Source organism: Streptomyces sp. NPDC006332, assembly GCF_040612855.1.
In the GTDB taxonomy this organism is placed as follows: Bacteria; Actinomycetota; Actinomycetes; order Streptomycetales; family Streptomycetaceae; genus Streptomyces.
Window position 1 is genome coordinate 57,672 of record NZ_JBEXRA010000036.1, and the last position, 42,079, is coordinate 99,750.

Annotated in this window: 29 protein-coding genes (1 of these 29 running past the window's edge); 24 read left to right on the forward strand and 5 right to left on the reverse strand. The window is 69.6% G+C overall.

Annotation, left to right across the window (positions count from 1 at the left end):
- The 3 genes from ABZ027_RS28325 to hflX all read left to right on the forward strand — a co-directional run.
- On the forward strand, positions 1-2,128 hold the 3' portion of the coding sequence (locus tag ABZ027_RS28325) for an HD domain-containing protein (protein WP_356773215.1). The gene continues 161 nt to the left of window position 1, outside the view; only the last 2,128 of its 2,289 coding nucleotides appear in the window; its start codon lies beyond the left edge, outside the window; it ends in the stop codon at positions 2,126-2,128.
- A gap of 108 nt (positions 2,129-2,236) precedes the next feature.
- Positions 2,237-3,733 (forward strand): M1 family metallopeptidase, encoded by a 1,497-nt coding sequence (locus ABZ027_RS28330; protein WP_356773217.1) that lies wholly within the window; start codon positions 2,237-2,239, stop codon positions 3,731-3,733.
- A 169-nt stretch (positions 3,734-3,902) separates the two neighbouring features.
- A complete protein-coding gene (hflX, locus tag ABZ027_RS28335) occupies positions 3,903-5,396 on the forward strand; it encodes a GTPase HflX (protein ID WP_356773219.1) in 1,494 nt (497 codons plus the stop codon).
- Positions 5,397-5,591: 195 nt separating this feature from the next.
- Here hflX and ABZ027_RS28340 read toward each other — a convergent pair whose 3' ends face one another.
- A complete protein-coding gene (locus ABZ027_RS28340) occupies positions 5,592-6,815 on the reverse strand; it encodes a hypothetical protein (RefSeq protein ID WP_356773221.1) in 1,224 nt (407 codons plus the stop codon).
- Positions 6,816-7,253: 438 nt separating this feature from the next.
- On the opposite strand from ABZ027_RS28340, the gene ABZ027_RS28345 reads away from it, so the two are divergent.
- The 4 genes from ABZ027_RS28345 to ABZ027_RS28360 all read left to right on the forward strand — a co-directional run bounded on the left by ABZ027_RS28345 (position 7,254) and on the right by ABZ027_RS28360 (position 14,145).
- Positions 7,254-8,750, forward strand: a complete 1,497-nt coding sequence (locus ABZ027_RS28345; RefSeq protein WP_356773223.1) for an aminotransferase class III-fold pyridoxal phosphate-dependent enzyme — start codon at positions 7,254-7,256, stop codon at positions 8,748-8,750.
- A gap of 414 nt (positions 8,751-9,164) precedes the next feature.
- Positions 9,165-10,997 (forward strand): IucA/IucC family protein, encoded by a 1,833-nt coding sequence (locus ABZ027_RS28350; RefSeq protein WP_356773266.1) that lies wholly within the window; start codon positions 9,165-9,167, stop codon positions 10,995-10,997.
- An 85-nt stretch (positions 10,998-11,082) separates the two neighbouring features.
- Positions 11,083-11,910 carry a GNAT family N-acetyltransferase gene (locus ABZ027_RS28355; protein WP_356773225.1) on the forward strand — a complete coding sequence of 276 codons (828 nt, stop codon included), beginning with the start codon at positions 11,083-11,085 and terminating at the stop codon, positions 11,908-11,910.
- Between the two features lie 225 nt (positions 11,911-12,135).
- Positions 12,136-14,145 (forward strand): ATP-dependent DNA helicase, encoded by a 2,010-nt coding sequence (locus tag ABZ027_RS28360; protein ID WP_356773226.1) that lies wholly within the window; start codon positions 12,136-12,138, stop codon positions 14,143-14,145.
- 143 nt (positions 14,146-14,288) lie between these two features.
- Here the strand turns inward: ABZ027_RS28360 and lexA are convergent, their stop codons facing one another.
- A complete protein-coding gene (lexA, locus tag ABZ027_RS28365; RefSeq protein WP_356773228.1) occupies positions 14,289-15,068 on the reverse strand; it encodes a transcriptional repressor LexA in 780 nt (259 codons plus the stop codon).
- A gap of 564 nt (positions 15,069-15,632) precedes the next feature.
- Here lexA and nrdR point away from each other — a divergent pair.
- Both nrdR and ABZ027_RS28375 read left to right on the forward strand, forming a co-directional pair.
- Entirely contained in the window at positions 15,633-16,205 is a 573-nt protein-coding gene (nrdR, locus tag ABZ027_RS28370) for a transcriptional regulator NrdR (RefSeq protein ID WP_356773230.1), read from the forward strand.
- Positions 16,206-16,370: 165 nt separating this feature from the next.
- Positions 16,371-19,271 carry a vitamin B12-dependent ribonucleotide reductase gene (locus ABZ027_RS28375; protein WP_356773232.1) on the forward strand — a complete coding sequence of 967 codons (2,901 nt, stop codon included), beginning with the start codon at positions 16,371-16,373 and terminating at the stop codon, positions 19,269-19,271.
- A gap of 153 nt (positions 19,272-19,424) precedes the next feature.
- Here ABZ027_RS28375 and ABZ027_RS28380 read toward each other — a convergent pair whose 3' ends face one another.
- Entirely contained in the window at positions 19,425-19,958 is a 534-nt protein-coding gene (locus ABZ027_RS28380) for a TerD family protein (protein WP_356773234.1), read from the reverse strand.
- Positions 19,959-20,107: 149 nt separating this feature from the next.
- Between ABZ027_RS28380 and ABZ027_RS28385 the strand changes: the two genes are divergently transcribed.
- The 3 genes from ABZ027_RS28385 to ABZ027_RS28395 all read left to right on the forward strand — a co-directional run bounded on the left by ABZ027_RS28385 (position 20,108) and on the right by ABZ027_RS28395 (position 22,405).
- Positions 20,108-20,713 (forward strand): YdbC family protein, encoded by a 606-nt coding sequence (locus ABZ027_RS28385; RefSeq protein ID WP_356773236.1) that lies wholly within the window; start codon positions 20,108-20,110, stop codon positions 20,711-20,713.
- A gap of 116 nt (positions 20,714-20,829) precedes the next feature.
- A complete protein-coding gene (locus ABZ027_RS28390) occupies positions 20,830-21,489 on the forward strand; it encodes a histidine phosphatase family protein (RefSeq protein WP_356773238.1) in 660 nt (219 codons plus the stop codon).
- Positions 21,490-21,499: 10 nt separating this feature from the next.
- Positions 21,500-22,405: an ADP-ribosylglycohydrolase family protein gene (locus ABZ027_RS28395; RefSeq protein ID WP_356773240.1), complete on the forward strand. Its 906-nt coding sequence runs from the start codon at positions 21,500-21,502 to the stop codon at positions 22,403-22,405.
- A 372-nt stretch (positions 22,406-22,777) separates the two neighbouring features.
- On the opposite strand, the gene ABZ027_RS28400 is transcribed toward ABZ027_RS28395, so the two are convergent.
- A complete protein-coding gene (locus ABZ027_RS28400; protein WP_356773242.1) occupies positions 22,778-24,325 on the reverse strand; it encodes an MFS transporter in 1,548 nt (515 codons plus the stop codon).
- A 184-nt stretch (positions 24,326-24,509) separates the two neighbouring features.
- On the opposite strand from ABZ027_RS28400, the gene ABZ027_RS28405 reads away from it, so the two are divergent.
- The 3 genes from ABZ027_RS28405 to ABZ027_RS28415 all read left to right on the forward strand — a co-directional run bounded on the left by ABZ027_RS28405 (position 24,510) and on the right by ABZ027_RS28415 (position 26,625).
- Positions 24,510-25,130, forward strand: coding sequence for a TetR/AcrR family transcriptional regulator (locus tag ABZ027_RS28405; protein ID WP_356773268.1), 621 nt, complete (start codon positions 24,510-24,512; stop codon positions 25,128-25,130).
- A gap of 83 nt (positions 25,131-25,213) precedes the next feature.
- Positions 25,214-25,915: a ribonuclease HII gene (locus ABZ027_RS28410; protein ID WP_356773244.1), complete on the forward strand. Its 702-nt coding sequence runs from the start codon at positions 25,214-25,216 to the stop codon at positions 25,913-25,915.
- Between the two features lie 68 nt (positions 25,916-25,983).
- Positions 25,984-26,625 carry a hypothetical protein gene (locus ABZ027_RS28415; RefSeq protein ID WP_356773246.1) on the forward strand — a complete coding sequence of 214 codons (642 nt, stop codon included), beginning with the start codon at positions 25,984-25,986 and terminating at the stop codon, positions 26,623-26,625.
- A 402-nt stretch (positions 26,626-27,027) separates the two neighbouring features.
- Here ABZ027_RS28415 and ABZ027_RS28420 read toward each other — a convergent pair whose 3' ends face one another.
- Positions 27,028-27,663, reverse strand: coding sequence for a hypothetical protein (locus tag ABZ027_RS28420; protein ID WP_356773248.1), 636 nt, complete (start codon positions 27,661-27,663; stop codon positions 27,028-27,030).
- Between the two features lie 421 nt (positions 27,664-28,084).
- On the opposite strand from ABZ027_RS28420, the gene ABZ027_RS28425 reads away from it, so the two are divergent.
- The 9 genes from ABZ027_RS28425 to ABZ027_RS28465 form a co-directional block, all read left to right on the forward strand.
- Positions 28,085-30,244, forward strand: a complete 2,160-nt coding sequence (locus ABZ027_RS28425; RefSeq protein WP_356773270.1) for a RecQ family ATP-dependent DNA helicase — start codon at positions 28,085-28,087, stop codon at positions 30,242-30,244.
- A gap of 397 nt (positions 30,245-30,641) precedes the next feature.
- Complete coding sequence (locus ABZ027_RS28430) at positions 30,642-32,324, forward strand: DUF4192 domain-containing protein (RefSeq protein WP_356773250.1); 1,683 nt, start codon at positions 30,642-30,644, stop codon at positions 32,322-32,324.
- Positions 32,325-33,070: 746 nt separating this feature from the next.
- Entirely contained in the window at positions 33,071-34,987 is a 1,917-nt protein-coding gene (locus ABZ027_RS28435) for a glycogen debranching N-terminal domain-containing protein (protein WP_356773272.1), read from the forward strand.
- 130 nt (positions 34,988-35,117) lie between these two features.
- Positions 35,118-35,876, forward strand: a complete 759-nt coding sequence (locus ABZ027_RS28440; RefSeq protein WP_356773252.1) for an NUDIX hydrolase — start codon at positions 35,118-35,120, stop codon at positions 35,874-35,876.
- 159 nt (positions 35,877-36,035) lie between these two features.
- Complete coding sequence (locus tag ABZ027_RS28445) at positions 36,036-37,922, forward strand: ABC transporter ATP-binding protein (RefSeq protein ID WP_356773254.1); 1,887 nt, start codon at positions 36,036-36,038, stop codon at positions 37,920-37,922.
- Between the two features lie 161 nt (positions 37,923-38,083).
- Entirely contained in the window at positions 38,084-38,971 is an 888-nt protein-coding gene (locus ABZ027_RS28450; RefSeq protein ID WP_356773256.1) for an FCD domain-containing protein, read from the forward strand.
- A gap of 426 nt (positions 38,972-39,397) precedes the next feature.
- Entirely contained in the window at positions 39,398-40,936 is a 1,539-nt protein-coding gene (locus ABZ027_RS28455) for an RNA polymerase sigma factor (protein ID WP_356773258.1), read from the forward strand.
- A gap of 146 nt (positions 40,937-41,082) precedes the next feature.
- Positions 41,083-41,949: a serine protease gene (locus ABZ027_RS28460; protein WP_356773260.1), complete on the forward strand. Its 867-nt coding sequence runs from the start codon at positions 41,083-41,085 to the stop codon at positions 41,947-41,949.
- 50 nt (positions 41,950-41,999) lie between these two features.
- Positions 42,000-42,079 (forward strand): beta-ketoacyl synthase N-terminal-like domain-containing protein (locus ABZ027_RS28465; protein ID WP_356773274.1); only part of this gene is annotated, 80 nt, incomplete at its 3' end.

The following is a 42,079-nucleotide window of genomic DNA, read 5'->3' on the forward strand; positions in this document are numbered from 1 at the left end:
TGACCGGCTGCCGGACGCCATCGGCCATGTGGCCGAGGTGCATCGCGCCCACCACCCCGACGCCGACCTCGAACTCCTGCGCCGCGCCTACGTCCTGGCCGAGTCCTCGCACCGTGGCCAGATGCGCAAGAGCGGTGAGCCCTACATCACGCACCCGCTCGCGGTGACCCTGATCCTTGCCGAACTCGGAGCCGAGACCACCACCCTGACGGCGTCACTCCTCCACGACACCGTCGAGGACACCGACGTGACGCTCGATCAGGTCCGCGAGCAATTCGGTGAGGAGGTCCGCTTCCTCGTCGACGGCGTGACCAAACTGGAGAAGGTCGACTACGGCGCCGCCGCCGAGCCCGAGACCTTCCGCAAGATGCTCGTCGCCACCGGCAACGACGTCCGCGTGATGTCGATCAAACTCGCCGACCGACTGCACAACATGCGCACCCTCGGTGTGATGCGTCCGGAGAAACAGGCCCGCATCGCCAAGGTCACCCGGGACGTCCTCATCCCGCTCGCCGAACGGCTCGGTGTGCAGGCGCTCAAGACCGAACTGGAAGACCTGGTCTTCGCGATCCTGCACCCCGAGGAGTACGCGCACACCCGGGAGTTGATCGTCGCCAACGCCTCCCGCGCGGACGACCCGCTCGCCGAGACGGCCGACGCGGTACGGACGGTTCTGCGCGACGCCGGCATCCAGGCCGAAGTCCTCATCCGGCCACGGCACTTCGTCTCGGTGCACCGCGTGGCCCGCAAACGCGGCCGGCTGCGTGGCGCCGACTTCGGCCGCCTGCTCGTGCTCGTGAACGAGGACGCCGACTGCTACGGCGTCCTGGGCGAACTGCACACCTGCCTGACGCCCGTGGTCTCGGAGTTCAAGGACTTCATCGCCGTACCGAAGTTCAACCTCTACCAGTCGCTGCACACCGCGGTGGCCCGCCCCCGCAGCGGTGCGGACACGTCCGGAAGCGCCCCCACGGGCGGGCAGATGATCGAAGTCCTCATCCGTACCCACCAGATGCACAAGGTCGCCGAGGCCGGCGTCATCGCGCTCGGCAACCCCTACGCCCTTCCTCCGGAGGAACAGGCCGTCGCCGGAGACGGTGAGCGCGTCGACCCGACCCGGCCCGGCTGGCTCTCCCGCCTCCTCGACTGGCAGGAGGCCGCCCCCGACCCGGACACCTTCTGGTCCACGCTCCGTGAGGACCTCGCGCAGGACCGTGAGATCACCGTCTTCCGCCCCGACGGCAAAACCCTGGGGCTGCCCGACGGCGCGACCTGTGTGGACGCCGCGTACGCGCAGTACGGCGAGGACGCGCACGCGTGCATCGGCGCCCGCGTGAACGGCCGCCTGGCGACCTTGAGCACGGTGCTGCGGGACGGCGACACCGTCCAGCTCCTCATGGGCCAGGACCCGGCCTCCGAGCCCTCCAGGGAGTGGCTGGAGCACGCGCACACCCCTGCCGCCCGGATCGCCATCCAGCGGTGGATCGCGACACATCCGGTGCCCGCCGCGGCACCGGAGGACGAGCAGACGCAGGTCCTCCAGGCCTCCGAGGCAGCCTTCAGGCCCGCCGCCGACAGCCTTGCCCCACGGAACACCGCCCGGAACGCCTCCCGCGCCCCCGCCGATCGTCTGGCTGCCGCGCAGGCCGACGAGGCGGGCCCGACAGCCCGCCTCGCCGCGAACGCCGTAGTCGACCAGCCCGGCGCGAGCGTTCGGCTCGCCGGCTGTTGTACGCCCGTGCCGCCCGACGAGGTGACCGGCTTCGCCGTGCGAGGGGGCGCGGTGACCGTCCACCGCGTGGAGTGCCCCGCGGTGGAGCGCATGAAGCTCGCGGGGCGCCCGGAGGTCGGCGTGCGCTGGGGGGACGCCACGGAGTGCCGGGTGACCCTGTTCGCTGAATCGTTCGGCCGCCCGCATCTGCTCGCGGACCTCACTGAAGCGATGGCCGTGGAGGGCGCGGAGATCGTCTCGGCGACCGTCGAACCCCCGAGCCGGCAGCGCGTCCGCCACACCTACACCGTCCAGCTCCCGGACGCGGCCCACCTGCCGGCCCTGATGCGGGCCATGCGCAACGTGCCCGGCGTCTACGACGTGAGCCGGGCACAGCCCCAGGCGCTGGAGGACTGACTGCTGCACGACCGGGCCGAGGGGGCCTGAGTCACCCGCCGCACCCGATCGGGTGGGGCGGTCGCGCGCCGCCGCCGTAGCGCACGTGCGCGCTGGTAGCGGTGGTGCATGCTGCTGACCCCCCGCACCCCGGCCCCCCGGGCCCGCCGCCGGAGCCTACGCCGCCTCAAGGCGGTGGCACTGATCGCCTCCGCCGTCGGCCTCGTGGCCGCGAGCGCCCCCGCCGCCCCGCTCGGCGTCGGCGACCGCCTCTTCCCGTACCTGGGCAACCCCGGGTACGACGTGGCGTCGTACGACCTGTCCTTCGCCTATCCCGGCACCAACCGCGAGCCGCTACAGGCGGTCACCACGATCGATGCGCGGACGACGACCTCACTGGACCGCGTGAACCTCGACTTCGCGCACGGCCAGGTCGAATCGGTCGACGTCGACGGACAGCCGGCGGCCTTCACGAGCGCCGGCGAGGACCTGGTCGTCACGCCCGAGACACCCCGGCCGGAGGGGAGCTGGATGCGCATCACCGTCCGGCACACCAGCGACCCGGTGTCGGCGGAGGGCCGCGACGGCGGCTGGCTGCGCACGGCGGACGGTCTCGCCATGGCCAACCAGGCCGATGCCGCCCACCTGGTGTTCCCCTGCAACGACCACCCCTCCGACAAGGCCATGTTCACCATCCGGGTCATCGTGCCCGAGGGCTACACAGCGGTGGCGAACGGCCTGGCCGCCGGTGTCGCACGGACCGGTCGGGCGACGACCTGGACGTACCGGACACGGCACCCCATGGCCACCGAGCTCGCACAGGTCTCCATCGGCCGTTCCACCGTGCTGAGCCGCGTCGGCCCGCACAACCTGCCGGTCCGCGACGTCGTGCCGACCAAGGACCGGACCGCACTCGAACCGTGGCTGAAGAAGACCCCCGACCAGATCGCGTGGATGGAGGGCAAGGTCGGGCCGTACCCCTTCGAGACATACGGCCTGCTCATGGCCAAGGCCGACACCGGTTTCGAGCTGGAGACGCAGACCCTCTCCCTCTTCGAGCGGGATCTGTTCACCGAACCCGGCTACCCCGAGTGGTACGTCGATTCGATCATGGTGCACGAGCTGGCCCACCAGTGGTTCGGCGACAGTGTCAGCCCGCGCACCTGGTCCGACCTGTGGCTCAACGAGGGGCACGCGACCTGGTACGAGGCTCTGTACGCGGAGGAGAAGGCGGGCCAGTCGTTGGAGGCCCGTATGAAGGACGCCTACCGCGCATCCGACCGCTGGCGCGCGGCCGGCGGGCCCCCGGCGGCCCCCGAGGCGCCCGAACCCGGCCAGAAGATCGGCATCTTCCGCCCGAACGTCTACGACGGTTCCGCACTCGTCCTGTACGCCCTGCGCCAGGAGATCGGCCGACCGGCCTTCGAACAACTGGAACGCCTCTGGGTGAGCGGCCACCAGGACGACGTGGCGAGCACCGAGGACTTCGTGCGCCTCGCCTCCCAGGTCTCCGGCCGGGACCTCGGCGCGTTCCTCCAGCCCTGGCTCTACGGCGAGAAGACCCCGCCCATGCCCGGCCACCCGGACTGGAAGTCGTCCGCGCCCCAGCGCGCGGACGCCAAATAAGCCAGTGACGAGACGGGCCGTGCCGTGCGACCATCGTCAGGTCGGCGCGGCACGGGGCACGGGAATCTCCCGGGGCACTCGTGCGTTGTGAGTGGTGACGCAGCAGCTCAGAAGCTCCGCTTCCGCTCTGCCGCCGCACTGTCGGAATCCCCAACGACGTAAGGACCCAATGACCTCCTCTTCATCTTCTTCCCAGGACAACCAGCGCCTCGCGGATGCCTATCACGAAGGTCTTCGGGCCGATGCCCTGATGGAAGAGGACGTCGCCTGGAGCCACGAGACCGACGGAGAGCGGGACGGCGACCAGTTCGACCGCTCCGAGCGCGCGGCACTGCGCCGCGTCGCGGGCCTCTCCACCGAACTCGAGGACGTCACCGAGGTCGAGTACCGACAGCTCCGCCTGGAGCGGGTCGTGCTCGTCGGCGTCTGGACCTCGGGGACCGCGCAGGAGGCGGACAACTCCCTCGCGGAGCTCGCCGCCCTCGCGGAGACAGCGGGCGCGCTGGTGCTCGACGGCGTGATCCAGCGCCGGGACAAGCCCGACGCGGCCACCTACATCGGTTCCGGCAAGGCACACGAGCTGCGCGACATCGTGCTCGAAACGGGCGCCGACACCGTCATCTGTGACGGTGAACTCAGCCCGGGCCAGCTCATCCACCTCGAAGACGTCGTCAAGGTCAAGGTCATCGACCGTACGGCCCTGATCCTCGACATCTTCGCCCAGCACGCCAAGTCCCGAGAGGGCAAGGCACAGGTCGCGCTCGCCCAGATGCAGTACATGCTGCCGAGGCTGCGAGGCTGGGGCCAGTCGCTGTCCCGTCAGATGGGCGGCGGCAAGGGCGGCGGCCTCGCCACCCGTGGTCCCGGTGAGACCAAGATCGAAACGGACCGGCGTCGGATCCGCGAGAAGATGGCGAAGATGCGCCGGGAGATCGCGGACATGAAGACCGGCCGCGAGATCAAGCGCCAGGAACGCAAGCGTCACAAGGTGCCGTCGGTCGCCATCGCGGGCTACACCAACGCCGGCAAGTCCTCGCTGCTCAACCGTCTCACGGGCGCGGGCGTCCTGGTCGAGAACGCTCTGTTCGCGACCCTCGACCCGACCGTGCGCCGGGCAGAGACCCCGAGCGGCCGGCTGTACACGCTGGCTGACACGGTCGGCTTTGTACGGCACCTGCCGCACCACCTGGTCGAGGCGTTCCGCTCCACCATGGAGGAGGTCGGCGAGTCCGACCTGATCCTGCACGTGGTGGACGGTTCGCACCCTGACCCGGAGGAGCAGCTGGCCGCCGTGCGTGAGGTGATCAGGGACGTCGGTGCCACCGGCGTGCCCGAGATCGTGGTGATCAACAAGGCGGACGCGGCCGATCCGCTGACGCTTCAGCGACTGATGCGGATCGAGAAGCGTTCCATCGCGGTCTCGGCCCGTACCGGCCGGGGCATCGACGAACTGCTCGCGCTGATCGACGTCGAACTGCCGCGACCGTCGGTCGAGGTCGAGGCGCTCGTGCCGTACACGCAGGGCAAGCTGGTCGCCCGCGCGCACGACGAGGGTGAGGTGATCTCCGCGGAGCACACCCCGGAGGGCACGCTGCTCAAGGCGCGGGTGCACGAGGAACTCGCGGCGGATCTCGCGCCGTATGTTCCGGCGCCGCTCGCCTGAGGGCGCAGCTGCGAAAAGGGCTCGTGGAAGCTCGGAAGGCCCGCTCCTGCTTGTCGCAGGGGCGGGCCTTCCCGTGCGCACCCGCACCGACCGCCGTAGCTCTTGCTCAGCTTTTCCGTGGCTCCCGGACCCCCGCCGCCGTACGAGGTCTGCCTCGAGATGGTGGACCGGCCCGCCGACCGGCCCACCCAGTGGTCACCGGCCCGCGAACTTCTTGCTGACCGAGTCGTACACGCCCTTGGCCACCTCACCCAGACGCGGACCGGCCAGCCAGCCGGCGGTCGCCGGGCCGATCGAGGTGTTGGAGACCAGCGCGGGCTTGCCGTCCGAGCCCGTCGCGACCCAGCCGCCGCCGGACGAACCGCCCGTCATGGTGCAGCCGATCCGGTACATCGTCGGGTCCGCCTTGCTGATCGACAACCGTCCCGGCTTGTCCTGGCACTGGTACAGGGTCTCCCCGTCGAACGGCGCAGCCGCCGGATAGCCCGTCGCCGTGATGCTGTCGACCTTGGTCACCGCCGGCGCGTCGAAGTCCACCGGAAGCGCCGAGCCGACCGTCTCCTCCAGGGACTTGCCGTTGCTGCCCGCTTCCGGGGTCACATGAATGACCGCGAAGTCGTACGAGGCGCCGTCACCGCCCGTAGCGCCACCCTGCTCGATCCACTGATCCGAGGTCTGCGCCCAGTCACCCCACCAGACCCCGTACGGAGCGACCTCCTTCTGCGTGGCGTTCCGCAGTTCCGCTCCCGACCTGGCCGAGTCGTTGTACGACGGCACGAACGCGATGTTGCGATACCAGCCGCCGTTCTTGCCGGCGTGCACACAGTGGCCCGCCGTCCACACCGTGTTGGACTTGCCGGGATGTGCCGGGTCCTCCACGACCGTCGCCGAGCAGACCATCGTGCCTTCGGGGGAGTCGAAGAACACCTTGCCCGCCTCGGGCGCGTTGGCATGGTACGTAGGCGATACGGCCTTCGCGTCCACCGGCGCGGGCGTCGGGTCGGTCACGCCCTGGTCACCGGAGAGATCGCCGGCGTCGACGGCCTTGTCCGGTTCATCGGCGTCCCGCATCCGATCCGGATTCCACAGGCCCTTGATGATCGGGTTGATGTATTCGTCGGCCTCGCGCAACCAGTCGTCCTTGTCCCAGTTCTTCCAGGCGCCGTTCTTCCACTTGTCGATGTCGATCCCGTGCTCTTTGAGCTTGTCCCTGATGTTGTCCGGGATGGTGATCTTGCCGTCGCCCTGGGACGCGGCGGAGGAGGTGGCCCCGCCGCCCGCTTCGGCATCGCCCGAGTCGCAGGCCGTGGCGGTGAGCGCGAGCGCCGACACGAGTGCGACGGCAGCCAGCACGGGGGAGGTGGTGCGGCGCCCGTTCCTCCTCCGCTGAGCGGTGACCGACGTTTTTATGGATCGCATGTCTGTACTTCCCCCTGAGTGGACGAACGTGGTGCTCTGGCCGTGAAGCGCGGGCTGGACTGCCGATCTCACACTGATCTCACAGCAAGTTCACGCCGGTCTCACGGACTTCAAGAACGGCCTCACACGATATGCGCTCGCTGTAGGTGACTTCCCCCGGAACAGCAACGGTTCCGTCACGGCAATGATCTTGAGGCAACCCGTAACCCCATCTGCGGCCCGGGGTTGGTAGCGGTGGGGGCTTGCGGCCGATTGGTGTCGGCTCGGTCCCTGCGCCCGATTCCCGGAGATTTCGAGTCGAGGCTCGCGGGGGGTTCGTATGTCGGGACGGGCGCGGACGTGAGGAAGCGCACGCCCCTGGACAGCGGGAGGACGGGGAGAACCGTGACCGAGACTGCGCCCGGGGAGACCACCGCGGAGACACGGACAACGGCCGCAATGACCGACAGCGGTGCCGCCGTGGCCTTCGGAGTTGCCACCGCCGATACGTACACAGGTGCCGTCAGGGATGGGCCGGGAAGCGGTCTCGTCGGACACGAGAGCATCCCGAGGCGTCAGTCGGCGCGCGAGTCGGCGGCCCGGACCTACGCGCGCGCCCTGCCCGTCGTCCCGGTACGGGCGCGCGGGCTGACCATCGAGGGCGCGGACGGCCACCGTTACCTGGACTGTCTCTCCGGCGGGGGGACCCTCGTCCTCGGGCACAACCATCCCGTTGTCCTGGAGGCGATCCGCAAGGTCCTCGACTCGGGCGCGCCCCTGCACGCCCACGACCTGGCGACCCCGGCCCAGGACGCCTTCACCGCCGAACTGTTCCGCACACTGCCGCCCGAACTCGCGCGCCGCGCGCGGGTGCGGTTCTGCGGGCCGGCCGAAACGAACGCGGTGGAAGCAGCCTTCGAGCTGGTCCGCGCCGCCACCGGCCGCGGCGGCCTGCTCGCCTTCACCGGTGCCTCGCACGGCGCGATGGCAGGCGCGGCGTTCGACACACTCGGGGGCGCCCGCGACGCATGGTCCGTGCCTCTGCCCTATCCGCAGGACTACCGGTGCCCCTTCGGTCTCGGCGGCACTCGCGGCGCCGAACTCGCAGCACGGTGGACCGAGTCCGCCCTGGGCGACCCCGAGTCACGCACACCGCTGCCGGCCGGGATGATCCTCGAACCCGTGCAGGACGAGGGCGGGGTGATCACCGCCCCCGATGAATGGATGCGCCGCATGCGGCAGATCACCGCCGCACGGTCTGTCCCTCTGATCGCCGACGAGATCCAGACCGGCGTCGGTCGCACCGGAGCCTTCTGGGCGGTGGAACACAGCGGTGTCACCCCCGATGTGCTGATCCTCGCCAAGGCCATCGGCGGCAGCCTGCCCCTGGCCGTCATGGTCTACCGCGACGATCTCGACGTCGTGGAACCCGGCGCCCGTACACACACGTTCCGCGGCAACCAACTCGCCATGGCCGCGGGAACGGCCACCTTGGCCTATGTCCGCGAACACCGCCTCGCCGAACGCGCGGCCACCCTGGGCTCTCACATGCTGACGCAACTCCGGGAGCTGGACCGGGATTTCGCGGTGATCGGTGAGGTGCGGGGACGAGGGCTGATGATCGGCGTGGAGATGGTGGACGTGGCAGGGGCGGTGGAGCAGTCGGAACTGGACAGGGTCGCGGCCACCGGTGGCGGGGCCTGGCTGGAGTCGGCGACGGATCCGGCTCGCGGGCCCAGGCCCGCCGCACCCGCACTCGCGAGCGCTGTCCAGCGGGAGTGCCTGCGGCGCGGTCTGATCGTCGGACTCGGCGGTCGCCACGGGAACGTCGTACGGCTGCTTCCCCCGCTGACCATCAGCGACGAACAGGCGACAGCGGTCCTGGACAGACTGGCCGACGCGGTGGAGGCGGTGGCCCGCGGTCACGCACTCGGCCACAAGCAACGCCAGGGGTGACGGGGCCGGTGCGCGGACAGTCCGCAGGTGCTGCCCAGCGGGCTCGTGCACCCACGTGTTCCGGGGCCTGAGCCTGCTGAGGCCCCTTCACGCCCGCACGATGTCGATTCGTCCTTGCCGCACGAGCCGGAACCCACAGAGGAACACGCCTTGAACGTCAGCTCCGCCCCCGAGGGCCGCTTCCCAGCCCCATCGCGAGAAACCTCCGATGCCGCCTGGCCCCAAGCCGGCGACGACCGGACCTCCCGCCGGACGCCTCTCGCGCCGACCGCCACCTCGGTCGAGCGACGACCAGGACCGCACTCGGCCCAAGGGGAAGAACCCTCATCGGTGCCCGAAGAGACCCCCGCACAGCGTAAGAACGCGCCGGCCCGGACGACGCCGGCTCAGAGAGGCGCTCCGGCGGCCGAGTCGTTGCCTGCGGCCGCCCTCGACCTCCTGGAGCATCCCGACCCGCATACGGCGGCCGGGGCTGCCGCGGCGGAGAACCTGCTGCGCTGCTGGGCACGCGAGGCCAACCTCACCGCCCCCGGCGACGGCGTCCTGCGCATCCCGCTCCGGGCCGGCGGCACAGCCCTCCTCGCCCCCGTCCGGTACTGGTCCCCGACGGGATGGCACCGCTTCGGTTCCCCGTACCTCGCCGACGCTCCTGAGGACGCCCCGCCGGCCGACGCGGTCACGATCGCGGCACTGCTCGCCAGGGAGACGCTGTACACGGCTTCCCCCACGACCGGCGCCACCGTTCCCGAGGCCGCTGCCCGGACCCGATCCCGTTCGGCCGTCGACGCCACCGACCTCGTCGGACGAGTGGCCGACTCCGTCCGCCGAACCGCCACCTTCCTCAGCGAGCGCCGTAAGCACCCGGCCGACGCGCCCCACCTGTTTCTCGCCGCCGAACAGGCGCTCACGCTCGGCCACCCCCTGCACCCGGCACCCAAGAGCCGCGAGGGCCTGTCCGAAGCCGAAGTCCATCTGTTCTCGCCCGAGTCGCGCGGCTCCTTCCCCCTGCACTGGTTGGCTGTCGATCCCTCCGTCATCGCCTCCGACTCCGCCTGGACCGAGCGCGGCCGCCCCGTCTCCGCGGCCCAGCTCACAGCACGCCTCGCGGGGGGAGGCCTGCCGCTGCCCGAAGGTCACACGGCCCTGCCGGTGCACCCCTGGCAACTACGTGAGATCACCCATCGCCCCGAGACGGCGGCCCTGTTCGAGGCCGGTCTCCTCCAGAACCTCGGCGCCCACGACGCTCCCTGGCACCCCACTTCCTCGCTACGAACGGTTCACCGCCCCGATGCCCCGGCCATGCTCAAGCTGTCGCTGGGACTGCGCATCACCAACTCGCGTCGGGAGAACCTCCGCAAGGAACTCCACCGAGGCGTCGAGGTCCACCGGCTGCTCCGCAGCGGCCTGTTCACGCAGTGGCAGGCCGCCCACCGGGGCTTCGACATCGTCCGTGACCCGGCCTGGCTGGCCGTCGACGCATCGGACGGCCCGGTGCCAGGGCTCGACGTGATGATCCGGCACAACCCCTTCCGCCCTGCCGACGACGTCTCCTGCATCGCCGGACTCGTCTCACCGCGCCCCCAAGCACCGCCGGCCGCAGGAGGCCGCGACGCCGACCGGCCGGTTCTGCGATCCCGCCTGGCCGAGGTCGTCACACGCCTCGTCGGCCGGACCGGACGTCCCCGAAGGACCGTGGCCGCCGAGTGGTTCCTGCGCTACCTCGAACAGGTGATCCGCCCGATCCTCTGGCTGGACGCGGAAGCGGGGATCGCCCTGGAGGCGCACCAGCAGAACACCCTGGTTCTCCTGGACCAGGAGGGCTGGCCCGCCGGGGGCCGCTACCGCGACAACCAGGGCTACTACTTCCGCGAGTCCCGCCGCTCGGAACTCGACGCACGGCTGCCCGGAATCGGCGAACACAGCGACACGTTCGTCTCCGACGAGGTCACCGACGAGCGATTCACGTACTACCTCGCGATCAACAACGTACTCGGTCTCATCGGCGCCTTCGGCTCCCAACGCCTGGCCGACGAGCAGCTTCTGCTCGCCGCCTTCCGCCACTTCCTCGCCGATGTCGCGCGCGGACCCGCCCGCCTGCGCGGCACCCTGCCCGCCCGCCTTCTCGACTCACCCGTCCTGCGCTGCAAGGCCAATCTGCTGACCCGTCTGCACGGCCTCGACGAACTGGTCGGCCCAGTGGACACCCAGTCCGTCTACGTCACCATCGCCAACCCCCTGCACTCCTGACCGGTACGTCTGACCAGCGCCAACCCTCTTCTCCTTTTCGCTCCGAGGAACCTGACCCACCCCGCCATCCGAGAGGAGCGTCGCCGTGCCTGCCACCGACGCCGACGCCCACGTCTGCAGCGGCCCCGTCACCGACGCCGGTGCCGGCGCGAGACCTCGTCCGGACACCAGCAGAACCGGCAGGGGCGGCTGCCTGAACGGCCCGGACGGTGAGGACACGCTGGACCTGCGCCTGCCCGATGAACTGCTCGCGGGCGTCCGAGAGGCGGTCCCGGGTCCTGGCACCGCACGGCCAGGGACCGGAGGCACGGCACTGCTTCCGCACACCCTCCCGAAAGATGACGACCTGCTCGACGGAATCGGCGCCTGGGGTCCGATCGCCACCCCCGTGGGCGTGTTCCAGCTCGTCCCGGTCCAGATCGCACGGGACCTACCGCTCATCGGCCGGTGGATGAACGACCCCGCCGTCGCGGAGTTCTGGGCGCTCGCCGGACCTCATGCAGCCGTCGAGGAACACCTGCGGAGGCAACTCCTCGGCGACGGTCGCAGCGTCCCCTGTCTCGGCGTGCTGGCCGGCACGCCGATGAGCTACTGGGAGATCTACCGCGCGGACCTCGATCCGCTGGCCCGTCACTACGCCGCTCGCCCTCACGACACCGGTATCCACCTTCTCGTCGGCGATGTCTCCGATCGTGGAAGAGGCCTTGGCGGCGTTCTGCTCCACGCCGTCGCCGATCTTGTGCTCGACAAGCGTCCCACCTGTGCCCGCGTCGTCGCGGAACCCGACCTTCGCAACATTCCCTCGGTCGCCGCCTTCCTGAGTGCCGGCTTCCGCTTCTCCGCCGAGGTCGACCTGCCCGCCAAGCGGGCCGCCCTCATGGTCCGAGACCGGTTTCTGCGCCGTCTTGTGTGACGCCACGTCGCAGCGCCATCACTTTGGGAACGGCCCTCGCGCCCAAGCGGTTCCCTCTCACATCGAAGCTCTGCCAAGTGATCAACCCTGAACTCGAAGCTGCCAACTCCGGCCAGCTGTCGGACGCATCCGATCCTCACCAGAGGAGCACCTGGTCTTGATCCCGTCTCTCCGTCCCGCCTTGAGCACCCCTTTGTCAGTGCCGGGCCGTAGGGTGGTCGCGCTATGACGAAGCCTTCACTCCCCGAACTCCTGCATGCCGCTGTCACTGCCGTCGGCGGTACGGAGCGCCCCGGCCAGGTGACCATGGCCGAATCCGTCGAGTCTGCGATCGACGACGGCTCCCATCTGCTGGTCCAGGCCGGCACCGGCACCGGAAAGTCGCTGGGGTATCTCGTGCCCGCGCTCGCGCACGGGGAACGCGTCGTCGTGGCGACGGCCACACTCGCCCTGCAACGCCAGCTCGTGGAGCGCGACCTGCCGCGCACGGTGGACGCCTTGCACCCGCTGCTGCGCCGGCGTCCTGAGTTCGCGATGCTCAAGGGCAGGTCGAACTACCTCTGCCTGCATCGCCTGCACGAGGGTGTCCCACAGGACGAGGAGGAGGGCCTCTTCGACCAGTTCGAGGCCGCGGCACCGACCAGCAAGCTGGGCCAGGACCTGCTGCGGCTGCGCGACTGGTCGGACGAGACCGAGACCGGCGACCGCGACGACCTCACGCCCGGCGTGTCCGACCGTGCCTGGGCCCAGGTGTCGGTCTCCTCGCGAGAGTGCCTGGGCGCCTCGAAATGCGCGTACGGCGCGGAGTGCTTCGCGGAGATGGCCCGCGAGCGCGCCAAGCTCTCCGAGGTCGTCGTCACCAACCACGCGCTGCTCGCGATCGACGCCATCGAGGGGGCGCCGGTTCTCCCGCAGCACGAGGTACTGATCGTCGACGAGGCGCACGAACTGGTCTCCCGGGTCACCGGGGTCGCCACCGGGGAACTCACCCCCGGCCAGGTGAACCGCGCGGTCCGCCGCGCCGCGAAGCTGGTCAACGAGAAGGCCGCCGATCAGCTCCAGACCGCCGCGGAGGGCTTCGAGAGGCTGATGGAGCTGGCGCTGCCGGGCCGCTTGGAAGAGATCCCGGAGGATCTCGGCTACGCGCTCATGGCACTGCGCGACGCCTGCCGCACCGTGATCTCCGGGATCGGTGCCACCCGCGACAAGTCCGTCCAGGACGAGGACGCGATCCGCAAACAGGCGCTGGCCTCCGTGGAGACCGTGCATGACGTGGCAGAGCGGATCACGAACGGCTCCGAGTGGGACGTCGTCTGGTACGAGCGCCATGACCGCTTCGGTGCCTCCCTGCGCGTCGCGCCCATGTCCGTCTCGGGTCTGCTGAGGGAGAAGCTCTTCGCGGACCGCTCGGTGATCCTCACGTCCGCGACCCTGAAACTGGGCGGCGACTTCAACGGCGTCGGTGCCTCCCTGGGCCTCGCCCCCGAGGGCACCGAAGGCGAGGACGTACCGCAGTGGAAGGGCGTCGACGTCGGCTCGCCCTTCGACTATCCCAAGCAGGGCATCCTGTACGTCGCCAAGCACCTGGCGCGACCCGCACGGGACGGCGACCGCGCGGACATGCTCGACGAGCTCACCGAGTTGATCCAAGCGGCGGGCGGTCGCACGCTCGGCCTGTTCTCGTCGATGCGGGGCGCCCAACTGGCCGCGGAGGAACTGCGCTCCCGTATTCCCGAGTTCCCGATCCTCCTGCAGGGAGAGGAGACCCTCGGCGAGCTGATCAAGAACTTCGCGGCGGATCCGCAGACCTGTCTCTTCGGCACGTTGTCGCTCTGGCAGGGCGTGGATGTGCCAGGACCCAGCTGCCAGCTGGTCGTCATGGACAAGATCCCGTTCCCGCGGCCCGACGACCCGTTGATGAGCGCCCGCCAGAAGGCGGTCGAGGAGGCCGGCGGCAATGGCTTCATGGCGGTCGCCGCCACCCACGCGGCCCTGCTCATGGCTCAGGGCGCCGGCCGCCTCGTACGGGCGTCGGGGGACCGCGGTGTGGTCGCCGTACTGGACCAGCGCCTGGCCACAGCGCGATACGGGAGCTACCTGAAGGCCTCACTGCCTGATTTCTGGTACACGACGGACCGTAACCAGGTCCGCAGGTCGCTGGCCGCGATCGACGCGATGGCCAAGCAGACGGAAGACGTCACGGCAGCGCAGGCGGAGGAGGACGAAGCACAGTGAAAGGGGTGGCCGGTCCCGGAGCCGGGACCTGCCGCCCCTTCGTGTCACCCGAGGGGCACAAACAACGCAGGGCCCCGGAACCGGCGCAGAGGTCCCGGGGCCCGGTCAGAGGGCGGGGGCCTCGAGGCCGCCCGCCTTAGCCGTCACACTCGCCGCAGTACGGCGACCACCTTGCCCAGGATGGTCGCGTCGTCGCCGGGGATCGGCTCGTAGGCGGCGTTGTGCGGGAGGAGCCAGACGTGGCCGTCCTCCCGCTTGAAGCGCTTGACGGTGGCTTCGCCGTCGAGCATCGCGGCCACGATGTCGCCGTTCTCGGCGACCGGCTGGCGGCGGACGGTGACCCAGTCGCCGTCACAGATGGCGGCCTCGATCATGGAGTCGCCGACGACCTTGAGGACGAACAGCTCACCGTCGCCGACCAGCTGGCGGGGAAGAGGGAAGACGTCCTCGACGGATTCCTCGGCGAGGATCGGGCCGCCCGCGGCGATGCGACCGACCAGCGGTACGTACGACGCCGCAGGCTTGCCGGCGGTGTCGGTGGGCTGCACCGAGGAGGCCTGGTCCGAGCCGCGTACCTCGTACGCGCGCGGGCGGTGCGGGTCGCGGCGTAGGAACCCCTTGCGCTCGAGCGCCATCAGCTGGTGTGCGACGGAGGAGGTGCTGGAGAGGCCGACGGCCTGGCCGATCTCCCTCATCGACGGCGGGTAGCCGCGCCGCTGCACGGAGTCCCTGATGACCTCGATCACCCGGCGCTGCCGGTCGGTGAGTCCGGAACTGTCCGCCCGGATGCCTGGAGGTCGGCCCGGCAGGGAGCGCTTGTGCCCCTCGGGATTGATGGCTTCGTTCATCGCATGCACCGGCTCAAGTCGGCCCTGGGAGCTGTCCTGGGCAGTGATGGTGGCACTGTCTGCGGTGGTGGTCACGTCGGCCCCTCTCGATGGTCTCCCTGCCGGACAACGGTAGTAGCTTTCGAAAGGTTGCGCCAAACACACGTTCGAGTGAAAAACCGCGGATAACCTACCTGGATCGTGTGTCTGGGTGTATGGCTGACGTGGCACCTAAGCGGGCAAAAGGGTTCATTGTTGTACTCTTCGCCGCCAGGATGGCGCCTCGTGGGCGTCGCCCCAGTCTGTCACCCGCGCTCCGGGCAACCTGGAACAGACCCTCATCTCTGCGGTAACCCCACGCGCCCTCCGTGCGGCGCTCACGCTATCTCCGCATGGAGTGAAGCGATACCGCTGCGTACTCCCGAGTGTCGACGGGGTCCAGGGGTCGACGGCGTGCGCCAATGTCGGAGCGACACGTGCGGACGGTGTGTATGTATGGGCCAATCCCCACATCTAGTGGTTGGATTGCAGCAGCGGCCCAGAAGTTGTGGTCCCCCGGGTCTTCGGACCCTCGGCGATCCCCTATGCTTGGGGCTGCTTCGTGGGGCCCGAGAGGCCTCCTGAGGCTATTGAGTCTGCTGTGAGAAGGGATGGACGTTCATGCACTGCCCCTTCTGCAGGCATCCCGACAGCCGCGTCGTCGACAGTCGTACGACCGACGACGGCACGTCGATCCGTAGGCGCCGCCAGTGCCCGGACTGCTCCCGTCGTTTCACGACCGTGGAGACGTGTTCGCTCATGGTGGTCAAGCGGTCCGGAGTCACCGAGCCATTCAGTCGTACCAAGGTCATCAACGGTGTGCGCAAGGCATGCCAGGGACGGCCTGTCACCGAGGACGCGCTCGCTCAGCTCGGCCAGCGGGTCGAGGAGGCCGTGCGGGCCACCGGCAGCGCCGAACTGACCACCCACGACGTGGGACTGGCCATACTCGGCCCCTTGCAGGAGCTCGACCTGGTCGCCTACCTGCGGTTCGCTTCCGTCTACCGGGCGTTCGACTCGCTCGAGGACTTCGAAGCCGCGATCACCGAACTCAGGCAGACGGGGCCCCCCACCGCGGACGAAGAGGACCGCGTGGACGCTGACGGCGGCGGGGGCGCCGTCATGGGGGGCCAAGAAGACGACCGCGGGTCCGGAGGGGCTGCTCCAGTCCCCGAACCCGCGCGCGCCGACTGACCGGCGGACCGGACCCGAGCCTCGGGCTGCGGATCCGGCCTGGCGGCGGCGAGGAGAAGACCTGTTGCGGGCCGTGCCGAAAGGCGCCCGCAACACCAGACAGAAACACCGTGCCCGGGAACATCGGGGCACTTCAGGGCGTTTTAGCCCGTACAGGGAGGCGGCATGACAGAGACGGCGAGCGGTCCGGCACGGAGTTCCCGCGCCAAGGGCACCAAGGCGACCAAGGGACTGCGTATCGAGCGCATCCACACGACCCCCGGCGTGCACCCGTACGACGAGGTGTCATGGGAGCGCCGTGACGTCGTCATGACCAACTGGCGCGACGGCTCGGTCAACTTCGAGCAGCGTGGCGTCGAGTTCCCCGACTTCTGGTCGGTGAACGCGGTCAACATCGTCACCAGCAAGTACTTCCGCGGTGCCGTCGGCACCCCGCAGCGCGAGGTGAGCCTCAAGCAGCTCATCGACCGCATCGTGAAGACGTACCGGAAGGCGGGCGAGGACCACAAGTACTTCGCCTCCCCCGCCGACGCGGAGATCTTCGAGCACGAGCTGGCGTACGCCCTCCTGCACCAGATCTTCAGCTTCAACAGCCCCGTCTGGTTCAACGTAGGCACTCCTCAGCCGCAGCAGGTCTCCGCCTGTTTCATCCTGGCCGTCGACGACTCCATGGAGTCGATCCTCGACTGGTACAAGGAAGAGGGCATGATCTTCAAGGGCGGCTCCGGTGCCGGCCTGAACCTCTCCCGTATCCGTTCCTCCAAGGAACTGCTGTCCTCCGGCGGCAACGCCTCCGGTCCGGTCTCCTTCATGCGCGGCGCCGACGCCTCGGCCGGCACCATCAAGTCGGGTGGCGCCACCCGCCGCGCCGCCAAGATGGTCATCCTCGACGTCGACCACCCCGACATCGAGGACTTCATCCAGACCAAGGTGAAGGAAGAGGAGAAGATCCGCGCCCTTCGTGACGCGGGCTTCGACATGGACCTGGGCGGCGACGACATCACGTCCGTCCAGTACCAGAACGCCAACAACTCGGTCCGCGTGAACGACACGTTCATGAAGGCCGTCGAGGCGGGCGGGAAGTTCGGCCTGACGTCCAGGATGACCGGCGAGGTCATCGAGGAGGTCGAAGCCAAGAGCCTGTTCCGCAAGATGGCCGAGGCCGCCTGGGCCTGCGCGGACCCCGGCATCCAGTACGACGACACCATCAACCACTGGCACACCTGCCCGGAGTCCGGCCGCATCAACGGGTCGAACCCCTGCAGCGAGTACATGCACCTGGACAACACGTCCTGCAACCTCGCCTCGCTGAACCTGATGAAGTTCCTGAAGGACGACGGCAAGGGCAACCAGTCCTTCGAGGTCGAGCGCTTCGCGAAGGTCGTCGAGCTCGTCATCACCGCGATGGACATCTCCATCTGCTTCGCGGACTTCCCGACCCAGAAGATCGGCGAGAACACGCGCGCGTTCCGCCAGCTCGGCATCGGCTACGCCAACCTCGGCGCCCTGCTGATGGCGACCGGCCACGCGTACGACTCCGACGGCGGCCGCGCCCTGGCCGGAGCCATCACCTCCTTGATGACCGGTACGTCGTACAAGCGTTCCGCCGAACTGGCCGCGGTCGTCGGTCCTTACGACGGTTACGCCCGCAACGCGCAGCCGCACCTGCGTGTCATGAAGCAGCACTCCGACGAGAACGCCAAGGCCGTCCGCATGGACGACCTGGACACGCCGGTCTGGGCCGCCGCCACGGAGGCCTGGCAGGACGTCCTGCGCATCGGTGAGAAGAACGGTTTCCGTAACTCCCAGGCGTCCGTCATCGCCCCGACCGGCACCATCGGTCTCGCGATGTCCTGCGACACCACCGGCCTCGAGCCCGACCTCGCGCTGGTCAAGTTCAAGAAGCTGGTCGGCGGCGGCTCCATGCAGATCGTCAACGGCACCGTCCCGCAGGCCCTGCGCCGCCTGGGTTACCAGGAGGAGCAGATCGAGGCGATCGTCGCCCACATCGCCGACAACGGCAATGTGATCGACGCCCCCGGCCTCAAGCACGAGCACTACGAGGTGTTCGACTGCGCGATGGGTGAGCGCTCCATCTCCGCGATGGGCCACGTCCGCATGATGGCCGCGATCCAGCCGTGGATCTCCGGCGCCCTCTCCAAGACGGTCAACCTGCCGGAGTCGGCGACCGTCGAGGACGTCGAAGAGGTCTACTTCGAGGCCTGGAAGATGGGCGTCAAGGCGCTCGCCATCTACCGCGACAACTGCAAGGTCGGCCAGCCGCTCTCCGCGAAGACCAAGGAGAAGGAGAAGGCCGAGGTCACGGAGAAGGCCGAGGAGACGATCCGTGCGACGGTCGAGAAGGTCGTCGAGTACCGTCCCGTCCGCCGGCGCCTCCCCAAGGGCCGTCCCGGCATCACGACGTCCTTCACCGTCGGCGGCGCCGAGGGTTACATGACCGCCAACTCCTACCCGGACGACGGTCTCGGCGAGGTCTTCCTGAAGATGTCGAAGCAGGGCTCGACCCTCGCGGGCATGATGGATGCCTTCTCCATCGCGGTCTCCGTCGGCCTCCAGTACGGCGTGCCGCTGGAGACGTACGTCTCGAAGTTCACCAACATGCGCTTCGAGCCGGCCGGCATGACGGACGACCCGGACGTGCGGATGGCGCAGTCGATCGTCGACTACATCTTCCGCCGCCTGGCGCTGGACTTCCTGCCCTTCGAGACGCGTTCCGCGCTCGGCATCCATTCCGCCGAGGAGCGTCAGCGGCACCTGGAGACGGGTTCGTACGAGCCGTCCATCGAGGAGGTCGAGGTCGACGTCGAGGGCCTGGCCCAGTCGGCTCCTCGCGCCCAGGAACTGAAGGCCGTCGCCACCCCGCAGGCCGAGACCGAAGCGGCCAAGGCCGCCCCGCAGCAGGCCCACACCAGCGCTGAGCTCGTGGAGATGCAGCTGGGTATCCAGGCGGACGCCCCGCTGTGCTTCTCCTGCGGTACGAAGATGCAGCGTGCGGGTTCCTGCTACATCTGCGAGGGCTGCGGCTCCACCAGCGGCTGCAGCTGATTCCGGGCACCTTCAGGGTGCGAACCTGATGGTCAAGCGGTGGCGCCGATTCTCGGTGCCACCGCTTTCGGTGTCTGTGTCGCGGTTGCAGGGGCCGTTGCGCTCGGGGTCGTGGAGCGGGGCTTGTGGCGTCCGGTGTCGGTTTGGTTCCGGTCAGGGATTGCGGAGCCGGCCCATGGCCGCGCTGAAGGTCGCCGGGTCGTCCTCGAAGCCGTGGAGGCCGGGGTGGAAGTCCCACGATCCGTATTCCTGGCGTACGAACTCGGCGACCGTCGACGCGGTCGCCCCGAGCACCGCGCCGAAGTCGTCCTCGGCCAGGACCGTGTAGCCCTCGCGGATACGGAGAGCCGGATTCACGACGCTGACGAACGTGCGGCGGTCCGGGCGCTGCTGTATGACGACGCCGACCACCACGCGCGCGTAGCGCTCGGCGAGCCGGTCGAGTTCGACCGTCATGACCTCGTCCCAGCCGAAGCCCTTGCCGTCCTTGCTGTCCCGGTTGAGGTAGATGGTGCCGTCGGGGGAGCGGCTGTCGAAGTGCACCACGTTGGCGGGATCTTCGTAGGGATCACTCGCGAGATAGGTCGCGGCCACGAGGTCCAGATCGGTCGGCGGTTGCCCCGCCGGGCTCGGGTCCCATTTCAGCGCGATCTCGACCTTGCGGATGCCCTTGCTGAGGCCGTTCACCAGACTTCCCCTTCCCCGTGTGGCGCCGACCCGAAGTGCCGGGCAGGCAAGGCAGGTTGTCCATCCTGCCACGCGTGCGGGTGCGCCTGCGGGCCAGCTCTCCTTCCCGGAGTGACCAACGCCACGCTCCGTGGCCTTACCATGGCGCGGTGCTGGTCAAGTGGATTCGCTGCACCGTGGTGGACCGCCGCGGTTTCGAGCGGGGGCAGCGGAAGTGGGCGGGGCTTCTGGGGGAGCCGGGGTTTCGGGGGCAGGGTGGTGGCTGGAGCCGGGGGCGGCAGGGTGTGGCGCACGTGTTCGCCTTCTGGGAGAGCCGTGCCTTCTACGACTCCTTCATGGCCCGCTCCCATGATCGGCTGGCGGCGACACAGTCGGGCACCTTCAAGGACGCGCAGGTCAAACTGTTCGACTACCGCTTCGACGTGAAGACCGGCTTCGAACCCCGGTTCACGGACGCGGACCTGGTACGGGTCGCCCATTGCCGCGTCCACGAGGACCGCGCCGAGCACTTCACGCTGATGCAGGAGAAGGTCTGGAACCCCGCGATGGCCGGTTCGCCCGGCATGATCCGCGGTCTGTTCGGGGAGGCGCCGGGCCATGAGTTCCTGGTGCTGTCGATGTGGCGGTCGGCCGCGGAACACGGCAAGTACCGGACCGAACGTGTGGAGCGGCTCGCCCTGCGGGCTCAGACGGAGGCCGACATCGCCTCTTTGACGGGCGACATCGTGGAGCTCGAACCGACCTGGATCGTCTGAATCGGGACCTGTCGTCGTGTGCCCGGACGCGGCACGGGGGCGGGAACTGTGTGACCTACGCCGTATGAACGCCGTAGTGGTGCTCGACAGTGCCTGAACCGATCTAGGGTTTTGGCATGGCACGACCACGGCGCATCGTCCTTGTCCGGCACGGCGAGTCAACGGGCAATGTTGATGACACCGTTTACGAGCGTGAACCCGACCACGCTCTCGGCCTCACCGAGAGGGGGTGGCAGCAGGCAGAGGAGACCGGCAAACGGCTGCGCGAGGTCTTCGGCCGTGAGCGCGTCAGTGTGTACGTCTCCCCGTACCGTCGCACCCTGGAGACGCTCCGCGCCTTCCACCTCGACCCGGCGGTCATACGGGTGCGCGAGGAGCCCCGGCTGCGTGAACAGGACTGGGGAAACTGGCAGGACCGCGACGACGTCCGCCTCCAGAAGGCCTACCGGGACGCGTACGGACACTTCTTCTACCGATTCGCCCAGGGCGAGTCCGGCGCCGATGTGTACGACCGGGTGGGCGGCTTCCTGGAGAGTCTGTACCGCAGCTTCGAGGCCCCTGATCATCCGTCGAACGTGCTGCTGGTCACCCACGGTCTGGCCATGCGGCTGTTCTGCATGCGCTGGTTCCACTGGACGGTCGCGGAGTTCGAATCGCTGGCGAACCCGGGGAACGCGGAGATGCGGATGCTCGTTCTCGGGGACGACGGCAAATACGCGCTGGACCGGCCCTTCGAACGTTGGCGGGACCCGGAACCGTACGGAATCACCGGATAGAGTGACAGCGATGATCGCTGACTTGTCTCCCGCAGGGCGCCTGCAGCGCGCTCTGGCCAGCCTGCGCGGACTGGCCGTGGGAGACGCGCTGGGCTCGCAGTTCTTCGTGCCGGTGAACTACCCGCTGCTGAAGGACCGCGAGCTGCCGCCAGGCCGGTGGCAGTGGACCGACGACACGGAAATGGCGTGCTCCGTGGTCGCCGTGCTCGCCGGCCACGACCGCATCGACCAGGACGCCCTTGCCCGCTCCTTCGCCGAGCACCACGACTTCGACCGCGGATACGGGCCCGCGGTCAACCGCTTGCTGCGGCTGGTCCGAGAGGGCGGTGACTGGCGCGAACTCGCCTCCGCCCTCTTCAACGGACAGGGATCATGGGGCAACGGAGCCGCGATGCGTGTCGCGCCGTTGGGCGCCTGGTACGCGGATGACCCCGAGCAGGCGGTCCACCAGGCAGAGATCTCTGCCTATCCGACGCATCAGCACCGTGAGGGTGTGGTCGGTGCCATGGCCGTCGCCGCGGCCGCCGCGCTGACCGCTGCCCCGGGCGGACCGCCGGCCCCCGAAATGCTGCTCGACGGCGTCATCGCGCTGGTGCCGAAGAGCGCCGTCGGCGCGGGTCTGCGTCGGGCCCGGGACATGCTCGACTACGCGGACCCAGCCACCGTCGCGGCCGTGCTGGGCTGCGGGCGGCGCACCACGGCCCACGACACCGTGCCCTTCGCCCTCTGGTCGGCGGCACGGTCCGTCGGGGACTACGAGCAGGGGTTCTGGACGACCGCGCAAGTCGGCGGCGACGTGGACACGACCTGCGCCATCGTGGGTGGGGTGATCGCCTCCGGTGAGGCGGGGGCGCCGCCCGCCCACTGGGTGGCGCGAACGGAAGCCGTGCCTCAGTGGGTTCCAGCCTCAGCCTGACGTGAGCTTCGGCTGTCCCGCACTCACCTGCGGTTGTCCACCGGCGCGGTGGTGAGATGCGCCAAAACTCTCCGTGCGCGATGGGAACTCTGTGTGACCGTCGGGGCGTTCTCATGGCAACCGCTGTGTGAGGCATGGCTTATGCGGGGTGACTGACACGGGGGCCCGGAGGGGGTGATCATGCGGTTCGTGCTGGAGCTTGTCGTGCCGGTGCCGGTGCCGGTGCCCGTGGGGGTGCTGGTGCTGGCGGCGTGGGCAGTGAGGATGGTGCCGACGGGAGTGTCAGGTGGGCGGACGGCCGGACGGGTGCCCTCGCCTTCGGCGCTCAGGGACCGATCCGGCCATCCGTGGCTTTTCGCGGGGAGACCCGGGTCAGCCGAGGCCCGGTCCGGCCGTGCCGGCGAGAGCCTCGAGGTCGCTCTTGCGGACCCTGATCACCAACGACGCGGTCACCAGGGCGAGTACGGCCATCGCCGCGGCAGCGATGAAGCCCGTGGAAATGCCCTGGGCGAGCACCTCATGACCCCAGGGAGCCGGCAGTTGGTGCGTCTTGGCGAATTCCGCCTTCTGTTCCGCGGTGGCGTCGGTGAGGAACTGCGGCAGTTGCTTTTCCGCCTCGTCCTTGCTGGCCGAGCCGAACACCGTGGTCAGGATGGACAGGCCCAGCGAACCTCCCACCTGCTGCATGGCGTTGAGAAGTCCGGATGCCGCGCCGGCCTCGTGCGGGGCCACCCCGGAGACGGCGGTGAGTGTCAGAGTGACGAAGTTCAGTCCCATACCGAAGCCGAACACCAGCATCGGCCCGAGGACCCCGCCGGCGTAGGAGCTGTCGGAACTGATGAGGGTCTGCCAGGCCAGACCGACCGCGGCGAGCGCCGAGCCCACGAGCATGAACGGCTTGGGGCCGAGCACCGGCAGGAACCGCTGAGACAAGCCTGCGCCCAGCGCGATCACGACCGTCACCGGCAGGAAGGCGAGACCGGCCTTGATCGGGCTGTACCCCAGCACGTTCTGCACGAAGAGGACGATGTAGAAGAACATGCCGAACATCGCGGCGGCAAGACTCAACATGATCACGTACGTGCCCGAGCGGTTACGGTCGGCGAACATCCTGAGCGGCGTGATCGGTTCCTTGGCGCGGGATTCGACGAAGGCGAAGGCCAGCAGCAGAACCACCGCGGCACCGAAGGAACCGAAGGTCAGGCTGTCCTGCCACCCGCTGTCGGCCGCTCGGATGAACCCGTAGACGAGCAGGGCCATTCCGGCGGTCGAGGTGAATGCTCCCAGGAAGTCGAAGCGACCGGTGTGCCGCTCGGACTCGCTGATGTACAGCGGCGTGAGCACGGCGATCAGCACACCGATGGGCACGTTGACGAAGAGCACCCACCGCCAGTCGAGCCACTCCGTGAGCATGCCTCCGGCGAGCAGCCCGATGGCACCGCCGCCCGCGGAGACCGCCGCGAACACGCCGAAGGCGCGGTTCCGCTGCGGCCCTTCGGGGAACGTGGTGGTGATGAGGGCCAGCGAAGTGGGCGACGCGATCGCCCCACCCACGCCCTGCAGGACGCGAGCCGCCAGCAACTGCCAGGGTTCCTGGGCCAGTCCGCCGAGCAACGACGCGAAGGTGAACAGCAGGATGCCGGTCATGAAGACCCGTCGCCTGCCGAGGATGTCGCCGGCCCGGCCGCCCAGGAGCAGCAGTCCGCCGAAGGTGAGCGTGTAGGAACTGACGACCCAAGTGAGGTCGGTGGTGCTGAAGTTGAGCGCGTTTTGAATGTGCGGGAGGGCGATGTTCACAATCGTCGCGTCGAGCACCACCATGAGTTGGCAGGCCGCGATGACGGTGAGCGCGAGACCGGGGTGCCCCTCCCGGCGGGCCGCACCTGGTTTCTGGTCTTGAACTAACTGAGAGGTTGTCACTATGGGTCCCCCACAAATGCCTTAGTGAACGGTCGCGTTCACTGTCGCGTCAACGGTAGTGAGTCCCTACTAGTGAACGCAAGCGTTCACTCTCCTTGTCGCCGCGCGTCAGGTCCCCCTCTGTTGCCGCGTGGTGCTCCCCGCCCTCGAAATCCCCGATTACCCGTTTGCTGGAGACGCTCAGATGGTTACCTCGCACTGGACGGCCGCCCCCGCTCAGGCCTCACTACGCCGGCGTGGCGCCGTGCTTGAACGGGCGATCCTCGATGCCGCCCTGGAGCAGCTCAGCACGGTCGGCTGGAAGGGGCTGACGATGGAGGGCGTCGCCGCGGGAGCTCAGACGGGCAAGGCGGCCGTCTATCGACGCTGGCCGTCCAAGGAGGACCTGGTCGCTGACGCGTTGCACGCCGCACTCCCGCGGATCGAGGAGGTACCCGATCTGGGCGACGTGCGCGCGGATCTCCTCGCGCTGTGCCGGCGAACCCGCGACGCGATGTTCTCCAGGCCCGGGCTTGCACTTCGCGCAGTGATTCACGAATGCGATCCTGTACAAGCGGAGCGTCTTCATGCTGTGATCATCAAGGGGCTTGTCGAGCCCACGGTCCAACTGCTTCGAGAGGTCGTTACTCGCGGAATTGAGCGGGGTGAGGTGCGATCCGACGCCGCGAACGGCTACGTTTTCGACGCCATCCCGGCGATGATGATGTATCGCTCCAAGGTGTGCGCCAGCGAATGGAGTGATCGGGATCTCGAGGAGGTGATCGACCAGTTGATGCTTCCTCTGCTGCGGCCGACGCGTGGATGAGAGTGGCGTGCGGCGGCGGCGAAGTCGTTCGCCGTAAACCGGGGTGTCGAGCGGCGATCCGGGCGGCGTACGCTAAGGACGCCATGCCGTACGAACCTCCTACTCACACCGTCGAGCGCTCCCTCCGCGCCACGACCGGAGCGAAGATCATTGCCGGTGTCGACGAGGTGGGACGCGGCGCCTGGGCCGGCCCCGTCACCGTCTGCGCGGCGGTCACCGGTCTGCGTCGACCTCCCGAGGGCCTCACCGACTCCAAGCTGCTCACCATCAAGCGACGCACGGTTCTCGCCGAGACGTTGCGGGGATGGGTGACGTCATACGCCCTGGGGCATGCCTCTCCGGAGGAGATCGACCAGATGGGGATGACGGCCGCCCTGCGCATAGCGGCCGTGCGCGCCCTGGAGGCCCTGCCCGTCCGTCCCGACGCAGTGATCCTCGACGGCAAGCACAACTACCTCGGATCACCGTGGAACGTCCGTACGGTGATCAAGGGTGACCGTTCGTGTGTGGCCGTCGCGGCCGCGTCCGTGATCGCCAAGGTACAGCGCGACAAAATGATGGCCGAACTGGGTATCGACCATGCAGACTTCGACTTTGCGGCCAACGCCGGGTATCCGTCGCCGGTGCACAAGGCCGCACTGGAGGAGCGGGGCCCCACCCCGTACCACCGATTGTCGTGGGCGTATCTTGATGCGCTGCCCCAGTGGCAGCACCTCAAGAAGGTCCGCAGTTGGGCGGACGGAAGCGTTCCGGAGATTGAGGGTCAGCTCGGCTTCGATTTCTGACGATTCTGCTCGCACTCACGTGCCACCCGCCGACGCGAGCCGCACCAATGTTTGATAAATATCAGCTCATGCCTCTCATTCCCGAGGAGCCTCAGATTCACGAGAGTGCCCAGGGTCCCCGCGCGACTCCGGCCAGTGGCCGTACCGTGCCGACCCCCCGTCCTGTACCTGGTCCCCGCCCCGCGGCGCATCCGCGCCCCGGTCGGCCCGGCCCGCTGCGGCCGGCGCCCCCGGTGCAACACACGCCGCGTGACGTGGCCGTGGCGAAGCCCGCACCGTCGGGCCCAGCCGCCGCCGTCGCGGCCGCTCCCGCGGCGGCTGCCCCGCAGATCCAGCTGATCCCGGCGTCCGCCGAGGGTGCGCTCGATGCTGCCGAAGAAGCCGTCGACCTCCTCCTGGAGTCGGGACGCGCCCCCGGTGATGTGCTGGTGATCACCACCGGCGCTCAGCACCCGTGGGCGGCCCATGAACTGTCCTTCGGCGAAGCCTCCTACTGGGCGCAGCACGACGCGGGCGACGACGTCTTCTACACGGACGCCGCCGTCGCCTCCCGCGCCGCCACCCGCCCCGTGGTCGTGGTCGCCGTCAATGGTGGCGCTGAGACCGCTACGGTCGATGCCCTGCCGCTGGCGCATGCCCGGGCCGGTGCCCTGTTGATCGTCTGCGGTGATCCGCAGCAGATCAACTCGGTCCTGGCTGCGAGCATCTGACCGGACTCCGGCACGTCCCGGGGGAGTCGGGGTGACGCAGGTGCCGCCACGGCGGCACCTGCACGGTGAGCGTCTCGCTCTGTGCGCCTCGCCCCTGGGCGCTCTCGCCTGCGCGGAAGACCGGAGGGCAGTTCTGGCTGCCCACCGCCGGGCCCCGGCCGGGTCCGTGAGGACGCGCAGTCACGAGGTTCCTGTCGGTGAGGTCGGGGCCCGCCGCGGGCATTGTGCGCCAGACCTCACGCGTCGCGCGCGGGAGCTCCTCTGCGTACCGCTGGCACTCGCCCGGTCCTTACCGCCCAGCGGGCCGCGCCCTCGCGGGCACCCGTCGCCAGGCGCGCTCACGGCGTCGCGGAGCATGTGCACGACACGGGCACGCGCCCGGGATCCGGCGCTGCGGCGGGCTCAGCGGGCGGCCGCGCGGCGCAGTACCTCCGAGGCGGCGCCACCCGTACGCGGTAGGGGAGGCGGTGCCTCCGACAGACCGAAGGGTTCCGGCACGGAGTTCGTGTTCGGTCGACGCCCGCCCCGGCCTTCGCCCAGAACCTGCCAACCGTCCCGGGTCAGCGTGATGTACGCCCCGCAGCGCAGTCCGTGCAAGGTGCAGGCGTCGCGCAGCCCCCACATCCACGCACCGTCCTCCTCCGTCCAGCGCGCGTCGCCCTCACGGCAGTAGAGCAGCACGGCGGTGCGCACGGGCGTGCGCCGCCGCAGATCGTGCGGGATCACCCGGCGCAGTTGGGCGAGCAGCACGTTGCGGAACATCCAGCCGTCCGCCGGCGTCGAGCGGCGGGTGAACGAGGCGCTCGCGGCCAGCCGCTCGTCGGGATCCAGGACCGCCACGATCGCGGTCGCCGGTTTGGGGTGATGCCGTGTGTGCAGCCCGCTGACGACCTCGCGAGGATTGCGCAGCAGGGGAATTCCTGCGGCGGCCCACTCCGCGGGTTCCAGCATGCGGGCCAGAGGGTTGGCGGGTGCGGCGGACAGATCGGCAGATGACGACGTCGACGCCGCGGAGGACGGAGCGAATCCGAAGGTCACGGTCCTCCCTTCGGCTACGCGCCCACACTGCGGGCGGGGTCGGATTCGGGGGAGCGCGCACCGCAGCAAAGCCCTACCGGACCACGGGTGAGCTGTGCGGGGAGCGGACCTCAATTCTTCCTGTCGAACTTGGTTGCGGCAACGAGCAATTGGGCCTACCGAACCTTATTTAGCGGTTTGCGATGTATATCCCTACCCAGTGCCTCGGAGGGTGACGCTTGAGACGTTCGAGCACGGCACGCATGTGCGGCGAAACGAGCTCCTGGGGACAAGGGTCTGCTGGGGGGCGGCGAGGCGGTTACGCGGAATGAGCCCCCACGGCCAGGACCAGAGGCCCTGCGCGCCGGACCGCAGGAGCCGACGGGTGGAGTTGCGTCCGGCCGGTTCGCTGATTGTCAGTGCTATCGGGTTGCATGGAGACATGGAAAACCTGGAGCTCCGTGCTGAAGCCGATGCCGTCCTTGCTGAGCTCGTCGGTGCCTCTGAGGGCTCGGCGCGGTTGCGGGAGGACCAGTGGCAGGCAGTGGCGGCTCTGGTGGAGGAACGCCGGAGAGCACTGGTAGTGCAGCGCACTGGCTGGGGCAAGTCGGCCGTGTACTTCGTGGCCACCGCTTTGCTGCGCAGGCGGGGCTCCGGCCCAACGGTGATCATTTCGCCGTTGCTGGCGTTGATGCGCAACCAGGTTGATTCGGCGGCGCGGGCCGGGATCCAGGCGCGCACGATCAACTCGGCCAATCCGGAGGAGTGGGACACCATCTACGGGGAGGTGGAGCGCGGCGAGACCGACGTTCTCCTGGTGAGCCCGGAACGTCTCAATTCCGTGGACTTCCGCGATCAGGTGCTGCCCAAGCTCGCGGCCACGACCGGCCTGCTGGTGGTCGATGAGGCGCATTGCATTTCCGACTGGGGGCACGACTTTCGCCCGGACTACCGTCGGCTGCGCACGATGCTGGCGGAGTTGCCGGAGGGGGTGCCGGTGCTGGCCACGACGGCGACCGCGAACGCGCGGGTGACCGCGGATGTGGCTGATCAATTGGGCACGGGGGGTGGGGATGCTCTGGTGCTACGGGGGCCGCTGGACCGGGAGAGCCTGCGCTTGGGAGTGCTGGAGTTGCCGAATGCGGCGCATCGGCTGGCGTGGCTCGGGGATCGGCTGGGGGATCTGCCGGGTTCAGGGATCATCTACACGCTGACGGTGGCGGCGGCGGAGGAAGTCGCCGCGTTCCTCCGGCAGAGGGGTTATCCGGTGGCTTCCTACACAGGGAAGACGGAGAACGCCGATCGTTTGCAGGCGGAGGAGGATCTGCTGGCGAACCGGGTGAAGGCGCTGGTGGCGACCTCGGCTCTGGGCATGGGCTTTGACAAGCCGGATCTGGGGTTCGTGGTGCATCTGGGGTCGCCTTCCTCGCCGATCGCCTACTACCAGCAGGTGGGGCGTGCGGGGCGCGGTGTTGACCATGCGGATGTGCTGCTGTTGCCGGGCCGGGAGGACGAGGCGATCTGGGCGTACTTCGCGTCGGTGGGTTTCCCGCCCGAGGAACAGGTCCGGCACACCCTGGCGGTACTGGAGGAGGCGGGCCGTCCGTTGTCGCTGCCGGCGTTGGAGCCGCTGGTGGATCTTCGGCGCTCGCGCCTGGAGACCATGCTGAAGGTCCTGGACGTGGATGGGGCGGTCAAGCGGGTGAAGGGGGGCTGGACCGCCACCGGACAGCCGTGGGCGTATGACGCGGAGCGCTACGCCTGGGTGGCCCGGCAGCGGGAGGCTGAGCAGCAGGCCATGCGGGACTATGTGGCGACCACGGGGTGCCGGATGGAGTTCTTGCAGCGGCAGCTGGACGACGAAAAGGCGGTCCCGTGCGGTCGCTGCGACACCTGCGTCGGGCCCTGGCTTGACCCGGCCGTCTCCCCCGGAGCCCTCGCGGCGGCGACAGGCGAGCTCGATCGGCCGGGGGTCGAGGTCGATCCCCGCAAGATGTGGCCGACCGGTCTCGCCGCGGTAGGCATGGACCTGAAGGGCCGTATCCCCGTGGATCAGCAGGCGGCCACCGGGCGAGCTTTGGGCAGATTGTCGGACATCGGCTGGGGCAACCGCCTGCGTCCGCTCCTGTCCGCGCAGGCGGAGGACGGGCCGGTCCCCGACGATGTGCTGGCCGCCGTCGTGAGGGTGGTGGCCGACTGGGCCCGCTCGCCGGGCGGCTGGGCCAGCGGAGCCCCCGACGCGGTCGCGCGGCCGGTGGGGATCATCGCCATGCCCTCCCGTACCCGTCCGCAACTGGTGGGATCCCTGGCCAGGCGCCTGGCCGAGGTGGGTCGGCTCCCGCTGCTGGGCAGCCTCGCTTACACGCCGCAGGCCGGCGAGTACGCCGCGCACCGCAGCAACTCCGCCCAGCGGCTGCACGCGCTGGCCGCCTCGTTCACCGTGCCCGACGACCTTGCCGCCGCCCTGGCCGCCACCCCCGGCCCGGTCCTGCTCGTCGACGACTACACCGACTCCGGCTGGACCCTGGCCGTAGGCGCCCGCCTTCTGCGCCAGACCGGAGCCGACCAGGTACTCCCACTCACCCTTGCCCTCGCCGGGTAGACGACTCCCGCTGCTCCCAGCGGCGGCCGACCCTTGCCGCGTGTGCCCGCGAGCAGGGCGGCCGCCATGACGTACACCGCGCGGACTTGCCTCAGCCCATGCGCCGCGTGATGAGATCCCGCGTCAGTCGGCGACGGGTGACTCGACGACCCACCGCTGGTCCTCGCTCCGCCGGGCCGAGCGGGCGCATCCCCGACGAGCCGGGTGAGGAACGCGTCGGCGCCCGCACGCAGTTCCGCGTTGCTCGTGTGCGTCACGCGTCCATACAACAGGACGGTTCCGACGGGCGGCCTGACGTATGTGGAAAGCCAGGGCCGTAGGTGTCCATTGATGTGTCCCTGTTCGGACTTATCCACAGGCGCAAGCGGAAGTTGGTGATCCGCGAGATCGTCTGCGCATGACGAATCACAGCGAAACAACTGGATCCGCCGGTAACGACGACATCGGCGGACGAGACGGATACAAGGCGCACGGAGGGCGAGGAGCGGGCAGCGAGGCGAGCGGAGGCGGCGAGCCGCACGTCGAGTGCGTCACGTATGACGCCCACGAGAGCGATCACCAGGTCACCCTGCGTACACCGGGCGAGCTCGCCGACGCCCTGCCCTATCTCCTCGGATACCGCCCCGAGGACAGCATCGTCCTGGTCGCCCTGCACGACCGCGGGGGACGCGGCCGGTTCGGAGGTCGGGCCCGGCTCGGCATTCCCACGAACGAGGACGACTGGGACTCCGCGGCCCGACAGTTGGCCCATGGCTTGATCACGGGAAGCGAGAGGCGGGGTGCCAAGCCGGAGCAGATGGTCGCCTACCTCTGTCAGGAACCGGCCAAGGGTGAGTCAGGGCAGCGGGTGATGCAGCGACTGGCCCGACTCGCCGGGCTGCTGCGCACGGAGTGCGGCCGACTCGACGTCCCCGTGATCGAGGCGCTGTGCATCTCCGACGGGCGCTTCTGGTCGTACTGCTGTCCGAGCGAAGGATGCTGTCCGGTCGAGGGACTGCCGATGGGACTGCCCGGCACATCGGTGCTTGCGGCCGCGGCGACCTACGCCGGGCTGCAGGTGCGCGGGACGCTGCGGGAGCTGCGGGGCAGGCTGTTGCCGTGGGAGACCTCAGCGGCCTTGGAACAGGAGGTCTCCCTGGACACCACCAGCATGGCGCAGGTCCCCAGGATGTTCGACGAAGCCGGCCGTGTGGCCGTGGCCGAGGAGACGGTGGAGCTCGCCGAGCGGATCATGACCCGGTTCACCGAGGCGCCACGCGTCTCCGGCACTCTCGACGCGGATCTGCGCGACGACGCCCTGCTCGGACATGAGGAGGCGGCCACGCTGATCCTCGGCCTCCAGGACCGTGCGACCCGTGATCGCGTCGCCGAGTGGATGGAGGGCGACGAGGCCGGGCCGGCGCTACGCCTTTGGCGCGCCCTGGCCCGCCGCTGCGTCGGACCGTACGGAGAACACGCTGCGGCGCCACTCACCCTCGTCGGCTGGGTCGCGTGGTCGACCGGTGACGAGATCGAGGCCAGGGAAGCCTTGGCCATGGCGCTGGGTGCCGACCCTGATTACCTCTTCGCCCGGCTGCTGCACCAGGCCTGCAACGAGGGCCTGGACCCGGAGTCCATCCGGCGTTGCCTCCGTGCGGAACGCGAGACGCGCAGCGTGAGTGCGCCGCCAGGAGCCGGAGCACAGTCATGTACCGACGTGCCGACTCATCACGAAAACGGCGACCTCGGCGCGGATCCCTCTTCCCCGTCGCCCGACGAGCTCCCCACACCCGACGAGCTCCCCTCACCCGACGCGTCTCCCCGACGCCGACGACGGACACGTGCCGGAGCCCGTCTTGACAGCCACCCTTGTCCCTCGGAAGCGGGAGGACGGCCCATGGGAACGGACGACTCCCGCGAACGCACCCGGCCCGCCGCCGGTACGCGACCCGGCGCGTCACGAAAGGGAGGGGTGCGCCCTCGACCCGCGCGGAAGGCCGGCCCGCAGCCACGCCATGCGGGGAGGGAGAACGTGCGGGGACACGAGGCCCGCTCCGAAGGCGTGCGGCCGGGAGGTGACGCCCCCGAGGGGACACCATGAGGCACCGTCGGCCCAGGAGGGGCCTCTTCCCAAGGTTGCGCGACCGACTGCGGCGGACGGCGGACACACTCCGGCGGACCTCGGGCAGTTGCGGGACGCTCTCCCGCAGCTGCCCGCCCCGCCGCCGTTCGGTCGGCTTCCGCGACCGCGGGCGTGACTCCGAAGACGCTCGTCCCGTTCACCTGAGTGGCGGTACGCCTGGCCCGGTGGCACCGCCTTACCGTCCTTGTCCCTCAGGAGCCCCGCAACCGGCGCCGACAACGCCACCGGCACACAGAGTGCAGAGGAAGCCACCCTTGCATCAGCCGACTCCGCCCTCCGCCACCGACGACGACCGCCCGTCCCTCGGTGCGCCCACACCGACAGGGAAAGGAGACATCATCCCGCCATCGGACGAGCTCTCCTGCGCGACCTCTCAGATGAAGCGATCGCGGGCCGATCAGGCCGAACAGCGCGCGGAGCACGAGGGCGCCCCGTCGGCGCGGGACCAGCACCCCGCCCCCTGGGATCGCTCTGGACGGCGCAGGCCCGCATCCGCGGGACAGGAGCAGCTCCCGGGCTCGAATCAGCCCCTCCGTCCCACGCCGCCGGTGTCCCTGGGCCGGTCGTCGGCGGCTCCGGGCCGGGCTCCCTCCGTCACCACGGGCCGCCGCCCGCCCCCGTCGTCCTCACCAGGCCACCCGGGATCGACACCGATCCCGGTTCCCAGCCGCTCGCACGACCTGCCCCCCGCCCACACCGCGGTCATCTGCGTCGCGCTACCCGGCCTCGCCATCTCCACAGAACGAGGGCAGCTGACCGGTCAAGGGCTGGAGGGGTTCTACCGCGCGGGCCGACGCGTGCTCTCGCGCTGCCAGATCCTCGTCGCCGGACGCGAACCGATCGCGGTCCAGGGCCGCACCGTCGCAGCGGATCGTGCACGATTCGTGGGAGCCCTGCGCGCAACGCCCGGTGCCGGCCCGGACCCGGACGTCGTGGTCGAACGCATCCGCCATGCGGACGGCAAGGAACGCATCACCCTGCACAGCGCGGCCACGCGCCAGCTGCGACTGCCACTGGAGGTCGCCCTGGGCACGGACCTGGCGGACCTGGGAACCATCGCCTCCGGCCGCGCGGGGCCCGAACTGCCGGCCAGTGTCCATGACTCGGGCCTGCGCTGGTCCGCCAACGGGGCCAGCGCCACGGTCACGGCCGATCCGCCGCCCGCCGACGCCCTGGCCTCCGCAGGGCTGCTGCGCTGGGAGTTCGACGTACCGCCGGGCAGCACCGTGACCGTGGAACTGCGCGTACAGCTGGAGGGCGCAGGCCCCGTTCGGGCGGTGGGACGCGCGGCGACGAGTCCCCTGGCACCAGCACGGGCGACCGGCGACCACCCCGGCGTCCAGGCGCTGCTGCACACGAGCATCGAGGACCTCCAGGCCCTGTTGTTGCGTGACCTGGCAAACCCGTCCGACACCTACCTGGCGGCCGGAGTGCCCTGGCGCTGCGGCATGGCCCCGGCTGACGCGCTCGCCGCCGCCCGGATGACGCTGCCGTTGGGTACCGGACTCGCGGTGGGCACGCTGCGTGCTCTCGCGCGAACGCAACTTCTGGCCCCCGGGCCAGGGGCGGGCATGATCCCCGGCCCCCGTCGGGATGCGGGGCCCCTGCTGCCGCCGAGCTGTACGGGCACGGAGGCGACCCTGCTCTTCCCGGTGCTGCTCGCGGAAGCCCGCCGCTGGGGTCTTTCGCAGCGGGCGACCGCGGAACTGCTGCCGGCCGCGGAGCGCTGTCTTGCCTGGCTGCGCACCAGCGTGGGCGACGGAACGTATCTGAGCGATCCGCACCACTCAGGCCACGTCCGCTGCGAGACACAGGCCCACGCCCACCGTGCGGCACTCCTGGGCGCCGACCTGCTCGACGCGTACGACCACCCTGGCGGCGACGGGCTGCGTCAGTGGGCTGAGCGGCTGCGGGCGGCCTTCCGCGAGGACTTCTGGGTCGAGGACCGCGGCGGCGGCCGACCTGCGGCAGCCCGTGCTCCGGACGGGCGTTTGGTGACGCAGTTCGGTGCCGTGGCGGCTCACCTCCTCGACACCGGACTGCTGGGGGGAGGCCGTTATGCGCCGGGGTTGCTCGACCGGGCGCAGACCGAACAACTCGCCCGGCTGCTGGGAAGCCCACCGCTCGACTCCGGCTGGGGACTGCGCGGACTTGGCGTGAAGGAGCGGGATTACAACCCGTTCGGGCATCGTGCCGGTGCCGTTCGGGTTCAGGAGACAGCGATCGCCGTGGCGGGCTTGGCCGCAGCGGGCTACGAGAAGGAGACCACGTCGCTGCTGAGGGGGGTCCTGGCGGCCGCCGAGACCTTCGGTCACCGGCTGCCCGAGATGTACGCCGGGGAGCAGCGCACCGACGGCAGCACCCCGCTTCCCCATCCCGCGGCCTGCCGTCCCTCGGCCACGGCCGCGGCCGCTGGAGTTCTGCTGCTGACGACCCTCGCGGGCATCCGACCGGACACCCCGGCCGGCACGGTCACGCTGCGTCCGGTGCCCAGCGCGCCACTCGGCGAGATCGGACTGACCGGACTGAGGGTCGCGGGCGCCCCGTTCTCGGTACGTGTCAGCAGGCTCGGGCTCGCCATGGTCGAGGAGGCGGCCGAGGGATTACAACTGGGCGTGTGACCTGGGGCGACACACCGTCGGGTGACGGCGAGGGAGGGAACTGCGAGCCTTTACGGACCGAAGTGGATCAGCCCTCGATACGACTCACGAAGGGAGTGTTTATCGTCAAGCAGACGACTATGATCGCGGCATGCCCTACGACCCGTCAGCCTTCCCGCCCTTCGCCGTCACCGTGGACCTGGTCGTGCTGACCGTGCGCCGTCACGCTCTGTGCGCGCTGGCGGTGCGGAGGGGCGAGCCGCCGTTTCAGGGGCGTTGGGCCCTCCCCGGCGGTTTCGTACGGGCCGACGAGGACCTGGCACAGGCAGCGGCACGCGAGCTGGCAGAGGAGACCGGACTGCACGCCCACGACCCGTCCGTCCCCGTTCAGGACAACGGCGCCCATCTGGAACAACTCGCGACCTACGGCGACCCCGAGCGCGACCCCCGGATGCGCGTGGTCAGTGTCGCCCACCTCGCCCTCGCTCCCGACCTGCCCGCTCCTCGGGCGGGCGGCGACGCCAGCAACGCACGCTGGGCACCCGTCGAGGAGCTGTTGCAGAAAGGCGGTTACGGCCGCGACGGCGAACCGATCGCCCCCCTCGCGTTCGACCACGCCCAGATCCTGGCCGATGGGGTGGAACGGGCCCGTTCAAAGATCGAATACTCGTCGCTGGCCACCGCATTCTGTACACCCGAGTTCACGGTCGGGGAACTGCGTCGCGTCTACGAGGCGGTGTGGGGAGTGGCGCTCGACCCGCGCAACTTCCACCGCAAGGTGACCGGCACACCCGGCTTCCTCGTGCCCACCGGGGGCACCACCACCCGTCAGGGCGGACGCCCCGCCCAACTCTTCCGCGCCGGCGGAGCCACCCTGCTCAACCCTCCGATGCTGCGCCCCGAGGTGTGACTCCGGCGCGTGCGGGAGGTGTGGCCTACTGGTTCCCTCCCGAACGCTGACACGCCCTCCGTGACGAACGGCGTACAGGGAGCCGACGCCGCTGTTCTCGCTGCCGAGTGGGCCCTGCGGTACCCGGTAAAACGGACATAGCGCGCTATCTTGATTCGGGTGATCCAGGCCTTCGGACTGACCAGCAACACCCGCAGGGGCCTTCCGCCCGCTCTCGACGACGTCTCCTTCGAGGCGCGCGCAGGCTGTGTCACCGCACTCCTCGGAGCTCCGGGCGCGGGCAAGACGACCGCGCTCAGGCTGATGCTCGAACTACAACAGGGCCGTGGCATCACCTACTTCAAGGGCCGCCCTCTGCACCGCATCGCCCACCCGTCGCGGGAGGTGGGTGTGTTGCTGGGCGATGTGCCGGGTCACCCCGCCCGTACCGTACGCGGACATCTGCGCATGCTGTGCGCCGCGGCGGGCGTACCGGTGCGGCGCGCTGACGAAGTCCTCGAAGCAGTGGGCCTCGTCAGTCTGCGCGACGAACGCCTGAGCACCCTGTCGCGCGGCATGGACCGCCGTCTCGGACTGGCCTGCGCGCTGCTGCCAGAACCGCACACGCTCCTGCTCGACGAGCCTGCCCACGGGCTCTCCCCCCGCGAGTGTCAATGGCTCCACGGCATGCTGCGGGCCCACGCGGTCAACGGCGGCACGGTCCTGCTCACCACGGCCGACCCCAAGGAAGCCGCGCGCGCCGCCGACCGCGTGGTCACCCTGGACAGCGGCAGGCTCGCCGCCGACCAGGACGTGACTGACTTCGCCCGCACGCGACTACGCCCCCGCGTCGCCGTCCGCACCCCGCACGCCGCCCGTCTCGCGGCACTGATCGCCAAGGAGGCCCGCACCGAACAGCGCTCCGTCGAGGTCGTTCAGGAGGAAGGCAATCGCCTCTACGTGTACGGCAGTACCTGCGCCGACGTCGGCGAGACCGCGTTCCGGCACGGTGTTCTCGTCCACCAACTTGCCGACGAGGTCGGCGACATGGGGCCAGGGTCAGCGCGGCGCCCCCCGGAGACCGAACAGGGGGCTGCTGGTGTTGCCGCCACCGCGCAGACGCAGCCACCTTCCCCGGTGACGGAAACCGCCGAAACTGACGATCCCCACGACGTCGAGCCGCCCGTCGGCTCCATCGAGAAAGAACGGCGAGTTCGGGAGAGCGCACCCCCCGTCAAAGCGCTCCGGTCCACCGATCCTGTGTCTCCGCCACCACCCCCCATCTCGGTCCGCTCCGCGCGCAGTCCCCTCCGTCCGCTGCGCTACGAGCTGCGACGCGCCGCCGGAGTGAGCACCGGGTTCCTCACCGCGGCCGCCGTCCTCGTCACCTCCGCCCTCATCGCTGTCTTCCTCGCCCGTGTCGGACACACCCCTCAGCCACGCCTGCTGGCCGCGTGGCCCCGGGAACTCCCCCTGCCGCCCGCGGCCCTCGGCGCGGGCCTGCTCGGATCGCTCGCCTTCGGTGATGAGTTCCGCCACCCTGCCCTGGCGGCGGATCGTGGCACCGTGCCCCGCCGACTCGGACTGCTGGCCGCCAAACTCGTCGTCACCGCGGCCACCGCGCTTGTGCTGGCCTTCCTCACAGTGGGCTGCGACGCCGAAGTGCTCTATCTCGTCTACGGACCGGAACTGGCAGAGGTTCCCGCCGACTGGCCCGCCCTGAGCGTCAGTTGGATCGGGCTCGTGATCGGCTGCGGCTGGGCGGGCGTACTGGCCGCGGGGATTTTCCGCTCCACCACGGCCGGACTCGCCGCCCTGGTGGCCGTACCAGTCGTCGTCGTGCCGCTCGTACAAAAGGCCTTGGGGGGGCCATCCGTGCGTGCCGCGGCCGGGTTTCCCGTCCGGCTGCGCCAAGTGTTCCTGATGCAGTGGCCCTTCGGCGGAGAGCGCTACCTGGAGGTCGCCGCGCGCGTGATCGTCCAACCCGTCGGCAGCGCACTGACGTTGTCACTCACCGCCCTGCTCTGCGCGTATCTGCTCACGACCCTGCGCGGGAGGGTTCGCTGACGACCGTCCGTGCCTTTGCGGTTCGGCCCTGCGCACAACTTCCCGGGAAGGCCCGTTTCTTTCCGATAAGGCGTCAATTGCGACGGGGTGAGCGATCACCCTTTCGTGTGCTTTTCACCAAAGACCTCAAGGGAGTTGGAAGCGGCGCCGACAAAGGATCCGTGAGTACCCTTGCGCACACCATGATGACCGCCGCCCGCTCCGCAGACTCCGGCCTCGCCGGCCCGGGCGAACTCGACCGCTATCCCTACGCGGAGGCCGCCACCGCCGGCCGCGTCGGAATCCCCTCGTGGGACAGCGCGGACCCGGAGCTGGGCCGGGTGGGCCGACGTGCCGCCGGCAGCCGCGGACGCGGACTGCACGGCCAACTTGTTCAGCAGCTCGGCCAGATGATCGTCTCCGGCGATCTGGGCGCCGACCGTCCGCTCGTGCCCGAGGAGATCGGTCAGCGTTTCGAGGTGTCCCGCACCGTCGTCCGTGAATCGCTCCGCGTCCTGGAGGCCAAGGGCCTGGTCAGTGCGCGTCCGAACGTCGGCACGCGCGTGCGCCCCGTCAGCGACTGGAACCTCCTCGATCCGGACATCATCGAATGGCGGGCCTTCGGGCCGCAGCGCGACGACCAGCGCCGTGAGCTGAGTGAACTGCGTTGGACGATCGAACCGCTCGCCGCCCGGCTGGCCGCGGGGCATGGGCGGGAGGACGTCCAGCAACGGCTCACCGACATGATCGAGATCATGGGCCACGCCATGGCGCAGGGCGACGCGCTCACGTTCTCCCGTGCGGACGCGGAGTTCCACTCCCTGCTCATCCAGATCGCCGGCAATCGCATGCTGGAGCACCTCTCAGGGATCGTGTCGGCCGCCCTTCAGGTCTCCGGCAGTCCCGTCACGGGTTGTGACCGGCCGAACGAGGCCTCTCTGGCGCACCACGGCCGGATCGTCGACGCGCTGGCCGCCGGTGACGGAGCGGCGGCCGAAGCGGCCATGCGGCAACTGCTCACCGTCCACCCCGAGGTGGAGCGGGTGGTGCCCGCGCCGCGCGAGCACTGAACACGCACCCCCGGCGACAGGGGCGGGACTGCCTCCACCCTCCGGTGGTGTGCCGCGGCCCATATGCCGCCTCCCCTCGGACCCCGCGGAATCCCCAGCGATTCCGCGGGGTCCGACGGTGCGACGAGGTATGGCGCGCCAAAGCGACCACTTCCAGGCCACTACTAACCATCTATGTCCGCGTATGGCAACTTTTGAGTGTTTACGGGGTGTGACTCGGGCCACGCGGAATGGGCGTAACGCTCCTGGGAGGAGCGCGATGACCTAAGAGGTGACTGCCGCGGAGGGAATACGGACGCCGTTCAAGGCGCTGTGCATCTTCCCGGCCCCCGCCCGCGCCGTCGGCCCATCCCCAGGCCGGTGGTCGGCTCCTGTCCATCATGGACGGGGCCGGAAGCCGTTTTCCAACGTTCCGAGAGGTTGTTCGTGTCGGCCAGCACATCCCGTACGCTCCCGCCGGAGATCGCCGAGTCCGTCTCTGTCATGGCGCTCATTGAGCGGGGAAAGGCTGAGGGGCAGATCGCCGGCGATGACGTGCGTCGGGCCTTCGAAGCTGACCAGATTCCGGCCACTCAGTGGAAGAACGTACTGCGCAGCCTCAACCAGATCCTCGAGGAAGAGGGTGTGACGCTGATGGTCAGTGCCGCGGAGCCCAAGCGCACCCGAAAGAGCGTCGCAGCGAAGAGCCCGGCCAAGCGCACCGCCACCAAGACGGTCGCAGCGAAGACGGTGACCACCAAGAAGGCCACCGCCACCGCCACGCCGGCGGCACCCGCCGTCGAGGCCTCCGTCGAGGACGACGCGCCCGCCAAGAAGGCAGTAGCGAAGAAGGCGCCGACCGCCAAGAAGGCGGCCGCGAAGAAGACCGTCGCCAAGAAGGCGACGGCGGCCAAGAAGGCGACCGCCGGCAAGGACGACGCCGAGGTCGTCGAGGATGAGGTTCTCGAGGACGTCAAGCCCGGCGAAGAGGAAGAGGAGGGGGGCGAGAACAAGGGCTTCGTCCTCTCCGACGACGACGAGGACGACGCGCCCGCGCAGCAGGTCGCCGTGGCCGGTGCCACCGCCGACCCCGTCAAGGACTACCTCAAGCAGATCGGCAAGGTCCCGCTGCTCAACGCCGAGCAGGAGGTGGAGCTCGCCAAGCGCATCGAGGCCGGTCTGTTCGCCGAGGACAAGCTGGCCAACGCCGACAAGCTGGCGCCGAAGCTCAAGCGTGAGCTGGAGATCATCGCCGAGGACGGCCGCCGCGCCAAGAACCACCTCCTGGAGGCCAACCTCCGTCTGGTGGTCTCCCTGGCCAAGCGCTACACCGGTCGCGGCATGCTCTTCCTGGACCTCATCCAGGAGGGCAACCTCGGTCTGATTCGCGCGGTCGAGAAGTTCGACTACACCAAGGGCTACAAGTTCTCCACCTACGCCACCTGGTGGATCCGCCAGGCGATCACCCGCGCGATGGCCGACCAGGCCCGCACCATCCGTATCCCGGTACACATGGTCGAGGTCATCAACAAGCTCGCGCGCGTGCAGCGGCAGATGCTCCAGGACCTGGGCCGCGAGCCCACCCCGGAGGAGTTGGCCAAGGAACTCGACATGACCCCCGAGAAGGTCATCGAGGTCCAGAAGTACGGCCGCGAGCCGATCTCGCTGCACACGCCCCTGGGCGAGGACGGCGACAGCGAGTTCGGTGACCTCATCGAGGACTCCGAGGCGGTCGTCCCGGCCGACGCGGTCAGCTTCACGCTGCTCCAGGAGCAGCTGCACTCGGTCCTGGACACCCTGTCCGAGCGTGAGGCGGGCGTCGTCTCCATGCGCTTCGGTCTCACCGACGGTCAGCCCAAGACCCTTGACGAGATCGGCAAGGTGTACGGCGTCACGCGCGAGCGCATCCGCCAGATCGAATCGAAGACCATGTCGAAGCTGCGCCACCCGTCGCGTTCGCAGGTGTTGCGCGACTACCTCGACTAGGTTGCGGTCGTACGACGTCGAAGGCCCGGTCTCCGAAGTGGTGCCGGGCCTTCGTGCTGCCCCCGGCGACGGGCTCTCGTGCTGCGACCGGCAGCGCTCTGCATGACGCTGGGTGTCCGACCATCAACCCGGAGTGAGGAGCGTGCATGCGATCTCGCATTGCCCGGGCGCTGGCCCGACCGCTGACTCTGGCGGCCGTCGCAGCTGCCATACCGCTGATGTCCGCCGCCCCTGTGGCTGCCGACAGCATCGTCGTCGGGGGTTTCCCGGTCGACGTGTCCGAGAGCCCGTGGACGGTGGCACTGTCCAGCCGTGACCGGTTCGGGGGTACCCGCGCGGGTCAGTTCTGCGGCGGGGTGGCCGTCGGCCCTGCCACGGTGCTCACCGCGGCTCACTGTCTCGGAGAGGACGTCCTGGGTGGCCCACCGGACAGGGTGCGTGACCTCAAGGTCATCGCGGGGCGTACAGATCTCCTCTCCGACCAGGGCCAGGAAATTCCCGTACGCGGCACCTGGGTGAACCCGGACCACGACGGTACGACCAACTCGGGGGACTTCGCTGTGCTCACCCTCGCCGAGCCGTTGCCGCAGGCCTCGGTGATCGCCATGGCGCCGGCCGGGGACCCGGCGTACGCGCCGGGAACAGAGGCCGCGGTGTACGGCTGGGGAGACATCACGGGTGGCGGTGACTATGCGCACACTCTGCGGGCCGCGCGCGTGCGTGTGCTGCCCGACGCGCAGTGCCAGCGGGCGTATCCCGGCAATGCCGACGGGACCTACGTCGCGGACACGATGCTGTGCGCCGGGCAGGAGGAAGGCGGTCGCGATGCCTGTCAGGGAGACAGCGGTGGACCGCTCGTCGCCCAGGGGAAGCTCGTAGGGCTGGTGTCCTGGGGTAGCGGCTGTGGCCGCGCGGGCAGTCCCGGCGTCTACACGAGGGTCTCCGAGGTCTTGCGGACACCCGACTGGGCGGCCCGGGTGGGAGGTCCTGTGGCGGCGTCTGGCGGGACCTGACGGCCACCGTGCGGACTGTGCGGGTATGAGCACGGGCGGACGATCCGGTGGTGATCGTCGCGATGGGCTGTCGCTGTCCCGGCGATGTCGACTCCCCCGAGGACCTGTGGCGGCTGGTGTCGGAGGGCCG

Excerpts from the sequence above, each read along its gene's own strand:
- ABZ027_RS28405 (WP_356773268.1), top strand. The coding sequence starts at position 24,510 with ATGGTTACCTCGCACTGGACGGCCGCCCCCGCTCAGGCCTCACTACGC.
- ABZ027_RS28330 (WP_356773217.1), top strand. The coding sequence starts at position 2,237 with ATGCTGCTGACCCCCCGCACCCCGGCCCCCCGGGCCCGCCGCCGGAGC.
- ABZ027_RS28360 (WP_356773226.1), top strand. The coding sequence starts at position 12,136 with ATGACGAAGCCTTCACTCCCCGAACTCCTGCATGCCGCTGTCACTGCC.
- hflX (WP_356773219.1), top strand. The coding sequence starts at position 3,903 with ATGACCTCCTCTTCATCTTCTTCCCAGGACAACCAGCGCCTCGCGGAT.
- ABZ027_RS28425 (WP_356773270.1), top strand. The coding sequence starts at position 28,085 with ATGGAAAACCTGGAGCTCCGTGCTGAAGCCGATGCCGTCCTTGCTGAG.
- ABZ027_RS28440 (WP_356773252.1), top strand. The coding sequence starts at position 35,118 with ATGCCCTACGACCCGTCAGCCTTCCCGCCCTTCGCCGTCACCGTGGAC.
- ABZ027_RS28460 (WP_356773260.1), top strand. The coding sequence starts at position 41,083 with ATGCGATCTCGCATTGCCCGGGCGCTGGCCCGACCGCTGACTCTGGCG.
- ABZ027_RS28430 (WP_356773250.1), top strand. The coding sequence starts at position 30,642 with ATGACGAATCACAGCGAAACAACTGGATCCGCCGGTAACGACGACATC.
- ABZ027_RS28375 (WP_356773232.1), top strand. The coding sequence starts at position 16,371 with ATGACAGAGACGGCGAGCGGTCCGGCACGGAGTTCCCGCGCCAAGGGC.
- ABZ027_RS28395 (WP_356773240.1), top strand. The coding sequence starts at position 21,500 with ATGATCGCTGACTTGTCTCCCGCAGGGCGCCTGCAGCGCGCTCTGGCC.
- ABZ027_RS28390 (WP_356773238.1), top strand. The coding sequence starts at position 20,830 with ATGGCACGACCACGGCGCATCGTCCTTGTCCGGCACGGCGAGTCAACG.
- ABZ027_RS28345 (WP_356773223.1), top strand. The coding sequence starts at position 7,254 with ATGACCGACAGCGGTGCCGCCGTGGCCTTCGGAGTTGCCACCGCCGAT.
- nrdR (WP_356773230.1), top strand. The coding sequence starts at position 15,633 with ATGCACTGCCCCTTCTGCAGGCATCCCGACAGCCGCGTCGTCGACAGT.
- ABZ027_RS28410 (WP_356773244.1), top strand. The coding sequence starts at position 25,214 with ATGCCGTACGAACCTCCTACTCACACCGTCGAGCGCTCCCTCCGCGCC.
- ABZ027_RS28415 (WP_356773246.1), top strand. The coding sequence starts at position 25,984 with ATGCCTCTCATTCCCGAGGAGCCTCAGATTCACGAGAGTGCCCAGGGT.
- ABZ027_RS28340 (WP_356773221.1), bottom strand. The coding sequence starts at position 6,815 with ATGCGATCCATAAAAACGTCGGTCACCGCTCAGCGGAGGAGGAACGGG.